At 47.1% G+C, this 57,223-nt stretch carries 61 protein-coding genes (1 of these 61 only partly in view); 19 read left to right on the top strand and 42 right to left on the bottom strand.

Going from position 1 to position 57,223, the window contains the following annotated elements; all coding sequences use genetic code 11:
• The 9 genes from ACYVGR_RS11535 to ACYVGR_RS11495 form a co-directional block, all read left to right on the top strand.
• Positions 1-513 carry the 3' end of a S9 family peptidase gene (locus ACYVGR_RS11535; protein WP_460956643.1) on the top strand. It extends 1,689 nt beyond the left edge of the window, so 513 of the gene's 2,202 nt are visible here — the last part of the coding sequence; its start codon lies off the left edge, out of view; the stop codon is at positions 511-513.
• Positions 514-673: 160 nt separating this feature from the next.
• On the top strand, positions 674-1,333 hold the full coding sequence (locus ACYVGR_RS11530; RefSeq protein WP_460956641.1) for a hypothetical protein: 660 nt from the start codon (positions 674-676) through the stop codon (positions 1,331-1,333).
• A gap of 117 nt (positions 1,334-1,450) precedes the next feature.
• Positions 1,451-2,131 carry an NUDIX hydrolase gene (locus tag ACYVGR_RS11525; RefSeq protein WP_460956639.1) on the top strand — a complete coding sequence of 227 codons (681 nt, stop codon included), beginning with the start codon at positions 1,451-1,453 and terminating at the stop codon, positions 2,129-2,131.
• Between the two features lie 112 nt (positions 2,132-2,243).
• Positions 2,244-2,678, top strand: a complete 435-nt coding sequence (locus tag ACYVGR_RS11520; RefSeq protein ID WP_182459869.1) for a nucleoside deaminase — start codon at positions 2,244-2,246, stop codon at positions 2,676-2,678.
• A 69-nt stretch (positions 2,679-2,747) separates the two neighbouring features.
• Positions 2,748-3,572 (top strand): hypothetical protein, encoded by an 825-nt coding sequence (locus tag ACYVGR_RS11515; protein ID WP_460956636.1) that lies wholly within the window; start codon positions 2,748-2,750, stop codon positions 3,570-3,572.
• Positions 3,573-3,635: 63 nt separating this feature from the next.
• Entirely contained in the window at positions 3,636-4,607 is a 972-nt protein-coding gene (locus ACYVGR_RS11510; RefSeq protein WP_460956633.1) for a polyprenyl synthetase family protein, read from the top strand.
• An 85-nt stretch (positions 4,608-4,692) separates the two neighbouring features.
• Positions 4,693-5,316, top strand: a complete 624-nt coding sequence (locus ACYVGR_RS11505) for a rhomboid family intramembrane serine protease (RefSeq protein ID WP_460956631.1) — start codon at positions 4,693-4,695, stop codon at positions 5,314-5,316.
• 27 nt (positions 5,317-5,343) lie between these two features.
• Complete coding sequence (locus ACYVGR_RS11500; protein WP_460956629.1) at positions 5,344-6,240, top strand: LytR/AlgR family response regulator transcription factor; 897 nt, start codon at positions 5,344-5,346, stop codon at positions 6,238-6,240.
• A gap of 136 nt (positions 6,241-6,376) precedes the next feature.
• Positions 6,377-7,078, top strand: coding sequence for a DUF2306 domain-containing protein (locus ACYVGR_RS11495; RefSeq protein WP_460956627.1), 702 nt, complete (start codon positions 6,377-6,379; stop codon positions 7,076-7,078).
• A gap of 1 nt (position 7,079) precedes the next feature.
• Here ACYVGR_RS11495 and ACYVGR_RS11490 read toward each other — a convergent pair whose 3' ends face one another.
• Positions 7,080-7,778: an SGNH/GDSL hydrolase family protein gene (locus ACYVGR_RS11490; RefSeq protein WP_460956625.1), complete on the bottom strand. Its 699-nt coding sequence runs from the start codon at positions 7,776-7,778 to the stop codon at positions 7,080-7,082.
• 121 nt (positions 7,779-7,899) lie between these two features.
• A protein-coding gene (gene prfB / locus ACYVGR_RS11485) for a peptide chain release factor 2 (protein WP_460956623.1) occupies positions 7,900-8,980 on the bottom strand; the annotation gives its coding sequence in 2 pieces (ribosomal slippage) (positions 7,900-8,919 and positions 8,921-8,980; 1,080 coding nt in all).
• A 176-nt stretch (positions 8,981-9,156) separates the two neighbouring features.
• On the opposite strand from prfB, the gene ACYVGR_RS11480 reads away from it, so the two are divergent.
• A complete protein-coding gene (locus ACYVGR_RS11480; protein WP_460956621.1) occupies positions 9,157-10,875 on the top strand; it encodes a M43 family zinc metalloprotease in 1,719 nt (572 codons plus the stop codon).
• Between the two features lie 93 nt (positions 10,876-10,968).
• Positions 10,969-12,369 carry a dihydrolipoyl dehydrogenase gene (gene lpdA, locus ACYVGR_RS11475; RefSeq protein ID WP_460956618.1) on the top strand — a complete coding sequence of 467 codons (1,401 nt, stop codon included), beginning with the start codon at positions 10,969-10,971 and terminating at the stop codon, positions 12,367-12,369.
• Between the two features lie 122 nt (positions 12,370-12,491).
• Here lpdA and ACYVGR_RS11470 read toward each other — a convergent pair whose 3' ends face one another.
• The gene (locus ACYVGR_RS11470) at positions 12,492-13,232 is read right to left on the bottom strand and encodes a glycosyltransferase family 2 protein (RefSeq protein WP_460956616.1); all 741 of its coding nucleotides are present in this window, start codon (positions 13,230-13,232) and stop codon (positions 12,492-12,494) included.
• 143 nt (positions 13,233-13,375) lie between these two features.
• Here ACYVGR_RS11470 and ACYVGR_RS11465 point away from each other — a divergent pair, with 143 nt between their 5' ends.
• The 3 genes from ACYVGR_RS11465 to ACYVGR_RS11455 all read left to right on the top strand — a co-directional run bounded on the left by ACYVGR_RS11465 (position 13,376) and on the right by ACYVGR_RS11455 (position 20,033).
• Entirely contained in the window at positions 13,376-14,437 is a 1,062-nt protein-coding gene (locus ACYVGR_RS11465; RefSeq protein ID WP_460956614.1) for a TerC/Alx family metal homeostasis membrane protein, read from the top strand.
• Between the two features lie 254 nt (positions 14,438-14,691).
• Complete coding sequence (locus ACYVGR_RS11460; protein ID WP_460956613.1) at positions 14,692-15,885, top strand: PepSY-associated TM helix domain-containing protein; 1,194 nt, start codon at positions 14,692-14,694, stop codon at positions 15,883-15,885.
• Between the two features lie 197 nt (positions 15,886-16,082).
• Complete coding sequence (locus tag ACYVGR_RS11455; RefSeq protein WP_460956698.1) at positions 16,083-20,033, top strand: AAA domain-containing protein; 3,951 nt, start codon at positions 16,083-16,085, stop codon at positions 20,031-20,033.
• A 122-nt stretch (positions 20,034-20,155) separates the two neighbouring features.
• On the opposite strand, the gene carA is transcribed toward ACYVGR_RS11455, so the two are convergent.
• From carA to rplC, 30 genes are all read right to left on the bottom strand, one after another.
• Entirely contained in the window at positions 20,156-21,259 is a 1,104-nt protein-coding gene (carA, locus tag ACYVGR_RS11450; protein ID WP_460956611.1) for a glutamine-hydrolyzing carbamoyl-phosphate synthase small subunit, read from the bottom strand.
• Between the two features lie 87 nt (positions 21,260-21,346).
• Positions 21,347-22,129: a 50S ribosomal protein L17 gene (rplQ, locus tag ACYVGR_RS11445; RefSeq protein WP_460956609.1), complete on the bottom strand. Its 783-nt coding sequence runs from the start codon at positions 22,127-22,129 to the stop codon at positions 21,347-21,349.
• 99 nt (positions 22,130-22,228) lie between these two features.
• A complete protein-coding gene (locus ACYVGR_RS11440; RefSeq protein ID WP_046577854.1) occupies positions 22,229-23,218 on the bottom strand; it encodes a DNA-directed RNA polymerase subunit alpha in 990 nt (329 codons plus the stop codon).
• A 180-nt stretch (positions 23,219-23,398) separates the two neighbouring features.
• Complete coding sequence (gene rpsD, locus ACYVGR_RS11435; RefSeq protein WP_460956607.1) at positions 23,399-24,004, bottom strand: 30S ribosomal protein S4; 606 nt, start codon at positions 24,002-24,004, stop codon at positions 23,399-23,401.
• A 79-nt stretch (positions 24,005-24,083) separates the two neighbouring features.
• Entirely contained in the window at positions 24,084-24,479 is a 396-nt protein-coding gene (gene rpsK / locus ACYVGR_RS11430; protein WP_182459883.1) for a 30S ribosomal protein S11, read from the bottom strand.
• A 99-nt stretch (positions 24,480-24,578) separates the two neighbouring features.
• Positions 24,579-24,956 carry a 30S ribosomal protein S13 gene (gene rpsM, locus ACYVGR_RS11425; protein WP_460956605.1) on the bottom strand — a complete coding sequence of 126 codons (378 nt, stop codon included), beginning with the start codon at positions 24,954-24,956 and terminating at the stop codon, positions 24,579-24,581.
• A gap of 2 nt (positions 24,957-24,958) precedes the next feature.
• Positions 24,959-25,075, bottom strand: a complete 117-nt coding sequence (gene ykgO / locus ACYVGR_RS11420; RefSeq protein ID WP_018618719.1) for a type B 50S ribosomal protein L36 — start codon at positions 25,073-25,075, stop codon at positions 24,959-24,961.
• Between the two features lie 90 nt (positions 25,076-25,165).
• A complete protein-coding gene (gene infA, locus ACYVGR_RS11415) occupies positions 25,166-25,384 on the bottom strand; it encodes a translation initiation factor IF-1 (protein WP_009284801.1) in 219 nt (72 codons plus the stop codon).
• Positions 25,385-25,390: 6 nt separating this feature from the next.
• Complete coding sequence (gene map / locus ACYVGR_RS11410; RefSeq protein WP_460956602.1) at positions 25,391-26,203, bottom strand: type I methionyl aminopeptidase; 813 nt, start codon at positions 26,201-26,203, stop codon at positions 25,391-25,393.
• A gap of 32 nt (positions 26,204-26,235) precedes the next feature.
• Positions 26,236-27,552, bottom strand: coding sequence for a preprotein translocase subunit SecY (gene secY, locus ACYVGR_RS11405; RefSeq protein WP_182459886.1), 1,317 nt, complete (start codon positions 27,550-27,552; stop codon positions 26,236-26,238).
• Positions 27,553-27,584: 32 nt separating this feature from the next.
• Positions 27,585-28,061, bottom strand: a complete 477-nt coding sequence (rplO, locus tag ACYVGR_RS11400) for a 50S ribosomal protein L15 (protein ID WP_182459887.1) — start codon at positions 28,059-28,061, stop codon at positions 27,585-27,587.
• Between the two features lie 94 nt (positions 28,062-28,155).
• A complete protein-coding gene (gene rpmD / locus ACYVGR_RS11395) occupies positions 28,156-28,335 on the bottom strand; it encodes a 50S ribosomal protein L30 (RefSeq protein ID WP_046577840.1) in 180 nt (59 codons plus the stop codon).
• Positions 28,336-28,354: 19 nt separating this feature from the next.
• Positions 28,355-28,873, bottom strand: a complete 519-nt coding sequence (gene rpsE, locus ACYVGR_RS11390) for a 30S ribosomal protein S5 (protein WP_460956599.1) — start codon at positions 28,871-28,873, stop codon at positions 28,355-28,357.
• Between the two features lie 3 nt (positions 28,874-28,876).
• Complete coding sequence (rplR, locus tag ACYVGR_RS11385) at positions 28,877-29,230, bottom strand: 50S ribosomal protein L18 (protein ID WP_157583700.1); 354 nt, start codon at positions 29,228-29,230, stop codon at positions 28,877-28,879.
• A gap of 118 nt (positions 29,231-29,348) precedes the next feature.
• Positions 29,349-29,906, bottom strand: coding sequence for a 50S ribosomal protein L6 (rplF, locus tag ACYVGR_RS11380; protein WP_460956596.1), 558 nt, complete (start codon positions 29,904-29,906; stop codon positions 29,349-29,351).
• A 13-nt stretch (positions 29,907-29,919) separates the two neighbouring features.
• Positions 29,920-30,318: a 30S ribosomal protein S8 gene (gene rpsH / locus ACYVGR_RS11375; RefSeq protein WP_460956594.1), complete on the bottom strand. Its 399-nt coding sequence runs from the start codon at positions 30,316-30,318 to the stop codon at positions 29,920-29,922.
• Positions 30,319-30,408: 90 nt separating this feature from the next.
• Positions 30,409-30,678, bottom strand: coding sequence for a 30S ribosomal protein S14 (gene rpsN / locus ACYVGR_RS11370; protein ID WP_106137346.1), 270 nt, complete (start codon positions 30,676-30,678; stop codon positions 30,409-30,411).
• 23 nt (positions 30,679-30,701) lie between these two features.
• A complete protein-coding gene (gene rplE, locus ACYVGR_RS11365) occupies positions 30,702-31,256 on the bottom strand; it encodes a 50S ribosomal protein L5 (RefSeq protein ID WP_182459891.1) in 555 nt (184 codons plus the stop codon).
• A 15-nt stretch (positions 31,257-31,271) separates the two neighbouring features.
• Complete coding sequence (gene rplX / locus ACYVGR_RS11360) at positions 31,272-31,628, bottom strand: 50S ribosomal protein L24 (RefSeq protein WP_157583696.1); 357 nt, start codon at positions 31,626-31,628, stop codon at positions 31,272-31,274.
• 3 nt (positions 31,629-31,631) lie between these two features.
• The gene (gene rplN / locus ACYVGR_RS11355; protein ID WP_018618706.1) at positions 31,632-32,000 is read right to left on the bottom strand and encodes a 50S ribosomal protein L14; all 369 of its coding nucleotides are present in this window, start codon (positions 31,998-32,000) and stop codon (positions 31,632-31,634) included.
• 3 nt (positions 32,001-32,003) lie between these two features.
• Positions 32,004-32,366: a 30S ribosomal protein S17 gene (rpsQ, locus tag ACYVGR_RS11350; protein ID WP_182459892.1), complete on the bottom strand. Its 363-nt coding sequence runs from the start codon at positions 32,364-32,366 to the stop codon at positions 32,004-32,006.
• Between the two features lie 12 nt (positions 32,367-32,378).
• Positions 32,379-32,573: a 50S ribosomal protein L29 gene (rpmC, locus tag ACYVGR_RS11345; RefSeq protein ID WP_182459893.1), complete on the bottom strand. Its 195-nt coding sequence runs from the start codon at positions 32,571-32,573 to the stop codon at positions 32,379-32,381.
• A gap of 21 nt (positions 32,574-32,594) precedes the next feature.
• Entirely contained in the window at positions 32,595-33,026 is a 432-nt protein-coding gene (gene rplP / locus ACYVGR_RS11340) for a 50S ribosomal protein L16 (protein ID WP_157583694.1), read from the bottom strand.
• Between the two features lie 100 nt (positions 33,027-33,126).
• Complete coding sequence (gene rpsC / locus ACYVGR_RS11335) at positions 33,127-34,023, bottom strand: 30S ribosomal protein S3 (protein WP_182459894.1); 897 nt, start codon at positions 34,021-34,023, stop codon at positions 33,127-33,129.
• Positions 34,024-34,030: 7 nt separating this feature from the next.
• Complete coding sequence (rplV, locus tag ACYVGR_RS11330; RefSeq protein WP_182459895.1) at positions 34,031-34,423, bottom strand: 50S ribosomal protein L22; 393 nt, start codon at positions 34,421-34,423, stop codon at positions 34,031-34,033.
• 80 nt (positions 34,424-34,503) lie between these two features.
• Positions 34,504-34,782, bottom strand: a complete 279-nt coding sequence (gene rpsS, locus ACYVGR_RS11325) for a 30S ribosomal protein S19 (protein WP_012930238.1) — start codon at positions 34,780-34,782, stop codon at positions 34,504-34,506.
• A 9-nt stretch (positions 34,783-34,791) separates the two neighbouring features.
• Positions 34,792-35,616, bottom strand: coding sequence for a 50S ribosomal protein L2 (rplB, locus tag ACYVGR_RS11320; protein ID WP_460956589.1), 825 nt, complete (start codon positions 35,614-35,616; stop codon positions 34,792-34,794).
• Positions 35,617-35,646: 30 nt separating this feature from the next.
• Positions 35,647-35,934 carry a 50S ribosomal protein L23 gene (rplW, locus tag ACYVGR_RS11315; protein WP_182459897.1) on the bottom strand — a complete coding sequence of 96 codons (288 nt, stop codon included), beginning with the start codon at positions 35,932-35,934 and terminating at the stop codon, positions 35,647-35,649.
• A gap of 2 nt (positions 35,935-35,936) precedes the next feature.
• Positions 35,937-36,566 (bottom strand): 50S ribosomal protein L4, encoded by a 630-nt coding sequence (rplD, locus tag ACYVGR_RS11310; RefSeq protein WP_182459898.1) that lies wholly within the window; start codon positions 36,564-36,566, stop codon positions 35,937-35,939.
• Between the two features lie 3 nt (positions 36,567-36,569).
• On the bottom strand, positions 36,570-37,190 hold the full coding sequence (rplC, locus tag ACYVGR_RS11305; RefSeq protein WP_460956587.1) for a 50S ribosomal protein L3: 621 nt from the start codon (positions 37,188-37,190) through the stop codon (positions 36,570-36,572).
• A gap of 575 nt (positions 37,191-37,765) precedes the next feature.
• Between rplC and ACYVGR_RS11300 the strand changes: the two genes are divergently transcribed.
• Entirely contained in the window at positions 37,766-38,710 is a 945-nt protein-coding gene (locus tag ACYVGR_RS11300; RefSeq protein WP_460956585.1) for a sugar phosphate isomerase/epimerase family protein, read from the top strand.
• Positions 38,711-38,795: 85 nt separating this feature from the next.
• Here the strand turns inward: ACYVGR_RS11300 and ACYVGR_RS11295 are convergent, their stop codons facing one another.
• From ACYVGR_RS11295 to ACYVGR_RS11275, 5 genes are all read right to left on the bottom strand, one after another.
• A complete protein-coding gene (locus ACYVGR_RS11295; RefSeq protein ID WP_460956583.1) occupies positions 38,796-39,569 on the bottom strand; it encodes an SDR family oxidoreductase in 774 nt (257 codons plus the stop codon).
• A 60-nt stretch (positions 39,570-39,629) separates the two neighbouring features.
• A complete protein-coding gene (locus ACYVGR_RS11290) occupies positions 39,630-40,163 on the bottom strand; it encodes a hypothetical protein (protein WP_460956581.1) in 534 nt (177 codons plus the stop codon).
• Positions 40,164-40,180: 17 nt separating this feature from the next.
• Complete coding sequence (locus ACYVGR_RS11285) at positions 40,181-40,534, bottom strand: PadR family transcriptional regulator (RefSeq protein WP_460956579.1); 354 nt, start codon at positions 40,532-40,534, stop codon at positions 40,181-40,183.
• A gap of 463 nt (positions 40,535-40,997) precedes the next feature.
• Entirely contained in the window at positions 40,998-44,411 is a 3,414-nt protein-coding gene (locus ACYVGR_RS11280) for an ABC transporter permease (RefSeq protein ID WP_460956577.1), read from the bottom strand.
• Between the two features lie 641 nt (positions 44,412-45,052).
• Positions 45,053-45,730, bottom strand: a complete 678-nt coding sequence (locus tag ACYVGR_RS11275) for a hypothetical protein (RefSeq protein ID WP_460956575.1) — start codon at positions 45,728-45,730, stop codon at positions 45,053-45,055.
• Between the two features lie 237 nt (positions 45,731-45,967).
• Between ACYVGR_RS11275 and ACYVGR_RS11270 the strand changes: the two genes are divergently transcribed.
• Positions 45,968-46,708 (top strand): SDR family oxidoreductase, encoded by a 741-nt coding sequence (locus tag ACYVGR_RS11270; protein ID WP_460956573.1) that lies wholly within the window; start codon positions 45,968-45,970, stop codon positions 46,706-46,708.
• 27 nt (positions 46,709-46,735) lie between these two features.
• The gene (locus ACYVGR_RS11265) at positions 46,736-47,650 is read left to right on the top strand and encodes a helix-turn-helix domain-containing protein (RefSeq protein ID WP_460956571.1); all 915 of its coding nucleotides are present in this window, start codon (positions 46,736-46,738) and stop codon (positions 47,648-47,650) included.
• 162 nt (positions 47,651-47,812) lie between these two features.
• On the opposite strand, the gene ACYVGR_RS11260 is transcribed toward ACYVGR_RS11265, so the two are convergent.
• From ACYVGR_RS11260 to ACYVGR_RS11250, 3 genes are all read right to left on the bottom strand, one after another.
• Positions 47,813-50,527 (bottom strand): FtsX-like permease family protein, encoded by a 2,715-nt coding sequence (locus ACYVGR_RS11260; protein WP_460956569.1) that lies wholly within the window; start codon positions 50,525-50,527, stop codon positions 47,813-47,815.
• A gap of 3 nt (positions 50,528-50,530) precedes the next feature.
• Positions 50,531-50,857 (bottom strand): PadR family transcriptional regulator, encoded by a 327-nt coding sequence (locus ACYVGR_RS11255; protein ID WP_460956567.1) that lies wholly within the window; start codon positions 50,855-50,857, stop codon positions 50,531-50,533.
• A 287-nt stretch (positions 50,858-51,144) separates the two neighbouring features.
• Positions 51,145-51,987 (bottom strand): helix-turn-helix domain-containing protein, encoded by an 843-nt coding sequence (locus ACYVGR_RS11250; RefSeq protein WP_460956565.1) that lies wholly within the window; start codon positions 51,985-51,987, stop codon positions 51,145-51,147.
• 85 nt (positions 51,988-52,072) lie between these two features.
• Between ACYVGR_RS11250 and ACYVGR_RS11245 the strand changes: the two genes are divergently transcribed.
• Complete coding sequence (locus tag ACYVGR_RS11245; RefSeq protein WP_460956563.1) at positions 52,073-53,005, top strand: NAD-dependent epimerase/dehydratase family protein; 933 nt, start codon at positions 52,073-52,075, stop codon at positions 53,003-53,005.
• 462 nt (positions 53,006-53,467) lie between these two features.
• On the opposite strand, the gene ACYVGR_RS11240 is transcribed toward ACYVGR_RS11245, so the two are convergent.
• On the bottom strand, positions 53,468-54,307 hold the full coding sequence (locus tag ACYVGR_RS11240) for an AraC family transcriptional regulator (protein WP_460956561.1): 840 nt from the start codon (positions 54,305-54,307) through the stop codon (positions 53,468-53,470).
• Positions 54,308-54,478: 171 nt separating this feature from the next.
• Here ACYVGR_RS11240 and ACYVGR_RS11235 point away from each other — a divergent pair, with 171 nt between their 5' ends.
• Positions 54,479-56,932: a TonB-dependent receptor gene (locus ACYVGR_RS11235; protein WP_460956559.1), complete on the top strand. Its 2,454-nt coding sequence runs from the start codon at positions 54,479-54,481 to the stop codon at positions 56,930-56,932.
• The last annotated feature ends 291 nt before the right edge of the window (positions 56,933-57,223 follow it).

Here is a 57,223-nt window from a genome sequence, read left to right as displayed (position 1 = left end):
CTAGCCGCCGAGAGCGATGCCGCAAAGGAAGCCTGGGTGGATACCAGTCGGCAGGTGATTACGGGGGGATCGTATGCTGGCTACCTGACGGCCTGGATTGTTAGCCATGATAACCGCTTCAAGGCTGCGTTTGCGCAACGGGGTGTGTATGACCTTACCACGTTCCTGGGTGAAGGAAATGCCTGGCGCTTGATTCCGAATTACTTCGCTTACCCCTGGACAGCGGATGCCAAAGTATTGGACGCGAACTCGCCCTACACCTTTGTTCAGAATATCAAGACTCCTCTGTTGATCAAGCATGGCGAAAACGACCTTCGGACGGGGCCTATTCAGAGCGAAATGATGTATAAGAGCTTGAAAATATTAGGTCGCCCGGTCGAATATGTTCGGATGCCGGGTGCTACGCACGAATTGAGCCGGACAGGTAATGTTCGCCAGCGAATTGATCGGATACTCCGGATCTACGAGTTTTTCGAACGATATATCGGCCCCGATTCGCAAGTGGTAAAGTAGTAAAAAGTAACGCGGGTGGAAACCCGCGCCTGATGAGTCTCACATTAGAACTCCAGGCGCGGGTTTCCACCCGCGTTACTTTTTAACCGTAAACTAAACGAGAATAAGCGTCAATTCTTAATTTCTATAAGTTTATGGCGATCATTAACCTGCTCAAACCATGACTAGTCGCTACCTGTTTTTTTGCTTGTTTTTTTGGACAACCGCCAGCTTCGCGCAAATCGCAAATGATAATACGCTGAAAGCGCAAATCGACGGAAAAGAGTTTACAACGCAGCCGCGTCGGATTAAGATTGGTACTTTCTGGTGGGTAACTGCCAATACCGTAAAGCCCGACAAATCGCTTCGGATCTGGTTAGGTCGCTTTGATAAAAATGATGTGCTTGAGCCAGGTACTTATCTGATTGTCGATGCTGATAAACCGGATACCAAAGAGAATAAGAAGAAATACGAAGACATGGGCAAATACAAAGGTATTGCCGTCATTAAGTATGTAGAGGAAACCAGAGAGCCCCGCATGGAGTACCACGTTGGGAAATCAAAGAATGCCGACGAGACCATACAGGTTAAAATGGGTTCCGATGGTTTTCTGGAGGCCACCTTTGCGAGTACCTTAGAAGGTAGCTACTGGAAAGAAAAAGCGTCTGCCACCGTTTTTGGGGGCATGGGACGCTTAATGAATAAAGTGCAGGATAAAGCTATTACCAAAGCGTCGGGTTACGATTCGGATATTGATCCTGAAGGAAACGGCTACAAAAAGCAGGAGAAAGTTGACCAGATCGTTATTACGAACGGCACATTCAGACTGAAATTAAACTAAACCTGATTTGCCTCAGACAGGCAACCAGAACATACATTCCATCGCTAATTCGATCATTTTGTCTTCATATGGGTTTTTAAGCCGATATGAAGACTTTTTTTTACGTGATTTGCAAACATGAGTAAGCAACTGGAACCGCTTGAAGAAGCCCATAAGTTTCGCTACTGGAAAAGCCAGATGGAAGCGAACGGTATGAAAATTAATGCTATCAAAGACGCCTATATTCGGCGCAGGCATAATGGCGAAGTGCTATTTGCCATGCTCGAAGTGGATGCCGATACACCCGAAGGGGATAAAATTCCGCCCGCGTTATTTCTGAAAGGCCACGCAGCCTCTATGTTGGTCTGCCTGATTGATAAAGATACGCGCGAGAAATTTGTGGTATTGGTGAAGCAACGACGCATTGCCGATGGTTCGCAGATTTATGAGCACCCTGCGGGTATGGTCGATGCCAGCGATGATCCGGGCGATGTAGCGGCCCGCGAGATCGGCGAGGAAATTGGGCTGACCGTTACGGCGGATGAATTGACGAAACTCAACCCCCGTGTTTGGTATCCTAGTACCGGCACCAGCGATGAAGGCATGCATTTTTTCTATATCGAGAAAGAAATGAGCCGCGACGAGATCATGGCTTTCCACCTAAAAAACATGGGTAGCGAAGATGAGCATGAGCGTATTACAAGTGTAGTGGCCACCATCCCTGAATCGCATAAGCTCATTACCAACGTGAATGGATTGTTGCTTAACTTCCTGTATTTGCAACATGTTAAGGACTATGAGACGATGAAATTGCTATAACTAGATATTTGGTTTACGGTATTCGGTTTACGGTGGCTGGCGCAAGAAGAGTTGACACGTCAGCCGCCGTAAACTGAATACCGTAAACCAAAATCTTTAAACCAAAAATAACATGGACGAATTTATGCAGGAGGCCATTAACCAGGCCCGAAAAAGCTTGAGTGAAGGCGGTATTCCTATTGGATCGACACTCATTAAAAATGGCAAGCTAGTAGCGTCTGGCCACAACAAGCGCGTACAGGAGGATAACCCAATTTTGCATGGCGAAATGGACTGTCTGAACAACGCTGGTCGGGTTGGTTCGTTTCGGGACACCGTTATTTACTCCACCCTGATGCCATGCTATATGTGCGCAGGAACTATTGTTCAGTTCAAAATTCCGAAAGTAATTGTCGGAGAATCGCGGACGTTTCCAGGAGCACGGGAATTCATGGAGCAGCATGGGGTAGAAGTGATTGACCTCGATTTGCCCGAATGCGTCGACATGATGAATCAGTTCATTGCCGAAAAACCAACGCTCTGGAACGAAGATATCGGCGAGTTATAAGTGGATGCCTTATGTTACCTATGCAGGCTTGATACGTCACATAAGGCATCACCGTAACTTACTGAACTTGTGCGATTTTCTGTGCTTTTTATTGCGCTTGCAATAAGCTATTCTCTTGCTTTTGACGTACAAGCTCAACGATCAGAAATCTGGCGTGAAAAGCCCGGAACCTGGTTGCTCAATAGTGGTTTAGGCACTACACGTTACACAGGTGATTTGAGTGAGATTGGGAACATAAGCCATTTGCAGCTAGGAGTTGCTTTTAATCTGGCTGCAACCTATCGGGTTTCACAACAGCTGTCATATCGAGCTGAGGCCCAATTTTACTACATCTACGCCGATCAAAAATATACCCGAAATTATTATAACAATCTGTCGTTCAGAAGTCTAAATCCCGACGTTTGGGCGGGCGTGCAAGTAGATTTCTGGCCGATCAATGATCCTTACCGCGCCACCATTCCTTACGCTATAGCGGGTGTTGGTATGACGTATATGCGCCCTAAAGCGGTTTATTTGGGGAAATCCTACGGTTTATCCGTACTCCAAACGGAAGGAGTTAACTATAACCAGTTAGCGGGTATTATTCGGTATGGATTTGGCGTGCCTTTGTTGGCCAATGAGCGCTTTAGATTTAATCTGGAGGGTACTTATACACATGTTTTAAGCGACTATCTGGACGATGTTAGTTCGGTTTATCCAGATCGTAGTGGTATGCCACCCTTAGCTGCGGCCTTATCGGATAGGCGGGCCGAATTAGGAACAACGCTCAACCAACCGGGTGAACAGCGGGGAAATACGGGTAAAAATGATGGGTATTTCGTCGTATCAGGTCGTTTGATCTTCGTTATCATTACGCCCGGTCAGCGGAGTTATCGTCGGCAAATTGGTCGTTAGGCTTTTGGGGGCTTTTACTGTATTTTTGGGGCTAAACCCGGCAGTGATGCCTTTCTCAACCGAATGAATCCAGCAATTTTTGTCGATGCCCTTCAGCAAGAACTCCAATCTATTCAGTATGGGCAAGATCCTCCCGAACTCTACGATCCCATTCGGTATATCATGAATCTTGGAGGTAAGCGCATGCGGCCGTTACTAACCCTCATGTCGACTTACCTCTTTACCGACGACTGGCAGAAAGCGGTTCGCCCTGCCTTAGGCGTTGAGGTTTTTCACAATTTCACACTCATGCACGACGATATCATGGACCAGGCTCCTTTACGTCGTGGCCATCCGACTGTGCACGAAAAGTGGGACGGAAACACGGCTATTTTGTCGGGAGATGTCATGCTGGTCAATGCGTATCAGTTATTATTGTCGATAGAAGCGGATAAATTAAAGCCCGCTTTAGAACGCTTTAGCCGAACGGCCGCCGAGGTGTGTGAAGGCCAGCAGATGGATATGAATTTCGAGACTCGCTGGGATGTTACCGAGGCCGAATATGTCGACATGATTCGCCTGAAAACGTCGGTGTTGCTCGGATATGCGCTTGAACTCGGTGGTTTAATTGCCGGTGCCGATGCCGAAACAACTCGACACCTGTATGAAGGTGGGATGAACATTGGCGTTGGTTTCCAGTTAAAAGATGATTTGCTGGATGTATACGGCGACCCTATTAAGTTCGGGAAGCAGGTTGGTGGCGACATTATTGCGAATAAAAAAACCTTTCTGCTGATCGAAGCCCTTCAGCAAGCCAAAGGAGGAGTTCGGGATGAGTTGACCAACTGGTTAACACTAACGACGTTTGATAAAGCCGAAAAAGTACAGGCGGTCACCGCTATTTATGATCAGTTAGGTATTCGTCAACAGACAGAGGCTCGAATTAACGAGTATTTTGCCCGTGGATTTGCCAATTTCGATCAAATCAATGCTGACCCTGATCGGAAAAATTTATTGATTCAATTTACTCGCCAACTAGTCGAACGCGAAAGCTGAGCTTATGTAGGATGTATGATATAGGGTGTATGATGTTTTGTCTTTATACACCCTATATCATACATCCTATATCATACATAAAATCATGAGCATAACCATAATTATCATAATCATCACGGTCATTGTCAGTGTGTTGGCCTGGAGAGATTACAGCCTGATGGAGCGGTTTATTATGAACCCTTATCGAGTGACGCACAAGGGGGAATATTATCGACTCATCACGTCGGGTTTTCTGCATGCCGATTGGGGGCATTTGCTCTTCAACATGATCAGCTTTTACTTTTTTGCTGGATTCATTGAGCAACTATTTTACTATTTGTTTGGTGGAAATGGCGCTATTTATCTAATCGGTTTCTATATAGCGGCTATTGTCGTATCCGACATTCCAACCTTTCTAAAGCATAGAAACGATCCTGGTTATAATTCACTAGGGGCATCTGGTGGAGTAGCAGCCATTATTTTCGCAACGATTCTGTTCCGTCCCTTAACCCCCATTTATCTGTTCTTTATTCCGATCGGTATTCCTGGCTTTATTTTTGGCCCGCTATATCTGGCTTATTCCTACTACGAATCTCGCCGTGGCATGGGAAATATCAATCACGATGCTCACTTCTATGGCGCACTGTTTGGTGTCTTGTTCATGATTATCGTCTATCCGCAGGTACTTCCCGACTTTTTGGAGCAAATTGCTGGCTGGCGCCTGTTTTAGTGGATACAATTTCGTTGTAGTCTTACCATGTTTAGCCTATTTAATCAACCGTACCCATCAACCAACCCACCATTGCAGGAACTGCGTAAGGCTGCGTTAATTGGGGTATTTGTTGGTTTGTTTTTGCTAATCTTTCAACCCTTTGGCATCAACTTATGGGAGACTCCGTATAAATCCCTCAAAATAATAGGTTTCGGAGTTGTCGCATTTGGTATAACGGTCATCAACTTTATCGTTTGGCCGCTAATATTTCCCAGGGTGTTTGCCGAGAATACCTGGACCGTTAGCAGGGAGATTCTGTTTGTAACGGCGAATGTTTTACTAATTGCCATAGTCAACCGATTGTATCTGGCAGCCTTGTTAGAACCCGGCGAAAAGAGCGGACTGAGTTGGCTGAACATGATTTTGGTAACTTTCCTGATCGGGATATTTCCTGTGACGGCTTTGGTACTGCTCAATTACATTCGGCAACTCAAAAAATATAGCCGTTCTGCAGCCGATCTACCAGTTCATCTTCCTGTTTCTGATGGATTACCGGAAGCTGGAGAAGTAAGAGTTCATTCGCCTGAATTAACCGATTCGACGGTGACACTTTTGGCCGATAACGAGAAAGACAAACTGGTTTTGCCTATCGAATCACTAATTTTTATCGAATCCAGCGATAACTACTGCACGGTTGTTTACCTTAAAAATGGTCAGCCAGCCAAACCACTTTTGCGCAGTAGCCTAAGCCGATTAGAAAAGCAGGTCGATCAACCACACATTGTTCGGTGCCATCGTTCGTATGTCGTTAATCTGAATCGAGTTGAGCGAGTGACGGGGAATGCACAGGGTTATAAACTTCACTTACTGGGCGGACTGTTTCAAATTCCAGTAGCACGCCAGTATAACGAAACGCTGGTTGCCGAGTTGAAAGCGTTGTAAAATAGCCCACCATTCGTCCCAAATGACGTTTTTCTGTGCCGAACATCCCTAAAATTGCTGTTCACCCCTTTTAGTTGTAGCGAGCCAACAGGCCGGTGTAAGTTTGTCTCAACGAACGACAAGCACATAAACGGTCATGAAAACGCTGATTATTTCTCTACTGATTCTTCATATCGCTACTGGCTTCACAGCTTTGCTAGTTGGCCTAATTCCGATGTTTTCTAAAAAAGGCGATAAACTGCATAATCGGGCTGGGCTAATTTATGTCTACTGCATGATTACGGTTGCCATTACGGCCATACTTCTATGCGGCTTGCAACCCTTCAAAATGATGCGGTTATTCCTGACCGGCATTGCAATCTTTAGTTTCTACTTAAGCATGACGGGCTGGCGCGCCACGAAACAGAAAAAAACAGGCCCAACGTCATTCGATAAAGGGCTTACGTTCGTAACGCTTGTGGTAAGCCTGGGAATGATTGGTTTTGGCCTGTATTTGATGGCGTTATATGGCGCATCGTTCTTTCCGATTTTATTCTCGTTTTTCGGCGCACTCACCTTAACATTCGCCGGACGTGACGTTAAACAAATGACGCAGCCTACCGAAAAGATGCATTGGTTTTTCCAGCATTTTACCCGGATGGGTGGCTCCTATATTGCCACCTTTACAGCCGCTTTAGTTACAAATTTGGCTCGTATATTACCTGCTAATGCGCCTGAGTGGATTGCTACACTTAGCTGGATTGCGCCAAGTATTATTGGCGGCATGCTTATTGGTCGGACCGTAGCGTATTACAAAAAGAAATTTAGTGCTACGAAGAATCCCGTGGCGGTTGCCTAAATCATTTTTGCAGCAACTCTTTGGCCGTTGCCAGCGCTTTCTCGGCCCACAGTTTCATTTGTTTGCCTGAATAATGCAGCCCATCGGAGGCAAATTGTTTGTCGTCAGTTGAAGCCGCACGGGTAAGCGGTGTAATGTCAACGAAAGCAATGGATACCTTTGCACATTCATCCTTAGCAATGGCGTTAAATTGGTCAATTTCCTGCGCTATTCTGGCTTTACTCTGGCCAACTGCATAGGGTGAATAGCCCCAGTCAGGAATCGAAAGCACGAAAACGTGAGCAGCCTTCCCGCCAGCAAATTTGGTTGCCGTTTGTAGCAACTCCCGAAACTCAGTTCGGTACGTATCCTGACTCTGACCTCTGTACTGGTTGTTGACGCCAATGAGCAATGAGACCAGATTATAGGTTTTCTGGTTCCCGCTGGCTTTAATAGCGGCCTGTAATTCAGCTGTTGTCCAGCCTGTTTTGGCGATTATATCCGGGTTGCCAACATCTAACCCATCTTTTCGCAGAAGCCCTGCCAACTGAACGCTCCAACGATCACTTTCAGAGACACTTTCGCCAATAGTATATGAATCGCCTAGCGACAGAAAGCTGTATTTCGATGTCTTAGGAGTTGTATCTTCAGGCATGTCGTAATGAGTAGAAGCTAGGAAAGAAACCAGAATCAGGATTTGTGTGATTTTATTGATTACCATGATTTCTCTAAAACGTTGATTAGCTATCTATAATAAACGAGAAGTAACTAGAATCAGATTCCTAGGAATCTGATTCTAGTTACAAAATCAAGAAAATCATTTAAATCAAGAAAATCCTGGTTCAGACATCCTGCTCCAGCAAATACGCCTTAATAAACGGATCGAGGTCGCCATCTAAAACGGCTTCGGTGTTCGATGTTTGATAACCTGTGCGGTGGTCTTTCACCCGACGGTCGTCTAGTACATACGAGCGAATCTGCGAACCCCACTCAATTTTCTGCTTACTCGCTTCTACCTCGGCGCGGGCTGCGTTACGCTTCTGCACCTCAATTTCGTAGAGTTTTGATTTTAGTAAGCGAATCGCTACTTCCTTATTTTGTAATTGACTCCGTTCCTGCTGACATTCAATAATTAACCCTGATGGTTTGTGCCGTAGCCGGACAGCCGTTTCAACCTTGTTCACGTTCTGTCCTCCAGCACCACCCGACCGGAATGTATCCCAGTCAATATCGGCCGGATTTACCTCAATCTCAATCGTATCGTCAACCAGAGGATAGGCATATACTGAAGCAAACGATGTATGCCGACGAGCGTTGGAATCGAAGGGAGAAATGCGTACTAACCGGTGAACGCCATTTTCGGACTTCAGAAAACCGTAAGCTAATGGGCCATCTACTTCGATAGTAGCCGATTTGATACCGGCCGTATCGCCATCCTGATAATCGACCTGTTTCAAACCATACCCATGTTTTTCGGCCCAACGCATGTACATGCGATAGAGCATCTCGGCCCAGTCCTGGCTTTCGGTACCACCAGCTCCGGCATTTATTTCGAGGACAGCACTGAGTTGATCTTCCTCATTACCCAGCATTTTCTTGAGTTCGAGGTCGTCGAGCGTGGCTTTAAGCTTGCTTCCTTCCTCGTCTACTTCTTCTTCGCTCACATCGCCCGCTTCGTAGAATTCGAACAGCGTTTCGAGATCACCGAACTGGCTATTGAGCTTTTCATAACCGGTGGTCCAGCCTTTTAGCGCGCGAACCTGCTTCATTACACCTTCGGCTCGGGCGGCATCGGTCCAGAACTCGGGCTGGAAGGTCTGCTGTTCGAGTTCAGCTAATTGTTCTTTCTTGGCATCGTAGTCAAAGATACCTCCTTAGAGCCTCTACTCTGGCTCTCAAGTCGGTCAACTGGTCAGTTGTCATGAACTTGTCGTGTTGTTAAAAAATGAATGACAACGCAGAGAAATTATAAAAATCGCTGCCTGCCAAATGATATCACAAAGATAGAACAAAAGAAAGTGGGGGAGAGGTTTCAGAAAATGTGTATAGGAATTGGCCTGCTTTGTTAGTAGCTTTCTTCGATAAATTTCCCCTGGGCTATGAAACACAGTTTACTGATTCTGATCCCTTTACTCGCAATTTTTAGGATTGCTTTTGGGCAAATCGATAGTTCGAAAACGGCTGTCTGTGGCTTTGGTTTACTGTGGCAGCAACGACGCGTCCAGGACCCACTTTTTGTCCAACGACTCAATCAATCTGAAGCCATTTTTCAACAACAACTCGCCAAACAACAAGGCGCGCGTGTAGCTGCAGAAACTATTTATACATTACCCGTAGTTGTTCACGTCATCCATAATGGCGAAGCGGTGGGTACAGCTAACAATCCATCTGATGCATCTATCCAGGCTATGATCAGTGCCTTGAACGCTGGTTTTCGAAAGACGTTCTCGCAATCGGGTGGGGTCGATATTGGGATTCAGTTTCAATTGGCGATTCGATCACCTCAATGTGGGAGTACTTCGGGAATCAATCGGGTGAATGGCAGTGGTGTTACAAACTACACAAGCGGAGGGATTGCCGTTGGAACGTATGGCGGCAGCGCTGATGAAGTGGCTGTTAAAGCGCTTAGCCGATGGCCTAATACCGATTATATAAACATCTGGGTTGTCAACAAGATCAACGGGAGTGCTAATGGGGGTGGATTTGCTTTTTTTCCCGAATACAACTCGGCACTTACCGATGGTATTGTCGTTACGGCTGGAACTGTAAATGGATCGAACAAAACGATTGTTCACGAAATGGGGCACGTTTTCAATTTGTATCACACCTTTCATGATTATGACAATGGCAATGAAACAACCTGCCCACCATCAACTTCCTGTACAACTACCGGCGATCGCGTTTGTGATACGGAGCCTGTGTTGAATATTACTTGTGGGGTCACGTCGAATACATGCACAGGGGGGGCGTTCCAGATCGCTGATGCAAGTATGAATTACACCGTTCTGAACAATTACATGGGCTATACAAATTGCCAGTGGATGTTTACACAAGGCCAGAAAGATCGAATGCGAGCGGCTTTGCTGGCATTTCGGGCGGGTTTGCTGACGTCAGGGGCCTTATCGGCTCCAGTGGCTAGCCCAACCACGGTTTGTTCTATTTCAGCCGCAAATGGGCTTTCACCCTATTATGGCGTTGGGCGAGTAACCCTAAATACACTCGATGTTTACTCCAACTCATCAATGTCCGACGGTGGATTTTACATAGACCGTACCTGTAATCAACGAACAACGCTTACGGCGGGGCAGTCGTATTCACTACTCGTTCAGGGCACCTATATGAACTATCAATATTTACGTGCCTATGTGGATTATAACGCCGATGGTGATTTTAACGATGCGGGTGAGTTGCTAATGACAACAGCAGGCGGCAGCGCAACGGTTGTCGTGACGGTACCCACTGCGGCTAGCAGTGTTGTAATGAATACACCCTTGCGCCTTCGAATCATAGCAGATAACCCCAGTGGAGCTTCTCCTACGGCTTGTAGCCTCGTAGGTACATCGGCAAATGGAGTTGGGCAGGTCGAAGATTACACGATTGTTGTTCAGAGACGCACAATCCTATCTGTTGCGTCGGGTAGTTGGACAACCTCGGCAACATGGTCCTGTAACTGTGTGCCCACTTCGGCCGATATCGTTTCGGTACAGGCAGGGCACACGGTATCGATTAGCAGCGGTTTGACGCAAGCCTTAAGTCTGACTGTCCAGGGAACGTTGCAATATGCAGCAGGTGGACAGTTACAATTGACAGGTAATTAAGACGAATAGCCCCGAATCAACTTTTCGGCCTACCTTTGTGTTCTGTAATCACGGACATTACACATTTTTCATTATACATTTTTCTAAAAACTAATGGCTTCACAGTACGACGTAATCGTTGTGGGTAGCGGGCCTGGCGGCTATGTAGCCGCTATCCGGGCGTCGCAGTTAGGGTTTAAAACCGCCGTTGTTGAGCGCGAAAGTCTTGGCGGCATTTGTCTGAACTGGGGCTGTATCCCAACCAAAGCCCTGCTCAAGTCAGCGCAGGTTTTTGAATATATCAAGCATTCTGCCGATTACGGGATCACCGTTTCGGGCGAATCGAAAGCTGATTTTGCTGCCGTTATCAAGCGGAGTCGGGGCGTTGCTGATGGCATGAGTAAAGGCGTTCAGTTCCTGATGAAGAAAAATAAAATTGATGTGATCAATGGTTTTGGTAAGGTAAAACCCGGCAAAAAAATCGACGTAACGGCTGCTGACGGGAAAGTTACCGAATACGAAGCCAAACATATTATTATTGCTACCGGTGGTCGGGCTCGTCAACTACCAAGCGTCCCCATTGATGGCAACAAAGTGATCGAGTACCGCAAAGCCATGACGCTGGATAAGAAACCAGATAGCATGCTTGTGATTGGCTCAGGTGCCATTGGCGTTGAGTTTGCTTACGTTTATGCCAGCATGGGTACAAAAGTGACGATCATCGAGTTTCTGCCAAATGTTGTACCCGTTGAAGATGAAGACATCTCGAAAGAGCTGGCGAAACAGTACAAAAAGATCGGTATCGATATCTACACCAAGTCGGAAGTAACGAAAGTAGATACGAGTGGCAGTGGTTGCAAAGTGTTTGTAAAAACGCCAGACGGCGAAAAAACCTTTGATGTCGACGTCGTTCTATCAGCTGCTGGTGTAGTTGCGAACATCGAAAACATTGGTCTGGAAGAAGTGGGTATTGCCGTTGATCGGGGCAAAATCGTTTCTGATGACTACTATCGTACCAATGTTGAAGGCTATTACGCCATTGGCGACGTAACGAAAGGTCAGGCGCTGGCACACGTTGCCTCTGCCGAAGCGATCATCTGCGTTGAGAAAATCGCTGGTTTACCACACGTTGAGCCGTTGAACTACAATAATATTCCTGGTTGTACCTATTGCACACCTGAAATTGCATCGGTAGGTTACACGGAGAAAGCCGCTCGCGAAGCTGGGTATGAACTGAAAGTAGGTAAATTCCCATTTACCGCATCGGGTAAGGCAAAAGCAGCTGGTGCTCCAGAAGGTTTTGTAAAAGTTATTTTCGATGCTAAATACGGCGAATTCTTAGGCGCTCACTTCATTGGTGCAAACGTAACCGAAATGATTGCCGAAGTAGTAGCCGCTCGTAAGCTGGAAACAACGGGTGAGGAAATCCTGAAAACGGTTCACCCGCACCCAACCATGTCGGAAGCCGTTAAAGATGCTACCGAAGCTGCTTACGGCGAAGCGATTCACTTGTAAGCGTGTCGCGCGGGTGGAAACCCGCGATTATGGATAAAGTCGCGGGTTTCCACCCGCGTTATAAAAATAGCGGCTCCCTTTACACTAAGGAAGCCGCTATTTTATAGGCTAAAGTTATATCGTTACTTTAAAATCTTCCAGCGCATTACCCCAAGTTTTGTCAGGAAATAGAACAGGGATGTACGCAGTACGCCAAGACCATAGATAGAACTGCGTCGGAAGTTGATAGAAGAGGCTTCATCAAAATACTTGGTAGGGCAGGTGACCTCGCCAATTTCATAGCCTTTATAGAAAATTTGAGCGATCATTTCGTTATCGAAAATGAAATCGTCAGAATTATATGTGAAGTCCAGATTGCGGAGAACTTCGCCAGAAAATGCCCGGTAGCCTGTATGGTATTCCGAAAGTTTCTGGTTCATCAGGATATTCTGCGTGAGGGTCAGAAACCGGTTAGCAATATACTTATACATTGGCATGCCGCCCTTTAACGCGCCCTTTCCTAAAATACGAGAGGCAAACACAACCGGATACAGACCATTGCCAATAATTGTAATCATGGCAGGCAGCAGTAGAGGTGTATATTGATAATCGGGGTGGAGCATAACCACAATGTCGGCGCCAAGCTCAATTGCTTTCGCGTAGCAGGTTTTCTGGTTACCACCGTATCCTTTATTGCGATCGTGACGGATAACGTGTCGAATCCCAAGACTACGAGCGACTTCGACCGTATTGTCAGGACTAGCATCATCAACTAAAATAACATCATCAACTAAATCAAGAGGAATTTCACGGTAAGTACGTTCCAGCGTTAGGGCGGCCCGATAGGCGGGCATAACCACAATCACTTTTTTGTCATTAAACATAGGGCAAAATTAACAGGTGGGTATTACTGTACCAATATTTTTAACAATTGCAGTCATTTCCTTCAGGATATTGGGCGTAGATTTGTTGTTTAACCAAGCCTACTACCAGCTTCCAGCCTTAATTGGTTGTATATTTAGCAATTATGTTTTCCAGCGAAACTCTATTTTTTCTTGCCTTTGCCGCTTTTGTTCTTCTAATCATGACTATTGATCTTGGCGTTTTTTCCAAGAAGAAAAGCCATGTTGTAGAATTTAAAGAGGCTGCCATCTGGAGTGCCATTTGGGTGGCTTTATCCATTGGCTTTTATTTTTTTCTACAAAACTATGGTTACCTGGTGCACGGCATCGATTCATTTGCCCGGCTTCAGGAAGTGCGTGATCTATATGCTGATCATGTGAAAATTATTCCCGGCAATTTTGCGGCCAGTTTAGATCATTTTCAGGCCAATATGTCCCTGGAGTACATTACCGGCTACCTGGTTGAGTATTCGCTTTCGGCCGATAATATTTTTGTATTTATACTGATATTCAGCTCATTTGGCGTTCATGAGCGGTATTACAAAAAGATCCTGGTGTGGGGAATTTTAGGCGCAATTATACTACGATTTATTTTCATTTTCGTAGGTTCAGCACTGATTCAGCGTTTCGAATGGATTATGTATCTGTTCGGTGCCTTTCTGGTTTATACAGGAATCCAATTGTTTTTTCAGAAAGAAGAAGATGAAAAAATTGAACCTGCCAGCCATCCTGTTATTCGGTTTGCGAGCAAATACCTGAATGTTTATCATCGTAATGTGACGGATAATTTCTTTGTCCGCCGGAAGTCCGACAAAAAACTTTTTGTCACTCCGTTATTTCTGATCGTTATTGTCATCGCTTTTACCGATTTAGTATTCGCCGTTGATTCAATTCCGGCTATTTTTTCCATTACCAAAGACCCCTACATAGTCTTTTTCTCGAATGTTTTTGCCATCATGGGGCTGCGATCTATGTTTTTCTTCTTATCCAGCATCATGAGCCAGTTCCGTTTCCTGAAAATTGGATTAGCGGTACTGCTGACGTTTATCGGAGCTAAAATGTTAGCGGAGCATTGGTTGGAAGAAATGGGCTTCAAGCCTGTTTATTCGCTCTATATTATTATCGGAATTCTGGGTGTCAGTATTCTGGCATCGTGGTTAATACCCGAAAAGAAAGAGGAAAGTTAGTAGCTAAGCTATTTCCAGAATGATATAATGAAGTCCAGCGGTAATTTCTATCGCTGGGCTTTTTTTGTTCTTAAAATAAGAATGTCTGTAATTTTTTTTTGATTGTAGGATTGGTTATTCATGGATCGTATATTTTTACTTTAGAGTTAATCTAAATAAAATTACGTATATCGTTGATATGCTTGTCGGGCATGCCGCGAAACACGACCCTATTGAAGTATGGGCTTTATAGTCTACTACGTATAGAATAAACGATGACAGCGAAAAAACTGGTTGGTCAGATACATCTTTGGCTGGGGCTGGTGTCCGGTCTATTGGTATTTGTTGTTGCGACAACAGGATGTATTCTGGCGTTTGAGCAAGAGATTAAGAGCGTTCTGCGTCCTTATCAATTTATGGAACCTGAAGCCAATAAAACGCTTATGGCTCCCTCAAAACTAGAGTCCATTGCCGAGAAGCTAGTTCATGGTAAACCAGCGAAAGGGGTTATCTATGGAGGAAGTGGTCGTACGGCTATTGTCCAATTTTACGGCGCTGCTCCTGATTACTACTACCAGGTGTACATAAATCCGTACACAGGGAAAGTGCTGAACGTGCAGGATGAAGAGACCGATTTTTTCCATTTTATTCTCCACGGTCACTACTATTTGTGGCTACCCGAAACCATTGGGCAGTCTGTAGTCGCTTATGGGACCCTGGTTTTTACCATTTTGTTAGTTACAGGACTAGTGCTGTGGTGGCCTAAAAACTTTAAGAAAGCTAACCGAGATAAGAGCTTTAAAATAAAATGGAGTGCCAAATGGCGTCGGGTTAACTACGATTTACACAATGTGCCCGGTTTTTATGCTCTTCTCGTCTCGTTGTTATTGGCGGTAACGGGGCTGATTTTTGGCCTGGAATGGTTTTCGAATTCGGTTTACTGGGCTACTACAGGTGGTAAAACTATTCCTGAATACAAACAGCAATTTTCGGATACGACAGTTGCCCGGCAGTTTATGGCTCCCATAGACGTTGTTTGGCAGCAGTTATCGAAAAACAAACCTGAAACCGCAGGGATTTATGTCTCTTGCCCTGAAAAGGCGTCTGAAACCATTTCTGCGTATGTGAATTACGTGCCTGGCACTTATTACAAATTAGATTATTACACGTTTGACCAGCAAACGCTAAAACCCATCGCTGTTGAAGGCCCCTACGCAGGTACCTATGCACAGGCGGGACTGGGGGATAAAGTTCGTCGGATGAATTACGATATTCACACGGGCGCCATTCTGAGTCTACCGGGAAAAATACTGGCTTTTTGCGCTAGCCTGGTTTGCGCTAGCCTTCCTATCACAGGTTTCATTATTTGGTGGGGCCGTCGGAAGAAGGCTAAGAAGCAATCGAAAAGCGTATTCACCAAGCCTGTCTCGATGAAGAGCACCTATCAGCCCGTTAGCCGGATTAGTTAATCCTCGCCAAATTGCACCGATAACCTACTATAATTCATATGATTTAAAAGATTCAGAGGATTTTTTACCTTGTAAAACGTTATAATCCTGTGAATACGATAAATTCTGTGAAAAGCCCGCAAGGCCGCCTGGCGGTTCAAACTGTACTCAAGACATTTCGTCGACGCTTAACTAATCTGAGTAGTCGTAATCGTTCGTTGTTGCTAACGAGTCTACCTGCCGGACAGTACCTAGACTTACAGGAAACAGATTTTCTACTAAATAAGCCTGCGTTCACGATCATTGCTGATTTGATCGGACGGAAGCCATCGGTCGCATTATGCGAGGTGCTTGATGCCCGTCAGGAACGGAGTAATGAAGTTAGCCGGAAGCTTCGCCGGATTGACCGTATGGCCCGATTCATTGAAGAGGAGCGCGGTACAGAAGATCTTTATGTAGGCTGGCCATTTGTAAAAGGAAAGTTTCTGGATGAGACCGTGGTGCATGGGCCACTTCTTTTCTTCCCTGTTAAAATTGAACAGCAGGGGAAATTTTGGAAACTCACTCGCCGGGGCGATGAGTTAGCTTTTTTAAATCCAACGCTTGCCTTAGCCTATGGACAGTTTAATCAGGTAAAACTGCCAGATGAAATCGTTGAAAAGACGATGGATGATTTTGATCGGGACCCAACAATTTTTCGTACACAACTGTATGAATGGTTAAAAACCACTCCGCTCGAAATCAATTTTAATCAAGACTTATTTACTGACAAATTCCAGTTTTTTAACAAGCAGAGCGCTAAAGACCTCGCCCAACTCGAACGTACGGGCGAACTAAAGCTTTATTCGGAAGCGGTACTTGGTATTTTTCCGCAAGCAGGCTCGTTTTTGGTTCCAGACTATGATGCACTTCTTGCACGGAGCGAGGAGCAAGGGGCTGGGCAGGGGGTAGGGGAGGAAGAGTTCTCAGCGGAACAAGATGCATCTGATTTAGAAGTTATTGATCCTGCATTTCTCTTCCCCGCTCCTGGCGCCCTGCCCCCTGCTTCTTTCCTGGCTGAAAAATCCATTCACACACCTTTGCCAATGGATGCATCGCAGGAAGCAGCTGTACGGGCTGTAAAAGCAGGTCAGTCGTTGGTAGTACAAGGGCCACCAGGTACGGGGAAATCGCAGCTGATTGCCAATTTAATGGCGGATGCGGCTGCCTCGGGCAAACGTGTGCTGTTGGTTTGTCAGAAACGGGCTGCGCTTGATGTCGTTCAGGAACGGCTGCGTCAGGTCGGTATGGCTCCATTTATTGCCCTGATTCATGACTTTCAAGACGATCGTCGGGCATTGTATACACAAATTGCCAGTCAAATTAATCAGCTAGAAGCGTATCGACAACAGAATAATAGCTTAAATGCGGTGCTGCTCGAACGTGATTTTGAGATTGAAAGTCGCCGGATCGATGAAACGCTTGGCGAATTGCAAGCCTTTAAGCAGGCATTATTTGATACAAATGAGAGTGGGGTATCAGCAAAGGAGTTGTACTTAACCTGTGCATCAACTAGTCCGGTTATTCAGTTGGACGATATTTATCCACAATTCCACTTGTTGAGTGTGGATAACTTTGTTCGAAGACTGACAGATTATGCGGCTTATCAACAACGCCTGGGTAAACAGCATAGCTGGGCTGAACGTGTCAGTTTTGCAGCATTTACAAACGCTGATTTAAGTAAAGCAGATCAAACTATTATTAAATGGGCACAGCTACGCGATACGGCCAATGAACAGACAGCCCGGTTGATTGGAAATCCATTGTCATTGGCGCAATTAGCAACTTGGCAAGCCCATGATTGGGAAATAACGGCGTTACTAAATTTGCTTGACTCACCAGCATGGGCCGTCGCAAAACAGTTACGCAATTTGCCTAGACATCCAGCATTAACGACAGAGGAAACGAAATTTGAGCAACTTGCGCATGCCTGGGAGGAATCTTTAGAGTCACCTGGCCCTGAAACGTCGCTGGCAACAGCCGAACTGCGAGCGTTTAAAGCTTTATTAGCCGACGCATTGACAGCCCGCTCATCCTGGGTAAGCTGGAATTGGTGGCAATTGACCAATGCGGGCAAAGCGCAACTCCAACTGGTTGCATCTACGAATGCATTAACGCTTACCGAAGCTGATTTACAAACGTTAGCTACTAAAGTGGATAAACGTATTCGGTTGGAAGCTACTCGATATGAAGCTAACTCATTATTGCTTGGGTTATCGCTTCCCGAACAGCCTGATAGCATTCGACTTTTGCGTCGTGCACAACATATAGTGGAGCGCATTAATGATAGCCAACCGATAGCGCAATTACCCGAATCGTGCTGGCAGTCGTATGAGCGATTTATCGAAACAATCACCCAGTTATTAGAGATTGCGGCAACTGTAGAGCAGGAACGAATTAGCGCGCAAGTCTACCTTACCGCGAATCAACTTAATAGTATTTGGGAAGATAGTTCGTTGGCTATTCGCCTTCGGCAGACCCTTCGGGAGGACTTCGATCTTCTGGTCGAATCAGATCGGTTACAGGAAGGCTTTTCTGAGCATGAGCAAATTGTGGTTAAACGACTGGAACAACTGGAACCAGATCGATGGGTGACTGATTTCCAGACAAGCCTGCGTCGTGCCTGGCTCGACCATATTGAGATGACCCACCCTGAACTTCGGAGCGTATCGTCGCTCAAAATGGGACAATGGGAGCAAATACTACAGGAAAGCGTCTTACGAAAGCAAGCCTTGAGTCGCGATATTCTGCTTGTCAAGCTTCGTGAACAAACTTACCGGAATCTAACGTTTAACCGCCTGAACAACATCGTTACGTATCGTGATTTGCTCCATCAAACAACCAAGAAGCGGAATGTATGGCCAGTTCGAAAATTGATGGAGTCGTTTGCCGATGAGGTCTTTAAACTTGTACCGTGCTGGTTGGCGTCACCGGAGTCCGTTTCGGCGATGTTCCCGTTGACCGAAGGACTCTTTGATCTGGTCATCTTCGACGAAGCGTCGCAATGTTTTTCTGAAAATGGCGTTCCCGCTATTGTTCGGGGTAAACAGGTTGTTGTAACCGGCGATAATCAACAACTTCGCCCAAGTGATCTTTATCGTACACGCCTGGACGAGTCAGAGTTTGACGAGGAAATTCCTGTAGCTTTAGAAGTGGAGTCACTTCTAGAACTGGCGGCTCAACAGCTCCCACAGGTATCGTTAACGGAACATTATCGTAGTCATTCGCTCGATCTCATCAGCTTCTCGAACGAACATTTCTATCAGAATAAATTATCACTCTTGCCACATTTCGATGAGATTAATAAACAAGAGCCAGCCATCCGTTATTTGAATGTAAAAGGCATTTGGCAGCAGAACACAAATCCTGCTGAAGCTGAAGCCGTTTTACAACTCCTCGAGCAATTAGCCACTGAATTACCTGGTCGTTCCGTGGGTATTGTGACGTTCAACTATCCCCAGCAACAGTTAATTCAAGATATGCTGGAGAGTAAACGTAGCGCGGTGGTGCAGCATTCCGACATCTTGTCGCCAGGAGGCAATGCGGACAATATATCGGCCTCACATTTATTTGTCAAAAATATTGAGAACGTGCAAGGGGATGAGCGAGACGTTATCATCTTTTCAATTGGCTATGCCGCCGATGAGCGTGGCCGTTTGTCGATGAACTTTGGTAGTTTAAATACACGAGGTGGCGAAAATCGCCTGAATGTAGCCGTAACACGAGCACGAGAACGGGTGTACGTTGTGACTAGCCTATGGCCTGACCAATTGACAATTGCAGAAACGGCAAATGAAGGCCCTAAACTACTAAAGGCTTATCTCTCATACGCATTAAATGTGGCACAGGAGCAGTTTCAGCCAATGCCTCAACCACAACAAGGCATACCGTCAGATACATTACTGAAGGACCGATTAGTAAATGAACATCCTACCTGGCAACCCGAGCTTCCCTTCGCCGATTTAACGATTAAAGCGGGTGAAGCCTATGAAGCACTTGTACTCACGGATGACGATGCTTATTATCAACAGACAACTAAACAGGCGCATGCCTACTTACCAATAGCTCTACAGGCTCGGAAGTGGCCATTTCAACGGGTTTGGAGCCGGGAGTTTTGGCGGAAACAGTAGCGCGGTGATGCGGCACACCGATGGAAACCCGCGACCTTAACTTGATCGTCGCAGTTTTCCATCGGTGTGCCGCATCACCGCGCTACAACAAAAAAAGCCTGAGGAAACTCAGGCTTTTTTACTTATTCGTTCATCATGCCAATAAACTGATCGAACAGATAGTGCGAGTCATGCGGACCGGGTGATGATTCTGGGTGATATTGCACTGAGAATGCAGGCTTATCTTTCCGGCGAATACCTTCAATCGTTTTATCGTTGAGGTTGATGTGGGTCAGTTCAACGTTATCGGTATCCATCACTTCATCAGCTTTTACTGCAAAACCGTGGTTTTGAGAAGTGACTTCGCAATGGCCAGTAATCAGATTTTTAACCGGGTGGTTCAATCCGCGGTGGCCATTATGCATTTTATACGTTGAAATACCACTGGCCAGCGACAAAATCTGATGGCCTAAGCATATACCGAATAAAGGCGTTTCGGTCTCTAGGGCTTGCTTGACTGTTTCAACAGCATACGGCATAGCTGCTGGATCGCCAGGGCCGTTAGCAATAAAATAGCCATTCGGTTTCCAGGCGGCTAATTCAGCATATGGCGTTTTAGCCGGAAACACTTTGCAGAATACACCACGTTGGTTAAAGTTGCTTAGAATGCTCTTTTTAACCCCTAAATCAAGAACGGCTACTCGTAGCTTTGATTCTGGGTCGCCTTGCTCATATGCCTGCTGCGTACATACCTCCGACGACAGCTCTAAGCCGGCCATATCGGGTACTTTTTGCAATTCCGCTAATAGTACAGCTGGGTCCAAAATCTCCGACGAAATAATGCAGTTCATCACGCCTTTTGAACGGATATAGCGCACCAATTGACGCGTATCAACACCATGAATGCCTACAATGCCTGCCTTTTCGAAGTAATCCTGCAAAGAGCCATCAGCCGTATAGCGTGAGTGAATATTGGAGAAGAAATTACAGACCATTCCCCGAATCTTTACGCTACCAGATTCTTGTTCGGCATTATTTAGCACACCATAGTTTCCAATGTGCGATGTTGTATTGATAATTACCTGACCGTAGTAGGAGGGATCTGTGTAAATCTCCTGGTAACCGGTCATGCCTGTGTTGAAGCAAATTTCACCACCAGCTGTCCCTATTTTACCTAGGGCTAATCCCCGATATACGGTTCCGTCCTGCAAAACTAACAGGGCTTCAGGCTGCTTCGTATGTTTCATCTATGCGTTTTGGCTTGAAAGACTAAAAAAAAGGGCTAACCGTTGCGGTTAACCCATTTCTATATGACGTTTTTGTAAGTCACTCCGTTATGCTTCTTCTTTACCACCTTTTAAACGATCCTGTAACTCGTTCAGTTCATCCCATTTGCCATCGCGGGCTAAGGCTGCCTGTTCGTTCCAGGTTGTTGCGTCATGTACATTGAAACGAGGACCTGCATCAGCTAAAACTTGTTGAACGGCTTCGTCTTGTGCATCGGCTAACTGTGCAAAGGTAGTAATCCCAGCATTATTGAGCAACTCAGCAATTTTTGGACCGATACCTTCAATTTTAGTCAGGTCGTCACCAGCGGCTTCAGCAGTAGGAGCTTCTTCGGCAGCAACAGGGGTTGTTTCTACTACTTCAGCAGCAGGAACCTCTGCTGTTTCAGCAGCGCGTGAACCACTACCACGACGGCTACGACGAGTTTTGGTTGTAGCAGCCGCTTTCTCTGCAGCAGCAGCAAGAAGTGTTTCGTTGAAATCAACCAGTTCGATCAGGCAGGTCTCAGCATTATCACCCAGGCGGTTGCCCAATTTGATGATGCGTGTGTAACCGCCTGGACGGCTAGCAATTTTATCCGCTACCGTTCCAAACAATTCTTTGATTGTCTCCTTGTCGTGCAGCGATTGGAATACAACGCGACGATTCTGGTAGGTGTCATCTTTAGCCTTGGTCAAAATAGGCTCCACGAATTTGCGGAGTTCTTTTGCCTTCGCTACCGTCGTCTCAATACGCTTGTGCAGGATGAGCGACGAGGCCATGTTCTGCAACATCGCTTCGCGGTGCGAGTGCGTCCGGCTTAGGTGATTATCTTTTTTACCGTGTCTCATTATCTTGTGAGGTTTACGGTTTTCGGTTTACAATTTACGGCCGACTGATGCAGATAGAAATCGCTTCGCGCCACCGTAAACCAAAAACCGTAAACCGACTTAATCTTCGTCTAATCTGTACTTAGCGACGTCCATACCGAACGTCAGGTTCTTTTCAGCAACTAATTGCTCAAGCTCCGTCAGAGACTTCTTACCGAAGTTGCGGAACTTCATCATGTCTGAAATCTCTAACCGAACGAGGTCACCCAGCGTCCGTACATCAGCCGACTTAAGACAGTTATAGGCACGTACCGACAGATCGAGGTCAGCCAGCGACGTTTTCAGAAGTTTGCGCATGTGCAATACTTCTTCGTCTACTACATTTTCCTCTTCTGGCTTAGCCGTTTCGAACGTCATCGTTTGGTCTGAGAACAGCATGAAGTGCTGAATCAGGATATAAGCTGCGCCTTTTAGAGCCTCTTCGGGGTGGATAGAACCATCCGTTTCGATGTCTAATAATAGCCGCTCATAGTCCGTTTTCTGCTCAACCCGCGTGTTTTCAACGCTATATTTCACGTTCTTAATCGGCGTGTAAATAGCATCGATAGGGATATGACCAAATGGGAGTTCGTTTGCCCGTGGTTCATCGGCGGGAACATAGCCACGACCTTTTTCCACGAAAATTTCCATCTCTAAATCCCGGGTATCGTCGATGTGACAGATTTCCAGTTCAGGGTTCAACACCTCGAACGATGGCGAGAATTTAGATATATCACCGGCTTTGAGGACCGATTGTTTCTTTATGTTGACGGTGATCTTGTTGTCGACCATGTCATTGATCTTCTTGAACCGAACCATTTTCAGGTTCAGAATGATCTCTGTCACGTCTTCAACAACGCCCTCGATAGAAGAAAACTCGTGTAACACACCTGGGAATTTTACGCTGGTAATGGCGTATCCTTCCAACGATGACAGCAAAATGCGACGGAGCGCATTGCCGATTGTTACACCGTATCCTTTTTCAAGGGGTTTGAATTCAAACACCCCGTGAAAGTCGTCAGCTTTCTCCACTACGACTTTGTCGGGCATTTGGAACGCTAATATTGACATACGTTTCGTATTTTACAGCAGTTCTCTGCCTTGGCGTGAAGACTGAAATTTATACGGTTTTCAGTGCTTCGGTTTTAGAACTTTACTGGCCGAATGACCAGCTATTAAAACCAATCAACCTAAACCGTAACTTATTTATACAAAATCCAGCAGAACTCAAGATGAGTTCTGCCAGTAAGCTTACTTCGAATACAATTCGACGATGGCCTGCTCGTTAAAGTTTTCAGGAATCTGATCACGCTCAGGGTAGCTAATAAACTTACCCGTTAATTGTTGAGCATCCCATTCAACCCAGTTATACCGCTTCGTGTTACGAGCAGCTACGCTTGTTGTAACAGCTTCGAGCGATTTTGACTTCTCACGAACACCAATCAATTGACCAGGCTTCAGCGAGTAAGAAGGAATGTTAACCACTTCGCCATCAACAACGATGTGTTTGTGAGATACCAACTGACGAGCAGCCCGGCGTGAAGAAGCGATACCCAGACGATAAACCGTGTTATCTAAGCGGGCTTCGCATAATTTGAGCAGGTTTTCACCTGTGATACCTTCGCGAACCTGTGCCCGATGGAACAGTGCACGGAACTGACGCTCCAGGATACCATACGTGTATTTTACTTTCTGCTTTTCCAGCAATTGGAGTGCATATTCGGACTGTTTCCGTTTGCGCCCCCGACCGTGCATACCCGGTCCGTAATTTTTTTTCTGAAGCGCTTTGCTCGGGCCCATAATGGGTTCACCGAACTTGCGCGAGATTTTGGCTTTTGGCCCAATGTAACGTGCCATTCTTCAATGAATGAATAATTGTGAAACAATGGACAGACACAACTAAATGTCGCCTGCCCCTATTCATGCCATCCGTAAATTATACGCGACGACGTTTTGGCGGCCGGCACCCATTGTGCGGCAGCGGGGTAATATCACGAATCGTTGTTACTTCGATACCTGAGTTCTGAATGGTACGGATAGCCGATTCACGACCTGATCCTGGACCTTTCACGAATACTTCTGCTTTGCGCATACCCAGATCGTGGGCAACGACAGCACAGTTTTGAGCGGCTGTTTGAGCAGCATAAGGGGTGTTTTTCTTTGAGCCACGGAAGCCCATTTTACCCGCAGATGCCCAGGAGATAACCTGGCCGTTCATGTTGGTGATCGAAATGATGATGTTGTTAAACGTAGCCCGGATGTGCACCTGACCAACGGGTTCAACAACTACCACCCGCTTTTTCGCTTTGTCTTTGCGTTTTGCTTGAGCCATTGTTTGTAGGTAATCGTCAATGTGTCACCGTGAATCATTACTTGCCAATCAATTAAGAATGACTTCAAATGCTCCGTATGACGATGAGCGACCGATTAATTATTTAGTTACTTTCTTCTTGTTAGCAACTGTCTTACGCTTCCCTTTACGGGTACGTGAGTTGTTTTTGGTATGCTGGCCGCGAACCGGCAATCCTTTCCGGTGACGTAAGCCTCGGTAACAGCCGATGTCCATCAAACGTTTGATGCTCAACTGGATTTCCGAACGCAACTGGCCTTCTACCTTGTATTCATTCGAGATTGCGTTACGAACCGCACTCGCTTCTTCATCAGACCACTCATTGGCTTTCTTATCGACACTGATGCCAGCGTCGGTCAGGATTTTCTTAGCCCGGCTACGACCAATGCCGTAAATGTAAGTTAGCGCGATTTCACCACGCTTCTTGTCTGGAATATCAACACCTGCAATACGTGCCATGCTTAGCCTTGTCTTTGTTTGTAACGGGGATTCTTTTTGTTGATCACGTACAGCTTCCCTTTCCGCCGGATCACTTTGCAGTCTTCACTGCGCTTTTTGATGGACGCTTTAACTTTCATGTTCTGATTTACGAATTACGAATTACGATTTACGACTTAACAAATCTTGACTTCAGACGAAATCGTAATTCGTAAATCGTAAATCACAAATCACTTGTATCTGTACACAATCCTTGCCTTACTTAGATCATAAGGCGACATTTCTAACTTTACGCGATCTCCGGGCAAAATTTTGATGTAATTCATCCGCATTTTGCCAGAGATATGAGCAATTACTTCATGCTTGTTGGCCAATTCGACCCGGAACATTGCATTCGATAATGCCTCCAAAATCACACCGTCTTGTTCTATTGAATTCTGCTTTGCCATGTTGCTTTAAACTGCCATCAGTTCCTGTGTATCGACCATCAGGCTAGTATTCGCGGTAACTGCTTCGATATATTCAAAGGTGGTTAAAATCTCGGGTTTCCCTTTCCGAACGGCTACTGTGTGTTCAAAGTGAGCCGAAGGTTTACGATCAACTGTCCGAATAGTCCAACCATCGCGTTCCTGCACAACTCCCTTCTTACCGAAGTTAATCATTGGCTCAATCGCCAAAATCATACCTTCCCGTAATTTGGGACCCTGACCTCGTTTTCCGTAATTAGGTACTTCAGGCGCTTCGTGTAGGTTCTGACCAACGCCATGACCAACTAACTCCCGCACTACCGAATAACCGAACTTCTCCGTGTAAGTCTGAATGGCATATCCGATATCGCCAACCCGATTCCCTTCGATTGCTTGTCCTAAGCCGATATAAAGAGACTCTTTTGTTCGGCTTAAGAGCCGACGGACAGCTGGGCTTACTTCGCCGACGGGATACGTATAGGCGCTATCGCTATGAAAACCATTCAGTTTAACACCGCAGTCAATCGAGATAATATCCCCGTCGCGAAGTTCGTAGCGGCTTGGAAATCCATGAACCACCACATCATTGACCGAGATACAGAGTGAAGCCGGAAACTTGTTATAACCTAAGAATGATGGAATGCCACCATTATCCTTTATAAACGTTTCTGCAACAATATCCAGTTCCTTTGTGGTAACACCAGGCCGGATAAGTTTTGCCACTTCGGCATGTGCTTTTCCGAGCAACTGGGCACTGATTTTTATCAAAGCAATTTCGTCATCGCTTCTGTAAAAAATCATCTTCTCCTTTTTATCAGAACCGGCCATTTCAATTAAGCTGCTACAGTCTCGCTCGTCCGTCCCTGTACTCGACCTGATTTCATCAGACCTTCGTACCGACGCATAAGCAGATAACTTTCTACTTGCTGAAGCGTATCCAATACAACACCTACCATGATTAACAGGGATGTGCCACCAAAGAATTGGGCAAACCCACTCGTCATTCCTAATAGATTGGCAATTGCAGGTAGAATCGCCACAATAGCTAGCATGATAGCACCAGGGAGCGTAATACGGTCAAGTACTGTACCAATGTATTCAGAGGTCTGGATACCTGGCTTTACACCCGGAATGAAGCCACCGCTACGCTTCATATCATCAGCAATCTGAACGGGGTTAACCGAGATCGCTGTGTAAAAGAAGGTAAAGATGATGATCAACAGTGCAAACAGGACATTGTACTGCCATGTTGTATAACTCTGAAATGCATTTTGTACACTGGCTGCAAAATCGCTCTTCTCAGCAAACAGACCTGCCACATAAGTTGGAATGAACATTAACGCCTGAGCGAAAATGATAGGCATGACGCCCGCTGCATTCAACTTTAGGGGTAGGTATTGGCGCTGTCCACCAACAACTTTGTTTCCAATCACTTGCTTCGCATATTGAATCGGAATCCGACGAACGGCTTGCGTCAATACAACCGCGCCCATAACAACAAAGTATAAGGCAACGATTTCCAGAACGAAAAGCAGAATTCCACCTGATCCTCTCGATTGTTGCTCACCGATAATGGCACCTGGAAGCCGAGATACAATCCCAATCATGATGATCATGGAAATCCCGTTACCTATCCCTTTATCTGTAATCCGTTCGCCTAACCACATGCAGAAAATAGTCCCTGCTGTCAGTACAAATAATGAAGAGATTGTGAATAAACCGCGATCAATTAAAAGTGCTTCCTGTGGAATTGTTGTACGAACGTAAGTAATAGCCTGTACCGCTGTTACGCCAATCGTTAATATCCGAGTAATCTGGTTCAGTCGCTTACGACCCGACTCTCCTTCCTTCTGCATTTTCTGGAAGTAAGGAAGAGCCAGCGTGAGTAACTGAATAGCAATCGATGCCGAGATGTACGGCATGATACCGAGTGCAAAAATCGAAGCCTTACTGAACGCACCACCTAAAAAGGTGTCCAATAAACCGAGTAATCCTTGCGGATTAAGATTCAGTTTCTGGGGGTCAACGCCCGGTAGCACAATGGCTGAACCGAGACGAAACGCCGTAATGAACAACAGCGTGTTGAGGATTCGACTCCGCAACTCGTCAATTGCAAAAATATTCTTGAACGTGGTGATGAGTCGGTTCATAAAAGTAGATCGGTCTTTGCCGTGCTCACAACTTAGTTAGCTGCTTCTTCTTTCGCTTCTTTTGTAGGCACAATTGCCTTTCCACCTGCTTTTTCGATAGCTTCTTTGGCGCTAGCTGAGAAAGCGTGGGCGTGGATTTCAACGGCAGTTGTCAATTCACCACGGCTTAATACTTTAACAAGGTCTTTCTTGCTTACCAGACCATGCTGAAGCAGGAATTCCATGTCAACGATCGTTGCCTTGGTTTCATCAACCAATGCCTGAATGGCATCTAGGTTGAGAGGTTTGTATTCGACGCGGTTGATGTTTTTGAAGCCGAACTTAGGCACACGACGTTGAAGTGGCATCTGACCACCTTCGAAGTGTGTCTTACGACTATAACCTGAGCGCGACTGCGCTCCTTTGTGACCACGCGTAGACGTACCGCCCATGCCTGATCCTTGTCCGCGTCCGACTCGCTTGCGCTCTCTGACGGAACCTTTTGCCGGTCTAAGGTTGCTTAAATTCATTGCTATATTAGTAAAAAGATGATTCTTTTGGCTTTTCAGTCAGCTCTAACACAAGGTTAAAAAGGCCTGAAAACCAAAAGAATCGCAAAGATACTTAAATTTCTTCAACTTTCACCAGGTGCTGCACCTTATTGATTGCACCCTTCAGCGCGTCGTTATATTCTAGTTCGACGCTGCGGTTGATTTTGCCCAAGCCTAATGACTTGATAGCATTTTTTTGAGATAGCGGCCGTTTAATGGTGCTGCTGACCTGCGTGATGCGTACTCGTGCCATGTCTGTTGCTCCGTTTAAATTAACCGTTAAATACTTTAGCCAAACTTACCTGACGTTGGAAAGCAACCTGATGTGGTAACCGCATTTTCAGCAGTGCATCAAGCGTAGCTTTTACTACGTTGTGTGGGTTCGATGATCCTTTCGATTTCGCCAGGATATCGTGAATGCCAGCCGATTCAAGAACGGCCCGCATAGCACCACCAGCAATTACGCCAGTACCTGGAGAAGCTGGTTTCAGCAGGACAAAGCCACCACTGAATTTGCCTTCCATTTCGTGAGGAATTGTACGCTTCAAAATAGGAACCTGTACCAGATTCTTTTTCGCGTCTTCTACTCCTTTGGCAATCGCGTCCGTTACTTCATTGGCTTTGCCCAATCCGTAACCAACGACACCGTTACCGTCTCCGACGACGACAATCGCCGAGAAGCTGAATCGGCGACCACCTTTTACCACCTTCGCTACGCGATTGATGGCTACAACCTTTTCTTTCAGGTCGGCTTCGTTAAACTTTGTCGGTCTTGCTGAATTGATGTTCATCGCTTAGAACTTAAGGCCACCCTCGCGGGCTGCATCGGCCAGTGCTTTTACTTTACCGTGATATAAGTAGCCATTGCGGTCAAACACAGCTGCGCTAATGTTCTGAGCAATTGCTTTTTCAGCCAAACGCTGACCTACTTTCTTCGCTGTTTCGAGGGTATTCCCTTCGATTTCGCTTTTCAGCTCAACAGACGATGCAGCTGCCAATGTATGACCGGCCACGTCATCGATAAGTTGTGCGTAAATGCCCGTGTTAGAACGGAAAACGGATAGACGGGGACGTTCGGCCGTACCGGATACTTTCGCCCGGATACCAAACTTAATCCGCTGTCTTCTTTCTTGTTTTGTAGTTGCCATGTTATTTGATTCCGACCAAATAGGCGAATTAATTTACGATGTACGAATTACGATGTACGATTTTGGCTGACGCACGAATAAAAAATCGCACATCGTAATTCGTACATCGTAAATCATATTATTTCTTGCTCGAAGATTTACCAGCTTTCCGGCGAACTTGCTCACCGATGAAGCGGATACCTTTGCCTTTATAGGGCTCAACTTTACGGAGTGAGCGGATTTTAGCCGCTACATCGCCAAGAAGTTGTTTGTCTGAGCCTTCCAGATATACTTTCGGATTCTGACCTTTTTCGGTTACAGCCGTTACCTTAATCTCTTCAGGAACTGCTACGTACACATTGTGTGAGTAGCCAAGTTGCAATTCAAGAACATTATTGGTAACCGATGCTTTGTAACCCACCCCAATAACTTCGAGGTTAAGTTTAAAGCCTTCGCTAACGCCTTGTACCATGTTGCTAACCAGCGAACGATACAGACCGTGTAGTGCTTTGTGGCGTTTCTGCTCCGTTGGACGGGACACTTGAATCTGACCTTCTTCGATGGCTACCGAAATGTCCGGGTCAACTGTTTGGTGCAGGGTGCCTTTAGGCCCTTTTACCGTAACGACGTTTTGAGCGTCGACAGACAACGTTACGTTGCTGGGTAGGGCGATGGGTTTCTTACCTATGCGTGACATCGTTCAGTTCGGATTAATATACGTAACACAATACTTCTCCACCAACGTTCAGCGTCTTCGCTTCTTTATCAGTCATCACACCTTTAGAGGTCGAGATGATCGCTACGCCCAAACCATTCAGGATACGTGGCAGATGATCGGCTCCCCGATACTGACGTAGACCTGGCCGGCTGATACGTTGTAGATCAACGATAGCCGATTGCTTCGTTGTTGGATTGTACTTCAAAGCAATTTTGATAGTGCCTTGTGCAGTGCTATCGTCGAACTTATAGTTCTGGATGAACCCTTTGTCGTACAAAACTTTGGTAATTTCTTTCTTTATATTGGAAGCAGGGATCTCCACAACCCGGTGCTTTGCCCGGATGGCATTTCTAACGCGGGTTAGATAATCTGCTATTGGATCTGTATTCATTCTTAGCGTTGCGTTACTTGCAAATCTCTCTTTTTGAGAAAGTTCGCAAAATTACGGAAACTGAATTACAAATAGAAATGGAATCTGGAATTACCAGCTTGCTTTGGTTACACCTGGAATTTTACCCGCTGATGCCATTTCCCGGAAGGTTACCCGCGAAATACCAAACTTGCGCATATAGCCCCGTGGACGACCTGTCAGTTTGCAACGATTGTGCAGACGAACTGGTGATGCATTTTTAGGAAGCTTGTCCAGACCGATGTAATCACCAGCTGCTTTCAGAGCAGCTCGTTTCGTAGCATATTTGGCAACTAACGCTTCGCGTTTCCGTTCCCGTGCTTTGATTGATTCTTTTGCCATTGTTTTAGCCTTTGTGTCGGTTGTTATTTACCACTTTTAGCAAACGGCATGCCCATTGCTTTCAACAGCTCGTAGCTTTCGCTATCGGTATTGGCGGTCGTCACAAACGTGATGTCCATCCCCGAAATACGAGCTACTTTATCGATGCTGATTTCTGGGAAGATAATCTGCTCCTGCACGCCGAACGTGTAGTTACCACGGCCATCAAATCCTTTGTCGCTAATGCCTTTGAAGTCACGAACGCGAGGCAACGATACCGTTGTCAACCGATCAAGGAATTCATACATTTTCTCACCACGTAAGGTCACTTTCGCACCAATGGGCATTTTCTCCCGCAGTTTGAAGTTAGAAACCGCTTTTTTCGACAAAGTCGCAACGGCTTTCTGACCCGTGATGGTCGTCAATTCTTCGACGCCTACGTCAACCAATTTTTTATCGGCGACAGCGGCTCCAATACCTTTATTGACAACAATCTTCGTCAAGCGGGGTACTTGCATAACCGACTTGTACTGAAACTTGTCCTTCAATTGAGGTACAACTTCGTTTAAATATTTTTCTTTCAGTCTTGGCGTTGCCATTCTCTTAGACCTTTATTATTTACGGACGTCGGGGATGAAATTGCCGGTCTTTTTCGAGAACCGTTGCAGTTTACCCTTTTCATTCAACTTACGACCCGTACGGGTAGGTTCGCCGGTGGCAGGGTCAACCAATTTCAGATTACTGATGTGAATTGATCCTTCCGTTTTTTCCAGACTTCCCTGTGGGTTAGAAGCGGTAGGTTTCAAGTGTTTGGTAATCATAGCCACACCCTCAACCCGGGCACGATCTTTCTCTACGATCACTTCTTTCACTACACCGCGCTGCCCTTTCGAGTTACCACCAATCACGACGACCGTATCGCCCGTCTTGATGTGGAATTTGTGTGTCGGTAGCGTTATTTTCTTCTCCATTGCTTACAATACCTCTGGGGCTAACGATACGATTTTCATAAACTGCTTCTCGCGCAATTCGCGGGCTACAGGACCGAAAATCCGAGTACCACGCGGCTCATCGTTGTTGTTGAGCAACACAGCTGCGTTGTCTTCAAAACGGATGTACGAACCATCTTTCCGGCGTACTTCCTTTTTAGTCCGAACAACCACGGCTTTCGAAACCGTACCTTTTTTCATACTGCTGGACGACAGGGCTTGCTTCACTGTCACGACAATCTTGTCACCGACCGATGCATACCGCTTGCCTGTACCGCCCAGAACCCGGATAACTAGCACTTCTTTAGCGCCACTGTTATCGGCTACTCCTAATCTTGATTCTTGCTGTACCATGGCTTACTTCGCTTTTTCGATGATTTCGACTAACCGCCAACGCTTATTTTTGCTCAATGGGCGGGTTTCCATTACGCGAACTGTGTCGCCGATACCACACTCATTTTTCTCGTCATGAACCGTCAATTTTTTGGTCTTGTTCATGAACTTGCCATACATCGGGTGCTTCACTTTGCGATCAATCGCAACCGTGATTGTTTTCTGCATTTTATTGCTGGTCACCCGCCCGATACGCTCTTTACGTGCGTTACGCTCCGATGCCGATTTCGCTTCGCTCGTTGCTGGAGCGGCTGCTTTCGGCTGTTCTGTTGCTGCCACTGGAGTGGTTACTTCCTCCTGTGGTGCTGGTGCTTGTTGCTCTTCCATCGTCGTGTCTTATTAGGCTTGCCGCGATTTAACTGTCAGTTCTGTGTGCAGGCGAGCAATCCGTTTGCGGCTCTCGCGGATGCGCATGGGGTTCTCGATAGGAGACACAGCATGAGCAAACTTCAGTTTCAGCAGGCGATCCTGTTCCGCACCGATTTCAGCACGTAAGGCATCCGCCGACAATCCTTTCAAATCTTCTTTTTTCATCTTGTTCGTCGCTTAGGGATACTACTCTTCGCCTTGCTCCTGATAATCGCGCCGGACTACAAACTTGGTCCGAACGGGCAACTTCTGAGCGGCTAAGCGAAGGGCTTCCATACCCGTTGCTAAATCAACTCCCGTTGTTTCGAACATAATCGTGCCGGGTTTCACTACGGCTACCCAATACTCGGGAGCACCTTTACCTTTACCCATCCGTACTTCAGCCGGTTTCTTGGTGATCGGCTTGTCTGGGAAAATACGAATCCAAACCTGGCCTTCACGTTTCATGGCCCGGGTTACGGAAATACGAGCGGCTTCAATCTGGCGGGCGGTAATCCGACCTGGTTCCAGCGATTTGATAGCGAACGTACCGAAAGAAATCTCATGACCGCGCGATGCGATACCAGGAATCCTTCCTTTATGCTGTTTACGGAATTTAGTTCTTTTTGGCTGTAACATTTTTCTGTTATCAGTTAGCGTTCAATGTTTCAGGTTTCAAGTTGATGGTTCAAGTCTGTGAATAAACCGGTAACTTGAAACAACGAAACTTGGAACTCGTTTATCGTCTTGGTCCACCTTGGCCACCACCGCGATTGCCACCTTGGCCACCGCCACGATTGCCGCCCTGGCCACCGCCACGATTGCCGCCCTGGCCACCACCACGGTTGCCACCACGGTCATTTGCTCCGCGCTCACCGCGATTGCGGCCACCCCGTTCGTTACCATCACGGTCGCCACGTGGTCCCCGACGATCTCCACGATCGTTGGCAGAGGCTGTACGTTCACCAGCTTGTGCCTGGCTCATCATGGCTGATGGAGACAGATCACGCTTGCCATAAACTTCGCCTTTGAAAATCCACACTTTGATGCCGATTTTACCGTAAACGGTTTGGGCTTCAGAGATCGCGTAGTCGATATCGGCACGAAGCGTATGAAGAGGTACACGACCTTCTTTGTACTGCTCTGAGCGGGCAATTTCAGCACCACCTAAACGACCTGATACTTTTACTTTGATACCTTGAGCACCTACGCGAAGAGCCGACTGGATAGCCTGCTTCATAGCACGACGGAACGAAATACGAGCCTGTAACTGCTGAGCGATAGCTTCGCCAACCAATTTAGCATCGATTTCAGGCCGTTTGATTTCGAAGATATTGATCTGGACATCTTTGCCCGTGATCTTTTTCAATTCTTCTTTGATCTTATCGACCTCACCACCGCCTTTACCGATTACGATACCCGGACGGGCTGTGTGAATCGTGAGGGTAACCCGTTTCAGGGTACGCTCGATAACTACCCGAGCAATGGCTCCTTTCGGAATACGGGCTGCTACATATTTGCGGATTTTCTCGTCTTCAACGAGTTTATCAGCAAACTCTTTGCCGCCGTACCAGCTCGATTCCCAGCCCCGAACAATACCAAGTCGCAGGCCAACTGGATTTATTTTTTGTCCCATTTCTTAATTATTGTTCGTTTTCAGGGGTTTCTGCTTCTGCCGCTGTCAATACTGATTGAGCTGCACTGTCAACCACGATCGTAATGTGGTTTGACCGCTTCCGAATCCGGTGACCACGACCTTGTGGAGCTGGACGAAGACGCTTCAGCATCGGACCTCCATCAACAAAAATCGTTTTTACATAAAGATCAGCGTCTTCGATACGCTCATCTTCATTTTTCTGCTGCCAGTTGGCAACGGCCGATAAAAGCACTTTCTGCAATACACCGGCACCAGCCTGTGGCTGATATTTTAACAGACCCAACGCCCGGCTAACGCGCTGACCACGAATGAGGTCGGCGATTATCCGCATCTTACGGGGCGACGTGGGCACATCTTTAAGTTTTGCTACTGCTTCCATGTTTTTTTATGGCTCGAAGCGAGGTGCTTTGTGCGCGGGGCTTCTATCACCCTGCACCTGGCTCCTTGCCCCATGCTAGTTTATCGTTTGCCCTTGTCTTTCTTTGCGGTGTGTCCCCGGAAGTTACGAGTTGGCGAGAATTCGCCGAGCTTGTGACCTACCATGTTTTCCGTTACATAAACCGGGATAAACTTGTTGCCGTTGTGAACGGCGAAGGTGTGGCCTACGAAATCCGGCGAAATCATCGAACGACGCGACCAGGTTTTGATGACCGATTTCTTGCCCGAATCATTCTGAGCCTGAACTTTATTGTCCAGACGGAAATCAATATATGGGCCTTTTTTAAGTGAACGTGCCATTTTTATCTGTTACTTTTTGCGTCGGCTAATAATCATGCTTTCAGATGCCTTGTTCTTGTTGCGGGTCTTTTGACCTTTAGCGAACTGGCCATTGCGTGAGCGTGGGTGACCACCGGATGCCCGACCTTCACCACCACCCATTGGGTGATCGACAGGGTTCATCACAACCGCACGAACGCGGGGACGATGACCTAACCAACGGTTCCGACCTGCTTTACCCACAACAACGTTCATGTGGTCGGGGTTAGATACCGAACCAACCGTTGCCATACCAGCACTTAATACCCGACGAGTTTCGCCCGAAGGAAGACGCAGGATAGCGTACTTATCTTCACGACCTACTAATTGAGCATATGTACCAGCCGACCGAGCCATTGCGCCACCTTTACCAGGTGTTAGCTCGATGTTGTGAACGATGGTACCGATTGGCATAGCGGCTAATGGAAGCGCGTTACCTACGTCGGGGGTAGAACCTTCGCCTGACTGAATCATCTGGCCAACAGTAATACCTTGTGGTGCAATGATGTAGCGCTTTTCGCCGTCAGCATATTGCACCAGAGAGATGCGTGCAGAACGGTTTGGATCGTATTCTACAGTCAAAACTTCGGCAGGTTGGCCGACTTTATCGCGCTTGAAGTCAATGATACGGTAGTGCCGTTTGTGACCTCCTCCAATGTAGCGCATAGTGCGGTGCCCTTCGTTGTTACGGCCACCGGTTCTCTTAATGGGCTCTAGCAGACTTTTCTCTGGCTTAGAGGCTGTTATTTCCGCAAAGTCGGGTGCCACGCGAAAACGTGTACTCGGCGTTATTGGTCTTAGTTTTTTAACTCCCATGACTGATTAATTGGTAGAGCAATGCTCGGTTTACAGGTCAGCGTAGATATCAATTACTTCGCCTTCTGCCACCGTAACAATTGCTTTCTTAGTGGTTGGGGTCTTACCCGATACAACACGTCCGTTGATGTTCTTGCTGCGTTTCTTTCCGAAAACCCGGAAGGTATTTACAGCCTCAACGTTTACGCCATACATTTTCTCGATGGCTTTGCCGATTTCGAGTTTGTTGGCTTTTAGTTCAACCTCAAAAGCATACTTCCCTTGCTTGTTAAGGCCCGTCATTTTTTCGGTGACGATTGGTCGTTTCAGTACGCTCATGATTATTTTTCGAACAACGTTTGGATGGTTGACAGCGCTTCTTCGCTGATGAGCAGTTGGTCGGCGTTCATCAGATCGTAGGTGTTCACCTGCGACGCTGTGGTTACTTTCGCTTTCTGCACGTTCCGGCTCGACAATACAACATTTGTATTTACGTCAGGAAGGATTAGCAGCGTTTTACGACCCGTTAGGTTCAGATCACTCAGGAATTGAATGTAATCTTTTGTGCGGGGTGCTTCCAGCGTGATGCTATCGATAACTGAAATCTTTTCAGCTTTTGCTTTTACAGCATAGGCCGACTGGCGAGCCAGCGCTTTCACTTTTTTGTTCAGTTTGAAGCTGTAATCCCGGGGGCGAGGTCCGAAAATTGTACCACCACCTACGAATACTGGTGATTTGGCACTACCAGCACGAGCACCACCCGTACCTTTTTGCTTCTTCAGTTTGCGAGTCGAGTGTGCATTTTCAGCACGTTCTTTCGCTTTGTGCGTTCCCTGACGTTGGTTAGCCAGGTATTGTTTCACGTCGAGGTAAATCGCGTGTTGGTTCGGCTCGATACCGAAAACCTCCTCCGGAAGGGTGACCTTTTTGCCTGTGTCTACGCCTTTGCTGTTATATACGCTTACTTCCATGGCCTATTTCTCAATAATAACGTATGAATTTTTGGCTCCGGGAATCGAACCGCTAACAACGAGCAGGTTTTGCTCAGGCAGAACACGCAATACGCGCAGGTTTTGAACCTTAACGCGGTTACCGCCCATCCGGCCAGCCATACGAAGACCTTTGAACACGCGCGATGGGAACGAACAGGCACCGATCGAACCTGGGTGACGACCCCGGTTGTGCTGACCGTGCGTTTGACCGCCTACACCACCGAATCCATGACGTTTCACAACGCCTTGGAAACCACGACCTTTAGCTGTTCCAACTACGTCAACGAAGTCGGCTTCAGCAAATACGTCGGCTACCGTAAGGGTTTCACCTAAGTTAAGCTCTTGTGTGAATTCTTTGAATTCAACCAGTTTGCGCTTAGGTGTGGTACCAGCTTTTTTGAAGTGGCCCAACTCCGGCTTGTTGCTGTGCTTTTCTTTTTTGTCGCCATAACCCAGCTGCACAGCTGTGTAGCCATCTTTCTCGAGGCTACGAACTTGAGTTACAACACAGGGACCCGTCTCAATCACTGTACATGCCAGAGCCTGCCCGTCCGCATTGTACACGCTGGTCATCCCGATTTTCTTGCCAATTAAACCAGACATTTGTGTTTGTTTAAAGTAAGCAGGTAAAAAATAGGTATTCATTTTCCAACCCGGACCTTCCGAATCGGGCCGCAAAATTAGGCAAATATTTAGATGAATCCTATATCTGCTTAACAATCAGCCCAAAAACAACATAAAAAAAGGTCGGGTGCATTGCACCTGACCTCAGATAGCAGACAATACAATGCAACGCAAGGTTTGTTTGCTTAAAAAGTCAGATGTGGTTTCCTTACGGACCTTCACCCTCGTATGTCGTTAGACTCGATGTTCCGAGTTTGGGAGTGCAAAAGTAAGAAATAGTTAGGAGAAATAGAAAAATTATTTTAAAGAAAAGTTTTGATAGGGTTTTATTGGTGTTTCGGTAAGGTTCAATGATAAATTGTTCGGTCGCTACGCGACCAGCGAAATCGAGCCATGCTTACTATTCTACAAACATTTAGGCGCTATGCGACTTAGGGCGAATTGACAATTGCAATAGAGGAAATTGAAAACTGTGAAGAGCCAGTAAGCAGTAGGTTTAACTCGTTTTGTCATTTAGTACTACGTATCGCAAAACGCCTGAATCCGGTTTGTTCATGTCTCAATCTATCACTCGTCGTCAAACGCTGGCGGCTCTGACTGCCTCTGTAGGCGCATCTCTTTCCTCTAATTCGCTGGATGCTATGCCTGTTCCAACTGCACAGCCTTCTTTCACGCTTTGTCTAAATATGAGCACGATTCGTGGGCATAAACTCGGCTTTGTAAAGGAACTGGAAGTGGCTTCAAAAGCTGGATTTCGATCAGTTGAAATATGGGTTGAAACGTTACAGACTTATCTGAAAAGCGGAGCGACTACAGCAGATGCCCGTAAAGTTCTGAGTGATACTGGTATAAAGGTTGAAAATGCCATTGGATTTGCGCCCTGGATTATTGATGATGAAGCTGCTCGTGCCAAGGGCGTTGCTCAGCTCAAGAGCGAGATGGAAATGCTGGCCGAAGTAGGTTGTAAGCGGGTTGCTACGCCACCAATCGGTGCGCAATCGCCGGGGAGTCCTAAAATTGATTTATACAAAGCGGCCGAACGCTATCGGGCTATTTTGGAAATAGGCGATAAAACAGGGGTTGTTCCTCAACTGGAATTATGGGGCTTTTCGCCCAACTTAAGCCGACTGGGCGAAGTCATGTTCGTGGCTATTGAAAGCGGGCACCCGTCGGCACGAGTGCTGCTGGATATATATCACCTCTACAAAGGCGGCTCTGGTAATGTGAGTTTACCACTGGTTGGTAAGCCGGCCATTGAGGTTTTCCATGTCAATGACTATACCGCCGACTTTACACGAGAAAAAATTACTGATGCCGATCGGGTATTCCCAGGCGATGGTGTTGCACCAATCAAGGAGACATTGAAACTCATCAAGCGCCCAGATCGTCCAATAGTATTGTCTTTGGAGGTGTTTAATAAAATGTACTACGCGCAGGAAGCTCAGGTCGTAGCAAACACAGCCATGGCGAAAATGAAAGCTATGGTTGCTGGCGTATAGAAGGTCATATATAGTCAAGGGTGGTTAGAAATGGGCAGGTATTGTTTATCAATTCTTGACCGTTTCTGACCACCCTTGACCATTTTTAATAGGCCCAGGCTAGTAAGCCGCCATCGGCCGAAATTGTCTGGCCTGTTACGTAGCTGGAGGCAGGCATGCATAGGAAGGAGACAACCGAGGCTATTTCTTCGGGCTCGCCAATGCGATTCATGGGCGTTCGTTTGAGGATGCCAGCCAACTTTTCTGGATTGGTGAGCACTGGTGTCGCTAAGGGGGTTCTTATATACCACGGAGCAACAGCGTTCACGCGAATACCATCGGCCGCCCATTCAACGGCCAAATTACGGGTAAGTTGAAGCATGGCGGCTTTAGACATGCCATAAAGTGAGCCACTGCTGGTATGTGCCAAACCCGATACCGATGAAATCATCACGATCTTTCCACCAACAGTAGATGCTTTCAGCAATGGGTAAGCAGCCTGACTTAACTCGTAGGCTGAGCGCTGATTGGTATTCAGAACATGTTCATAATCGGCCGAGCTATAATCGGCAGTAGCTTTACGAATATTGGTTCCGGCATTATTGACCAGAATATCCAGACTTTCCCACTTTTCTGTAATGGTATCAATAACCTGAGTGGCCATACCCGGCAGGCTCATATCAATCGCTAGTCCATCGACCGTGTGGCCCTGCTGACGATAGGCGTCTAATTGCTGTTGAAGTAAATCATTGTTCCGAGCAACGATAAAAACAGACGCGCCTAAGTCCAGAAATTGTTGGACTATCGCTTCGCCGATTCCTTTCGTGCCGCCCGTTACGAGGGCGCGTTGGCCGCTAAGCGACCAGAGAGATTGAGTCATGTAAGGATGTAATTCGAGGTTGCGTCATAAAACTACGCAGCCTGAACTACAAACCATAACTTAACTGCTCCTCTGATCAGATACGGGTTCCCAACGTTCCTGTTGCAGGAAATACATGACTATGGCTGCCGTGACTGCACCAACTCCGATAATCCATACCACGCCCCAAGGACTCCAGTAAGACCATGTTTTTTGACTAATCAAATGCAAAAAGGCAATCATCATCAGCCCAAGCCCTAAGGCGCCCCCAAGTGCGTACACGAGTGTCTTCTGATAAGATTGTCGTAATGAGTAGGCTCCGTATGATTTGTTCCGAAACTGAAACAGAATATCGTCCAAACTGGCCTCGGCTAGTTGATCTTCTGAAAAAGCTAGTTCCTGATGGTAAAGCTTACGGAGCTTCTGGACCGAATCGGCGTTTGCATCCTGTAGGGTTTTGTTGAGGGCAGCTTCAAAAGGAAGGCCAATCCAGAGGTAGTGTTCAACTTCACAAACAAGATGGTCAAGTAATTCGGTGAGCAGTTCGCCAGAAAGACCGCTTTGGAGCAGATACTTGTGGATATGGTCGATTTGGTTGGGATGTAGCTTTTCCATAAACGTAAAGGATTTAGTCAATTGCCAAGGGCCAGATTAGGAGGTGTTTGAAATAACTGTTGCATATAACTGACGAAATTCTCGAACTCAGAGACCTTCTTAATGGCCATCTGTGTGCCACTGTCTGTCAGTGAATAATACTTGCGTAGACGACCATCGACCTCAATCGATTCATTTATCAGCAACCCTTCCTGCTCCAGCTTGTGAAGAACTGGATACAGTGCCCCAAACGTTAGTGTAAGCTCACCCCGAGTCCGCTCCTTGACGGCCTGGGTTATCTGATAACCATACATTTTATCTTGTTCGGAGAGTAGTTTCAAGACGATTGTCTTCAACGTACCTCGTAAAAATTCACTACTGACCTGTTCCATACCTAAATGGGATTACCCGTACTATTTTCTGTAACGAATATATGTAAGAAAATTAAATATACAAGTAAATAGTTGCGTTTTTTTGAGTAATGTGATTGTTGAGCGCAACTGTAGGAAACAGAAGTTGGTAAGAATTTCTAGTATAACAAGATTTCCTTTCTCAAAGTGAGATGTCTGTATGAACTAATAAATCACAATTTGATATTGCCCCGCACCTGCTATCTCTGCTGTTGAAAGTTTGTGCCATAAACGCATCCACCGCGCATAAATGAAACGTAGTTTTATGAGATGGCAATTTGAGAATGTTAGATAAAATCCAAATTACTCTCAATTGTTAATTTGGATAGCATTAGATATTGTCTTGAGAAAACGGGCGTTTCTTGAACCTATATAAACTCATAAACCCCCAAAGGCACTAACGGTGTGTAATGCCTTTGGGGTTTGAACAGCAAGGGGCTTCGCTTCATTCGCTCTGTAAACTCTTCACTGGATTGGTCAAAGCCGCTTTGATACTTTGGTAGCTGATCGTTAGCAGGGCAATACCAATGGCCAGCATTCCCGCCAGCGCAAAGACCCATCCACTTAGCGGCACACTGTAGGCAAACGTGCCGAGCCACTTGCTCACCGCCCACCACGCCAGCGGACTAGCCAGCACAAGGGCAATCAGCACCAACCCCAGAAAATCTCTCGATAACAGCGCGACGATACTACTCGCACTGGCACCCAACACTTTACGCACGCCAATTTCCTTAGTGCGCTGCTCAGCCGTGAAGGCGGACAGGCCGAACAATCCCAGACACGAAATCAAGATGGCCAGTAAACCGAAGTAGTTGACCAGTGCGTTTACCTGCTGTTCAGCCCGGTAGAGTTTTTCGTAATCTTCGTCCAGAAAGTGGTAATTGAACGGATAGTTGGGGTTGAGCCTTTTGGTGAGTTGTTTCAGGTCGGTAATCGCTTGCTGCGTTTGTCCGGCGCGGGTCTTTACCAGCAGATAACTATTCCACTGCGGGTTATACATCAGAATCAACGGGCTGATGGCTTGGTGCAGCGATTGCAGATGGAAGTCTTTCATCACGCCTACAATGTGCCCTTTGCCCCGCCAGAACTTTAGTTCCTTTCCGAGTGGATTACTCATCCCGATTTGTTTGGCCGTGGCTTCATTGATGATGTAACTGACTGAATCGGCCAGGCTCCCCGTTCGGAAATCACGCCCGTCGAGGAGTTTGATGTTCATCGTTCGGATAAAATCCCCGCCTACTAACAAAGGCGAAATGCTGATATTTTGACCGGCCTTCATGCCCGGCCATTCCAGGTCGCCCGATGAGCTTTGAATGTTGATGGGTAAGTCGCCCGCCGTTGTGGCCGATACAACCGATGGTAACCGCATCACTTCCTGCCGCACGGTTTCAGTTTTGTTTTCTCCGTTCAGTTCGCCTTCCAGCGGAATGTACAAGATGTTTTCGCGGTTCAGGCCCAGGTTTTTGGTGCGTAGATAATTCATTTGTCGGCCCACCACCAGGATGCCTACGATCAGAAAAATGGACAGCATAAACTGAAACACAACCAGCGTTCGGCGAAACTGGGCAGACCCACCACCAACCTGTAGGCGGCCTTTCAAAATCTTGATCGGTTGCAGCGACGACAGAAATAAAGCGGGATAACTCCCCGACAGAAAGCCGGTAATCATCACCAGTCCGAGCAGAATTCCCCACAGAACCGGCTCTGTCAGGCGAAGGGCCAGGTGCTTGTCGAACATGGCGTTGAAATGGGGCAACACCAGCCACACCAGCCCGATGCCCAGCCCAATAGCCAGCAGACTCGTCAACATGGATTCGCTCATGAACTGCCCCATCAGCGAGGACCGCAGGGCACCGACCACTTTCCGAACGCCAATCTCCCTGGCTCGCAGGGCTGAGCGGGCCGTGGCCAGGTTCATAAAGTTGATGCAGGCAATGAGCAGAATAAACACGGCGACAAGGGCGAAAATGCGGACGTATTCGATGCGCCCGCCCACCGGTTTGCCCTTCTCGTAGTCGGCATATAAATGCAGATCGGTAATGGGTTGCAGGGTAGGGCGGCCGGTATCGAAGTTCTTACCAGCCACGCGCGGATAAATGCTGCTCATACTCGCTTCGGCCTGCGCTGGCGTTGTCGTTGGTTTTAGCCGGACGTAGGTATAGAAGCTGTTATTGCCCCATTTTGTCATCCAGTCTTCTTGCTGCACGTTCCAGTTTACCAGCCAGTCAAATTGCAGGGTGGAGTTTTTGGGCAAGTCTTCGATCACGGCGCCAACTACATACAATTTATCGTTATTGAGTTGCAACGTTTTGCCAAGAGCCGATTGGCCGGGAAAGTACTTTTCGGCCAGTTTGCGAGTAATGATGATCTGGTTGGTCTGCGCCAAAGCCGCTTTCGGATTACCCGCCACAGTCGGCAGATCGAACACGCCAAAAAAATCAGCGGTAGCATAATGGCCTTTTTCTTTAGCCGCTTTGTGGCCAGTCGATTCGCCCGCCACCTTAATCAGGTATTGCGGGCCGTAATCCAGTTTGGTAACCGCCGTTACCTGAGGTACATCCTTGGCAATAACCTCCTGCAATGGTCCGGGCGTTACGGAATTGGTCGCGAAGACTTCGCCCGTTGCCGGATTCAGGAAATTTACTCGCACATAGTGAATGGATTCGGCATTGGGCAGGAAACGGTCGTAGCTCAGTTCGTCGCGCACCCACAGGCTAATGAGCAACGCACAGGCCATGCCCATAGCCAGGCCGCCAATGTTGATAAAGGAATAGACTTTCTGGCGGGTCAGATTCCGAAAAGCGATTTTGAAATAGTTGGTGAACATAGCACTGCGGTTTAATGGTCCGGGAGCCCAATTGGCTAGGCTTTCTGAACGCAATACTACCGGCCTACTGCGTAAGGAAGTGGCCAACTTATCAATTGGCCATTCTTTTTTCAGGCTGTTTTTGTAGTCAACCGGGGTTTTGCCCGTCATCTGTTTAAAAACCCGGTTGAAGGTTCGTTGCGAATTAAATCCCGACTCATAGGCAATACCCAGCAGGGTGAGCCGGTCATAGGCCGGATCACGCATTTTCCGGGCAATTGCTCGAACCCGACATTCATTAATGAAATCGCTGAAGTTCTTTTCCAGTCCTACGTTGATAATTCGAGACAACTCATGGGGATGAATCGCCAGTTTCCCGGCCAGGGTGGTTAATGTCAGTTCGGCATCCTCGTAGAGGTGGTTTACCACCACGGCTTGCTTTAGTCTTCGGCCTTTCTCTTTTGCATCCGCTCGGTCAGGGATTGGCATAGTTAGTTTGACCAGGTGATCCGATTTGAGGATCACTTCCCCAGCTAACCCAATCAGCACAACCGCCATCGTCAAAACAAACGGATCACTCACTAGTGTTATCAAGCAGGAACAGCCGAGCCCGAACAAGGCGTTGTCCAGCCAGCGGAAAGCCAAACGCGGCCTATCCATTAGCACGGGTCGCAGCCGACTATAGAACTCCTGGATGAGTCGGCGAGAGCCGTATACATAGATGATAACCGACAGTAAACTGGGCCAGAGGGGTATCCAGTAGCCCACCAGCAACGGGCAAAAATGCAGCCAATCGGTTGGTTGGAACCGCTGCTGCGGGCGCGTCAGTTGCCTGGTATAAAAAAACAGGAGCGGCCCCAGGGCGGGTAACAAAGCCGCCGAGAGCCCGCCTGTTTTTAGGATGATTACGCCAAGGGCCAAACTCAAAAACAGGTTAGCGGTTTGGCTCGGCCGTTTAGTGAATCCGACCAGTAGGGCGAGCGTCAATCCTGAGAATAAGGTTCCCAGGGAGGCCAGCTCGTAAAGGCTTCTATGAAAAAAATCGAGTCTCACGTGGTTACTAATTTCCAGGCGCAATGGTCTGGGTATTCTAGCTGACTACTCTTTCTGATGGAGTCGTTAAAGATAGTCTACTGGATCTTCTACAAATCATTTGCCAAGCCAGTTACGGGTCAAATTAGGTCCTATTGATATGATCTGACTCGATTTTAGGGGTCATCATGTCCACTTATGGACAGTTTGTATCCATAAATGGACACCTAAAAATGGGCTAACCAGGACTACCCCAGGTTCATGCCGGGCCGACGTGTCGGTATACGAAGATAAAAGTTTTGTGTCCGTATTTTTAGAATCCTATCATTCTCATAAAATGCTCACACTTGAGACTAGATGGGCTTACATAGTGCCCCAATTTTCGGGCGTTTAATGCGAAACAGCCTACCTTTCGTACTTCCTAGAATAGTACGAAAATAAATCCTTGGCAAAATGCCCAAAGAGTGTGTTTGAAGGAGGTTTGAAAGCCTAAACGCGTGCCGATTTTCGTACTTTAAGAAGAAAAGTACGAAAAGATAAAATCTAAGAACGACCGTTCCTAGTTGGACAAAAGGGCATACAACCACTATTATCGCTGATTAAATTACCAGTTCTTAGGTAGCTACTCAGCCGCGATGCCAATAATGGTTATCAAGGTGTCATTAAGAGATTTTACGTTGAAGCAAGCGGTCGCCGATTAGCATTGTCCAGATCGGCAAAGGTAGAACGCCAATAAATGTTCCGATGGCTAGGGTGAGGTGAATAAGGGTATTACTCAGCGTCGTAACAGCAGGCCCATCACCAAGGGGAACGGCAGGTACCGCGAAAAGGATCGGATCGACCAACAGACCATAACCGAGGGGAAAGCTACCCGTCAGCAGAAGGCCAAACCCCACCACCATACCAGCCCAGCGCAGGCCCTTTGTCAGGAAGCCTGTCCCATGCCAACAAAGTAGCAAAAGCCACAGCCCAAAGATGCCTTGAGGCACCATGTACATCGTGTCTGCTACGAAGTTAATCAGTGAAAACAACAAGAATAGAATGACCAACGAGAGGGCCCCGATTCCCACTATGAGCCGCAGGGAGCTTCTGGTGGGAATCGGTAGCTGAGCAAGCTTGTCGAGGACATAGACAAGGGGAATTAGGAATCCAAACTGGAAAATAACGCCTACGTCGTGAACCTTAAACCAGGGATTGGTCAAGGCCGTCGAAGAACGGGTTGTGAGGGCCATGATCAAAGCCCCGAAGGCCAGCACTCCGATTATACCGCTAGTGAATGCAGCTCGAGCTACTAAGCGAAAGGACAAGCCAGTTATTGGCGGATATGCTGAGGGAGTCATACGTTTTTTCAGAAGCTATCTAAGCCAAGATACGCCAACGATCGATTTTGAATGCAATTTTTTGAGTGATCGGTAGCTAGTCTCTTTATAGGAGCATTAGGCCTTATCTCCCCTTTACAACCCTATATTAGTAGCGTTTGTCAAGGAGACTCTGCTTATATAACTACAACATTTACCAATCTGACTACTTTTTACCCAAGCCGAAGCGGGACTTTTGTATAAAGCAAATTGACGGGTATGCAAAATCAAGTTTCGAATAAAGTAGTTGCCATTACGGGTACAGGAAGTGGCATTGGCAAAGCCATCGCTATAGAACTGGCCAAGTACGGAGCCAAAGTTGTGTTGGGCTCACGCACCGAAGCGTCATTGATCGAAGTGGCCCAACAAATAAAAGAAGCAGGCGGGGAAGTGGTGCAGGTAGTGACCGATGTAAAGAGAAAAGAAGACTTGCTTCAGTTGGTTGATACCGCTGTAAACACCTATGGAAGGCTGGATGTTATGATCAATAATGCGGGAGTCGCCCATATAAGCCGGATCGATGAGCTGGAGGTGAATGACTGGGACGATATGATTGACACGAACTTGAAAGGCGTCTTGTATGGCATGGCAGCCGCCATCCCTGTTTTTAAACGGCAACAGGCCGGTCACATCATCAATATCATCTCCACCTCGGGCCTCAAGATTGTGCCAACGCAGGGAGTTTATGCAGGTACCAAAAATGCCGTGCGAACTTTAACCGAAGCATTCCGCCAGGAATCGGATGGGACCATTCGCATCACGGGTATATCGCCCGGTTATGTAAAAACAAACCTGGTGAATACCGTGAAAGATGAAGAAAAACGTCATCAGGTGCTACAGGCCATGGAGCGATTAGGCTTACCTCCCCTTGCCGTGGCCAATGCCGTTATTTATGCGATCAGTCAGCCAGCGACTGTCGAAGTAGGAGACATTGTCATCCGGCCTGCATCACAGAATTAAGTTTGGAACGATAGGGGTATACCGCACATGAAAGAAACTGGGATTACATACCATTTTAGCAGTATCTCTCAATTAATGAAGCATGCGGGGCATCCTCCGCCATTGCATCCATTGGTTGCGCTGATCGATTATAGCCAGACTCCGTTTGAGGGCTTGACCAATGGAGAGAGAATCATACTTGATTTCTATAAAGTTTCTTTTAAGCAGCACTTTACCGGAAGGGTGAGGTACGGGCAACGCTATTACGATTTTAGCGAAGGAGGCCTGGCTTTTCTAAAGCCAAGTCAGGTTGTTTTTACGCCTGAAGATCAGAGCAATTACGAAGGATATGCGTTCTATTTTCATCCCGATTTTATTCGGAACTACCCCTTAAGTAAGGCCATTAACCGCTATGGGTTTTTCTCTTATGCCGTTGATGAAGCCCTGTTCTTGTCAGTAACGGAAAAAGGTATCATCAGTCATCTGTTTGATGCTATACAAAGCGAACTGGAAACCAACATCGATGCCTTTAGTCAGGATATACTGGTGTCGCAGATCGAGTTGTTGCTCAACTATAGCCACCGCTTTTATAATCGCCAGTTTCTCACTCGTGAAGCAGTAAACCATGATATCATTTCTTCATTGGAGAGGTTGCTGAATCAGTACTTTGAGGAAAACAAAGGTCTGCAAACCGGTTTACCATCGGTACACTACATCAGCTTACAACTCAACGTATCTGCTCGCTATCTGAGTGACATGCTTCGTACACTCACCGGGCAGACAACTCAGCAGTATATTCAACAGGCGGTTATCGAGCGGTCGAAAGATTTATTGAGTGCTAGTTCATTCTCCATTGCCGAAATTGCTTATCTGCTTGGTTTTGAGCATCCGCAGTCGTTCAGTAAGCTATTTAAAAACAAGACTAACCTCTCCCCCTTAGAATTCAGAGCAACTTTCAACTAACGCATCTTTTATTCGGCCTTGTCTCCCAAAACCCTCCCATTTGAGACGAAAGAAATTGCCCTATCTATAAAGAGAGCATTTCTTTCGACATAAAAACTCAGAATGTTAAGTAGCATCTACTCACATAACCAGATTAATATTCTGAAGTAATGGCTAAATACATTATTCGCTCCGTAAGCTTTTCACCGGATTTATCGAAGCGGCTTTGATACTTTGGAAACTGACTGTTAATAGCGTCACAACCAAAGCGCCTGCTCCCGAAGCAGCAAAAATCCACCAGGATAATTCGGTTCGATAGCTGTATTTCTGGAGCCAGTTATTCAGAAGATAAAAAGCAATGGGCGTAGCGATGCCAAAGGCAATGAGTACCAGCACCACAAAATCTTTGGAAAGCAGCACCCATAGATTGGTAACTGAGGCTCCCAATACTTTGCGTACGCCAAGCTCTTTGGTGCGCTGTTCTGCTGTAAACGAAGCCAGACCGAATAGTCCCAGGCAGGAAATAAAGATGGCGAGTGAAGCAAAAAAAGCAGCTAGTTTTCCAATTCGTTCTTCGTCAGAAAACTTTAGCGCATACTCCTGATCGGCAAACTTGTAGTCGAAGGGAGCCGTTGGGATGAGCCTCTTAAAGACTGCTTCAATTTTGGGTAGGGCTTCTGAAGTACTGACTGTCGGCTTGATTCGGATATTAATCCAGTTATTATCATTTTCTATCAGAAAAACGCTCGGAATCGTAGGTTCATAGGGCGACATAGCGACCATGTCTTTTACGACACCCAAAATGGTAAAGGTTTTAGCGGGACGCCAGCCTGGCGACCAGGTTAGTACTTCACCAACGGGTGAGCCGGTAATTCCCATCAACCTGGCAAAGGATTCGTTGATAACAAGTCCTGTCGAATCGGACGTCAATCCTCGCTGAAAATCCCGTCCTGCCATAAATTGCCACCCTACCGTTTTACCGTACTCGGGCGTAACGGATAGCGTACCACAGCCATTGGGACAGCCAATTTCGGTGCCTTTTCGAGAGAAGCCTGCATTCCACATTGTTATGTTGGTCACAGAACTTCTCGATTCGGCTACTTCATCGACCACACCTGTATCATGCAGTTCTTTTCTGAGAAGTTCATGCTTTCCATTAAACTCTTTTGTCTTCTTCTCGATCAACAAAAGGCCATCCCGACTGTAACCAATTGGCCTGTTCTTGGTGTACTGAAGCTGTCGATAGACGATGGTTGTACCGATAATTAAAGTAACAGAGACAGTGAACTGTATGACTACCAAGACCTTGCGAGGAGTGATAGCTAATCGTCCCAGACTGAAAGCACTTAGGCTGGACGCCCCCTTAAGCACTTTGATGGGCTGAAACGACGATAAATAGAGAGCCGGGTAGCTACCCGCTACAAAACCGGTTAGCAGTATAAAGCCAAGACTAATCAGCCAGAAATATGGTACGTTCCAGGGGATAGCCATTTGCTTGGCGGCAATATCATTAAACAGTGGCAAGGCAATCATTACCAGCATGAGTGATAGGCCAAAAGCCAGCATAACCACTAAAAACGATTCGCTGAAGAACTGGCTAATCAACTGCCCTCGAAGTGACCCTACAGCCTTGCGAATGCCTACTTCTCTGGCCCGTTTTTCGCTTCGGGCGGTACTGAGATTCATAAAGTTGATGCAGGCCAGCAGCAGCACAAACACTCCAATGCAACCGATCAGCCAGACCATCTGCACCGGGCTATTATCGGTCATATCCCGACCTCCATGCAGATGCCACTGACTCATAGGCAGCAGGTGAATTTGTGGGTGATGGGCTATCGCATCCTGCTTACCCTCCAGTTTTTTAAGATTATCCAGCTCAATATCTTTGATGAGGTTAGAAACCTGATCAAAATTCGCCTGAGGTTGAAGCTGGGCGTAGGTAAAGACGAACCAATTGTTCCAGCCCTGATCCTTTACCCAGGGATTGACCGAAACCCACAAGCTGAACGGGGCGAAGAATTTTACGTCACGAAACTCTGTGTTATGGGGTAAATCCTCATAAACCCCCGTCACCCGCGCATCCATATTGGCATTGATCCTAACCAATTTGTTGAGTGGATTGGTATGGCCAAAGAGAGCCTGCGCTGCGGATGTTGAAAGCAGAATCGAATGAGGATCAGAAAGGCTATTACGAGTACCTTCAAGCATTTTTAGGGCTAGCATGTCTGGAGCACCTGATTCGATAAACTGTCCCTTTTGAGTCAGGTTCGTTTCGTTAGTTGCCAGAATATAGTCATCTGGTTTTAAGGCCAATAAGATGTGTTTGAAGTAATCCCCATAGTTGGTTTTAAGCTCACCGGCTACTGGATAGGGCAAATACGTTCCCAGGTATGGCTTCTTTTCACTGGTAATACCCCGCTCGGTAACCTTGGCAACCCGGTTGTAGGTTTGGTGATAGGTATTAAACGTTAGCTCATCCCATAGCCAAAGGCCATTGAGTATGGCGACGGCCATGCCGACCGCTAATCCACCAATGTTTATGGCCGAGTATCCCTTGTTTCGGACCAGGTTTCTGAATGCGATTTTGAGATAGTTCTGTAACATGTTCGGATTTAGAAGAGATGGAACCATGTTTACCTCCGCCAACTGTGCTCGCAGTTGGCGGCCAATCAAGTAAGGCCGACAAAATCGGATCACTTCCCAGACGTATAATCGCCGAGCCGTCGATTCGCCGACCTGGGCCACTTGCTCTTGAAACTGTTCATGTAAGTCGCCCAGTAATTCCTCGTGTAGTTCTGGCGGACAGACAACTCGTAGCAACCGATCGGCCCAGGCGGGCGGTCCCGCACCGGCGGACCGGTCGTTACGGGGCAAAGGGGTATGTTGATGTAGCGCCATGATTTACGAGAGGGATAGGTTGGGGATAGCCTCCCACAACTCATTGCGAACCTGCCGCAGCTCATCCAGGGTGCGTTTGCCGTAAGCCGTAACGGAGAAGAGTCGTTTTCGACGACCTCCCCGAGCCGCCGTAGCTCCTCCCAACTCCGATTTGACAAAGCCTTTTTCTTCCAGGCGATACAAAGCGACGTGGACCCCACTGAGGTTAATGGAGCGATTGGTGCGTTGCTTGAGTTCTTCGGCAATATTGAGGCCATAAGCTGTCCCATTAAGTATCGCCACCGTCAGTAGGACGAGTTCTTCAAATTCCCCTAAATACGCTCTCCCCATACATCGGATTGCTTAGTGATTTTATTTTCTTGTTATTTGCTAAACAAATAGGGTGCCATAAAGTTAAGTTTCAGGTTATCAGGCGAGTAATGGGCTCTGTTGACTACAAGGCTGTCCGAAAGCGTACACCCTACGTCCGATTTTGAAGGATTTAGGAGGGTGAAGTCAAACCGAATTGAGGATAAACTACTTGGTAGTTAGTATAGGCTCTATTTAAGTCAAGGGATCACTAGTCTATAATTCGGAAAGTCTCACAATAAGGCTCAATTTTTCGAGTAGTACGGTATTTAATAGTGCTTACCGGGCTGCGTAATACAAATGGGTTGCTCAGCCAATTGCTTGACGAAGTCGGTCGGGCTGAGACCCAGGTAGCGCTGAAAATCCCGAATGAGGTGGGGTTGATCGTGGTAGCCATGCTGGACTACCAGATCGGCCCAATCGGGTAGTGTGGGGTGCTCCTTTACCAGGTGAGCGATCACGTTTTTGAACCGAATAAATCGGGCCATCTCTTTGGCCGAAAAGCCCACCATGTTTCGTAGCCGCAGTTGGACCGACCGGGCTGAAAGACGACGATTTTTGGCAATGATCTTGATCGGATCAATCGCCAGATTACTGAATAGCGAAGCCTCATCGAGCAAGGAAGCTGTGTCCTCAGGGGTGACATGCAACTGGATATAAGTCATTAGTAACTCAGCCCGGTCGGCAATGGATGGTAGTTGAACCAGATTTTCCCACAAGTCCAGGTAGGTTAGCTCGGTTAGTGGAACGGCCACCTGGTTTGCCGTTTCGGTTCGTAGTGGGTGAATGGATTTGCCCAGCAGCCGGTAAAACCCGTTGAGGGTAAACACGATGACCATGACCTCCGACTCTGGCAACAGTTCATAAGTTAGGACACGGTCTAATGGACCCAGGATGGCCACCCGTTCCACTAGCGAGGTATCATCGGCGATGGATACTGATAGTGGCGGTCCAAAATTAAACACCAGCATCATCTCGTAATGGGGAAACAACTGAAGGGACTGACAGGTCGCTTCATGAGGATGCTTCATGTAATAGATATGCCTGAATACCTCCGTCAGCCCTTCAGGTGCCGTAAAGGTTTGCGCTATTGTCTGCGTATGCTCATTCATATACCATTTATCTATTTCGTTTTCGTACAAGCCTGCTGGTAGCCTGCAACCGAACTTTGGCCCATCAATTAAACAAGTTTCACAGATGGCCTTACATACTCTCATCGGTGCCAATGGCACCATCGCCAATGCCCTGATCCCCGTTCTGCAAGCCAATCAGCAGACTATCCGACTGGTTTCCCGTAAACCCAAAGCCGTTACCGGGGCCCAAACCGTTGCTGCCAGTGCGCTCAACCGCGACGAACTGATCCAGGCCGTTGCCGGTTCTGACGTTGTGTATCTGCTGATTGGCATCGCCTATAACGCCGATGTCTGGCAACGCGACTGGCCCGTCATTATGCAGAACACCATAGCCGCCTGCCAAGCCGCAAACGCCAAACTCATTTTTTTTGACGACGTGTATATGTATGGTCGGGTGAATGGGCCAATTACGGAAGAAACGCCCTATCGTCCAAGCAGTCGAAAAGGTAAAGTCCGCGCTGAGGTGGCGACGATGCTTCAGCAGGCGATGCAGGCGGGTAGGGTCCGGGCCAGTATTGTGCGGGCGGTGGACTTTTACGGGCCGGGCGTGAGCGACAACAGCGCCCCCGGCATTTACGTATTCAGCAACCTCAAAAAAGGCAACCGAGCGCAGTGGCCCATTAACGCCAACGTACCCCGCTCGTTCAATTACACGCCCGACGCGGCACAGGCTTTGTACTTGCTGGCCACCCGTGAGGAGGCCGTTGGTCAGATTTGGCACTTACCTACTCCCCAACCCGCCTTGACCGGCCGTGAGTTTGTCCAGCTGTCGGCTCGTGCCATGAACACATCCAACAAGCTGTTTGTGTTACCCAAATGGATGCTGAAGGCCATTGGTTGGTTTAATCCGTTTATGAAGGAAGCCTATGAAATGAATTATCAGGACGAGTTTGCTTTCCAGTTTGATTCCTCCAAATTTGAACAGGCGTTTAATTATACGCCAACTTCCTACGAAGAGGGTATTAAGGCTACGGCCGCGTGGTTTCAACATCAGTGAGTAGCGTATTTAGCAAGCCGTCCAAGGTGTGAACTGATTTGACACAATTCGAAAATCAGTTCGCACCTTGGACGGCTTGCCGGTTACTGTAGGTAGGTCGTCAAGTAAAAGTGGACAGAACGAAGGTGGTCTGAGTGAAACAACCGAGTTGCCGACGGTTGACAGTTGCCGTGTGGTTACCGACTTGTCTGTTTCACTTTTCACCGCAGCTGGGTACTGCTCCTTATTTATCTGTTTTTACTTGACGACGTATACTGGAAATAGGACAAATTCATAACCTACTAAGATTTCGTATGCGACTGATGGTGTTGGACAGATAGTAAAAAGCACTGTCTCACAATTGGCTCCCACCTGAGACGAAGAAGCCTTATGTAATGCATCAATAATTTGGGCATTAAATGAGATGCCTAAAATCAATTAGGAAAAGCGGTTGACGTTTCGATGACTTGTCCCGTCCCCTTTTTAGAAGCCATAAAGCTTTCTAAAGGAAGCAGGGGTTTGGTTCGTCCACTTTTTAAAATACTTCACAAAATGGGATGGATCGCTAAAACCCAGCTGTTCGGCTACTTCTGTAACGCTCTGATCAGTATGCAAAAGATAGCGCTTCCCCTCCAGCACAACCTGTTCAGCGATCAATTCACTGGCTGATTTGCCAGCTACTCGTCGACAGATGCTGTTAAGATGTTGTGGAGTAACTCCCAGCTTTTCTGCATACGAAAATACCCGATGGGCTAAAGAACCCGGCTGACGAAGTATGTTAGTAAATCGGCGATACGTCAGGTCGGCCGTTTTGGTGGGTTCTAGCTGCGGCTGATCAACAGCCAGCAGACGGGCCAACAAAATTTGTAACATCGCCCGAAGAATCACCGGGCTGTGCGGAGAGGGATGAGTATATTCCGTTTCAATGGCCACCAGCAGCTCCCTAAATGGGGCTGACTCCGGTAAAGGCAATTCCTTTCGTTGTTCGAGCTGCTGCACCAGCGGGTACAGATCACCGCTGTGTTTGGGATCGATAAAATCAGCCCGAAACATGACGACGAACCCTTTGGGAATAGCCGTTAACTGCCAGCAATGGAGTTGGCCAGGAGACAGGAAAAATGCCATGGGCGGGGCAATCGGCAGCAGCTTGGTATCCACCCAATGAAACCCGTCCCCCTCCAGAAGGATAATTAATTCAAAATAACCATTGTGTTTGTGGGGCTGGGTCCGTTTAATGATCTCTTTGAAGCGAGACACCTTAAAGACGAGTTCATTTTCCAGTTTATCCTTTATTAGAAAGGCGGCTGACTCAAGTTTATCCATCGAGTTAAAAAAAGCAGATTCGGTGTCGTTTCGTTTCAAAAATACCAAAATCAGCTCAAACCTGACCATACTAGTCTGCGGTTCCTAAAATACCTTTGCTACCAATCATACTCACTACGGTAACCAAGGGGAAGCATGACCTGGTGACTCGTTTGGAATTGGTGACTGGTCATGAAACAACAACTCCTTTTGGGACTCTTTCTTTTTTGCAATAGCACTCTCGTGTTTGGTCAGGCCGAACTGCGAGGCTTAGTACTGGATGCCTCCACTACCAAACCGATTCCCTTTGTCAGCGTTGCCCTCTATCGACTAGCCGATTCCGTAGCCGTAACGGGTGCGCTGTCGGACTCGATAGGCGTCTTTCATATTGCCAAGGTGACACCTGGCCAATATCAGTTGAAAACGTTTTTTATTGGCTACAAACCCCAGACAGTCGTCGTCACCCTGAAACGAGGTGAGGTGCTTAACTTGGGGTCGCTCTTACTTGAACCCGCCAAAAACCAGTTAAACGAAGTCGTTGTTACCGGACAGCGGTCGGATTTAATCGTCAAAGCGGACCGACAGACCTACCGAGCTGCTCAGTTTGGCGCTGCCGTAGGAGGAACGGCGACCGATTTGCTGCGTAACCTTCCCGGTATCAGTATCAATGCGGAGGGTGAAGTCACTCAACGGGGAGCCAATGGGTTTTTGGTCTTATTGAATGGCAAGCCAGTTCAGGCAAATTTAGGCACATTACTCAATCAGCTCGCAGCCAATACCATTGAGTCCATTGAGATCATTACCACGCCATCAGCTCGGTTTGATCCCGATGGAAAAGCTGGGATTATTGCCATTACAACCAAATCGGGAGCGGATTTGGGTATGTCTATTCTAGTCAATGTCCAGGGCGGTTTGCCTAGTCTGAATGCGTTTGATAATACCCATCACCCGGTTCGCTATAGTGCGGATGCCTCACTGAGCTACCGAACCGCTCGCTGGGACTGGACGCTTAGCACCGCATATTTACGGAATGATCTAGCGGGTCGGCGTGAAGGGGATGTGTACACCATCCTGGGTAATCGCTTGACCCGTTTCCCCAGTACCGGCGAACGCAGTTTTAACCGCTACACGGTTACTAACCGACTAGCGGTGAGCTTTACACCGAGTAAATCGAATGTGTGGTCGGCAGGGTTGTATTATGGACAACGCACCGAAGACCGGACGGCCGATCTGATGTACCATAATACGACTACTGACCGGCAGACTGGCTTACTCATCAGCCAGATTGACTATTTTAATGCGAACCTAGTGCGGAAGCGGGGACAGTTTTTTACGGCTAACCTCGACTACACCCACACCTTCCAGGGTAAAGCAACACTCAGTGCGGGCGTACTTTACGAATATGATTATTTGGACGGTTTTACCCGGAACCTGAACGTTCGCCGAACCGACTTCCGGGATACCTTGCAATATACCTTCACTACCACAGATCGCCCAATTGGTAACGTTCGGGCAACTGTTGATGCCAGTTGGCCTGTGGCTGGTGGACGACTGGAAGCGGGTTATCAGTACCGCTTTCAACGCGACAATGGAGACTATCGGTACCTAAACCAGGATGGCCGGGGCGCACCTCTGCTGGTCATCGATGCGTTTACCGGGCAAGCTCAAGTGGGCAATCAGATTCATAGTCTCTATAGCCAATACAATCACAAAGCGAAGCAATGGGAATATACAGCGGGGTTACGTTTTGAATCAGCCCAGCGAGAGGTGGCTATTCGTCCGCAAGGGCAAACCTATACCTTGACGCTGAACAACCTGTTTCCCTCGTTGAACGTCGTGTATCGGCCCAAAACGGATTGGTTAGTTCGGTTAGGTTACAGTCGCCGGGTGCAGCGGACGAGTAATCTAGCCCTCAACCCGCTACCCGAACGCGAACACTCCGAAACCCTCGAACAGGGCGACCCTGCCTTGCTACCTGAATTTGTAGACCTGAGCGAACTAAGCGCAACGCGAACACTAAGTCGAAGCACCTGGCAAGCCACCCTGTATCATCAAAACGTGCAGAATATCGTTAATCGGGTCAACAGCGTGTATGCGGATACGATCCTGAACCGGCTCTATACCAATGCGGGTCGGGCGGGGCGGCTTGGTTTAGAATTAACCTCAGACCTTACCCTCACCAAACGCTGGAAACTCTACATCGGCGGTACGGTGTATCGGTCAATGATTTCCGGTCAGTTGTTTCAGAATACAGTCGTGTTCAACAATCAGGCATGGGCTTACTCGATTAATGCCAATACGAGCTTACAACCTGCTTCGGGCTGGGTACTACAGGCCAATTTGAATTATCTCTCCCAACGGATTACTGCTCAGGGACAAGATTCCCGCTTCTTTGTGCCGAATTTATCCATTAAGAAAAGTTTTGCCCAAAACCGCCTTTCGGTCCTGTTTCAATGGCAAAATATAGGTCTAGGTTGGCTACCCAGCAATGAGCAGCGGATCACCACGCACGGAGCGGATTTTTATACGACGACCAATTATATCCAGGAGCGAGATATTCTACTGCTCAACCTAAGTTACTCCCTGCGTCAGCGTAGCAAATCCGTCAAGTTACCCACCAATGAGTTTGGGGAGAAAGAGTTTTAAACGTTCTCAATTACATCACTCCTAGAGCTTGTGGGCATCTGTCCATGCTCTAGTGGCACATTCTCATCAAACGCTCCCAACTGAGACGAACAAGCCTTATATGTCTGCTACTCAAATAGCTCTACAATTGGCTCAGCTTGACGAGAAATGCAACTGCGGCTAGACCAACTAACTCATTGGCTTTCTCCTCGGGCTTTACCACTCCCTCAAATCTTCCATTAAATCCCTATTAAAGTCTTGCTTGTGAAGCACTTGATGACTCAATTGCTTACCGGAATCGACTTGGTTCGT

The sequence above is a fragment of the Spirosoma litoris genome, assembly GCF_054776755.1.
The sequence above is the reverse complement of the archived record's forward strand: the minus strand, read 5'-3'. Positions and strand labels throughout refer to the sequence as shown.

Excerpts from the sequence above, each read along its gene's own strand:
- ACYVGR_RS11530 (WP_460956641.1), top strand. The coding sequence starts at position 674 with ATGACTAGTCGCTACCTGTTTTTTTGCTTGTTTTTTTGGACAACCGCC.
- ACYVGR_RS11525 (WP_460956639.1), top strand. The coding sequence starts at position 1,451 with ATGAGTAAGCAACTGGAACCGCTTGAAGAAGCCCATAAGTTTCGCTAC.
- ACYVGR_RS11520 (WP_182459869.1), top strand. The coding sequence starts at position 2,244 with ATGGACGAATTTATGCAGGAGGCCATTAACCAGGCCCGAAAAAGCTTG.
- ACYVGR_RS11510 (WP_460956633.1), top strand. The coding sequence starts at position 3,636 with ATGAATCCAGCAATTTTTGTCGATGCCCTTCAGCAAGAACTCCAATCT.
- ACYVGR_RS11505 (WP_460956631.1), top strand. The coding sequence starts at position 4,693 with ATGAGCATAACCATAATTATCATAATCATCACGGTCATTGTCAGTGTG.
- ACYVGR_RS11500 (WP_460956629.1), top strand. The coding sequence starts at position 5,344 with ATGTTTAGCCTATTTAATCAACCGTACCCATCAACCAACCCACCATTG.
- ACYVGR_RS11495 (WP_460956627.1), top strand. The coding sequence starts at position 6,377 with ATGAAAACGCTGATTATTTCTCTACTGATTCTTCATATCGCTACTGGC.
- ACYVGR_RS11490 (WP_460956625.1), bottom strand. The coding sequence starts at position 7,778 with ATGGTAATCAATAAAATCACACAAATCCTGATTCTGGTTTCTTTCCTA.
- ACYVGR_RS11480 (WP_460956621.1), top strand. The coding sequence starts at position 9,157 with ATGAAACACAGTTTACTGATTCTGATCCCTTTACTCGCAATTTTTAGG.
- lpdA (WP_460956618.1), top strand. The coding sequence starts at position 10,969 with ATGGCTTCACAGTACGACGTAATCGTTGTGGGTAGCGGGCCTGGCGGC.
- ACYVGR_RS11470 (WP_460956616.1), bottom strand. The coding sequence starts at position 13,232 with ATGTTTAATGACAAAAAAGTGATTGTGGTTATGCCCGCCTATCGGGCC.
- ACYVGR_RS11465 (WP_460956614.1), top strand. The coding sequence starts at position 13,376 with ATGTTTTCCAGCGAAACTCTATTTTTTCTTGCCTTTGCCGCTTTTGTT.
- ACYVGR_RS11460 (WP_460956613.1), top strand. The coding sequence starts at position 14,692 with ATGACAGCGAAAAAACTGGTTGGTCAGATACATCTTTGGCTGGGGCTG.
- carA (WP_460956611.1), bottom strand. The coding sequence starts at position 21,259 with ATGAAACATACGAAGCAGCCTGAAGCCCTGTTAGTTTTGCAGGACGGA.
- rplQ (WP_460956609.1), bottom strand. The coding sequence starts at position 22,129 with ATGAGACACGGTAAAAAAGATAATCACCTAAGCCGGACGCACTCGCAC.
- ACYVGR_RS11440 (WP_046577854.1), bottom strand. The coding sequence starts at position 23,218 with ATGTCAATATTAGCGTTCCAAATGCCCGACAAAGTCGTAGTGGAGAAA.
- rpsD (WP_460956607.1), bottom strand. The coding sequence starts at position 24,004 with ATGGCACGTTACATTGGGCCAAAAGCCAAAATCTCGCGCAAGTTCGGT.
- rpsK (WP_182459883.1), bottom strand. The coding sequence starts at position 24,479 with ATGGCTCAAGCAAAACGCAAAGACAAAGCGAAAAAGCGGGTGGTAGTT.
- rpsM (WP_460956605.1), bottom strand. The coding sequence starts at position 24,956 with ATGGCACGTATTGCAGGTGTTGATATTCCAGACAAGAAGCGTGGTGAA.
- ykgO (WP_018618719.1), bottom strand. The coding sequence starts at position 25,075 with ATGAAAGTTAAAGCGTCCATCAAAAAGCGCAGTGAAGACTGCAAAGTG.
- infA (WP_009284801.1), bottom strand. The coding sequence starts at position 25,384 with ATGGCAAAGCAGAATTCAATAGAACAAGACGGTGTGATTTTGGAGGCA.
- map (WP_460956602.1), bottom strand. The coding sequence starts at position 26,203 with ATGATTTTTTACAGAAGCGATGACGAAATTGCTTTGATAAAAATCAGT.
- secY (WP_182459886.1), bottom strand. The coding sequence starts at position 27,552 with ATGAACCGACTCATCACCACGTTCAAGAATATTTTTGCAATTGACGAG.
- rplO (WP_182459887.1), bottom strand. The coding sequence starts at position 28,061 with ATGAATTTAAGCAACCTTAGACCGGCAAAAGGTTCCGTCAGAGAGCGC.
- rpmD (WP_046577840.1), bottom strand. The coding sequence starts at position 28,335 with ATGGCACGAGTACGCATCACGCAGGTCAGCAGCACCATTAAACGGCCG.
- rpsE (WP_460956599.1), bottom strand. The coding sequence starts at position 28,873 with ATGAACATCAATTCAGCAAGACCGACAAAGTTTAACGAAGCCGACCTG.
- rplR (WP_157583700.1), bottom strand. The coding sequence starts at position 29,230 with ATGGCAACTACAAAACAAGAAAGAAGACAGCGGATTAAGTTTGGTATC.
- rplF (WP_460956596.1), bottom strand. The coding sequence starts at position 29,906 with ATGTCACGCATAGGTAAGAAACCCATCGCCCTACCCAGCAACGTAACG.
- rpsH (WP_460956594.1), bottom strand. The coding sequence starts at position 30,318 with ATGAATACAGATCCAATAGCAGATTATCTAACCCGCGTTAGAAATGCC.
- rpsN (WP_106137346.1), bottom strand. The coding sequence starts at position 30,678 with ATGGCAAAAGAATCAATCAAAGCACGGGAACGGAAACGCGAAGCGTTA.
- rplE (WP_182459891.1), bottom strand. The coding sequence starts at position 31,256 with ATGGCAACGCCAAGACTGAAAGAAAAATATTTAAACGAAGTTGTACCT.
- rplX (WP_157583696.1), bottom strand. The coding sequence starts at position 31,628 with ATGGAGAAGAAAATAACGCTACCGACACACAAATTCCACATCAAGACG.
- rplN (WP_018618706.1), bottom strand. The coding sequence starts at position 32,000 with ATGGTACAGCAAGAATCAAGATTAGGAGTAGCCGATAACAGTGGCGCT.
- rpsQ (WP_182459892.1), bottom strand. The coding sequence starts at position 32,366 with ATGGAAGAGCAACAAGCACCAGCACCACAGGAGGAAGTAACCACTCCA.
- rpmC (WP_182459893.1), bottom strand. The coding sequence starts at position 32,573 with ATGAAAAAAGAAGATTTGAAAGGATTGTCGGCGGATGCCTTACGTGCT.
- rplP (WP_157583694.1), bottom strand. The coding sequence starts at position 33,026 with ATGTTACAGCCAAAAAGAACTAAATTCCGTAAACAGCATAAAGGAAGG.
- rpsC (WP_182459894.1), bottom strand. The coding sequence starts at position 34,023 with ATGGGACAAAAAATAAATCCAGTTGGCCTGCGACTTGGTATTGTTCGG.
- rplV (WP_182459895.1), bottom strand. The coding sequence starts at position 34,423 with ATGGAAGCAGTAGCAAAACTTAAAGATGTGCCCACGTCGCCCCGTAAG.
- rpsS (WP_012930238.1), bottom strand. The coding sequence starts at position 34,782 with ATGGCACGTTCACTTAAAAAAGGCCCATATATTGATTTCCGTCTGGAC.
- rplB (WP_460956589.1), bottom strand. The coding sequence starts at position 35,616 with ATGGGAGTTAAAAAACTAAGACCAATAACGCCGAGTACACGTTTTCGC.
- rplW (WP_182459897.1), bottom strand. The coding sequence starts at position 35,934 with ATGAGCGTACTGAAACGACCAATCGTCACCGAAAAAATGACGGGCCTT.
- rplD (WP_182459898.1), bottom strand. The coding sequence starts at position 36,566 with ATGGAAGTAAGCGTATATAACAGCAAAGGCGTAGACACAGGCAAAAAG.
- rplC (WP_460956587.1), bottom strand. The coding sequence starts at position 37,190 with ATGTCTGGTTTAATTGGCAAGAAAATCGGGATGACCAGCGTGTACAAT.
- ACYVGR_RS11300 (WP_460956585.1), top strand. The coding sequence starts at position 37,766 with ATGTCTCAATCTATCACTCGTCGTCAAACGCTGGCGGCTCTGACTGCC.
- ACYVGR_RS11295 (WP_460956583.1), bottom strand. The coding sequence starts at position 39,569 with ATGACTCAATCTCTCTGGTCGCTTAGCGGCCAACGCGCCCTCGTAACG.
- ACYVGR_RS11290 (WP_460956581.1), bottom strand. The coding sequence starts at position 40,163 with ATGGAAAAGCTACATCCCAACCAAATCGACCATATCCACAAGTATCTG.
- ACYVGR_RS11285 (WP_460956579.1), bottom strand. The coding sequence starts at position 40,534 with ATGGAACAGGTCAGTAGTGAATTTTTACGAGGTACGTTGAAGACAATC.
- ACYVGR_RS11275 (WP_460956575.1), bottom strand. The coding sequence starts at position 45,730 with ATGACTCCCTCAGCATATCCGCCAATAACTGGCTTGTCCTTTCGCTTA.
- ACYVGR_RS11270 (WP_460956573.1), top strand. The coding sequence starts at position 45,968 with ATGCAAAATCAAGTTTCGAATAAAGTAGTTGCCATTACGGGTACAGGA.
- ACYVGR_RS11265 (WP_460956571.1), top strand. The coding sequence starts at position 46,736 with ATGAAAGAAACTGGGATTACATACCATTTTAGCAGTATCTCTCAATTA.
- ACYVGR_RS11260 (WP_460956569.1), bottom strand. The coding sequence starts at position 50,527 with ATGGCGCTACATCAACATACCCCTTTGCCCCGTAACGACCGGTCCGCC.
- ACYVGR_RS11255 (WP_460956567.1), bottom strand. The coding sequence starts at position 50,857 with ATGGGGAGAGCGTATTTAGGGGAATTTGAAGAACTCGTCCTACTGACG.
- ACYVGR_RS11250 (WP_460956565.1), bottom strand. The coding sequence starts at position 51,987 with ATGAATGAGCATACGCAGACAATAGCGCAAACCTTTACGGCACCTGAA.
- ACYVGR_RS11245 (WP_460956563.1), top strand. The coding sequence starts at position 52,073 with ATGGCCTTACATACTCTCATCGGTGCCAATGGCACCATCGCCAATGCC.
- ACYVGR_RS11240 (WP_460956561.1), bottom strand. The coding sequence starts at position 54,307 with ATGGATAAACTTGAGTCAGCCGCCTTTCTAATAAAGGATAAACTGGAA.
- ACYVGR_RS11235 (WP_460956559.1), top strand. The coding sequence starts at position 54,479 with ATGAAACAACAACTCCTTTTGGGACTCTTTCTTTTTTGCAATAGCACT.